Raw genomic sequence first — 57512 nt, 5'->3', positions numbered from 1 at the left:
CGCGGTGACGCGCTGCGCGTAGCGGGTCTCGAACATGAAGGCCATGGTGCCGGTCAGCTTGACCGGCTTCAGCTCGCCGTTGCTGGCATGCTCGAAGGCATCTCGATCGGGGCCGTGCGGCAGCATGCAATTGTGCAGGCTCATGCCGCCCGGCACGAAGCCTTGCGGCTTGGCGTCGTAGACGCCGTAGATCAGGCCCATGAACTCGCTCATGATGTTCAGGTGATACCACGGCGGGCGGAAGGTATTGTCGGCGACCATCCAACGCTCTGGGAAGATCACGAAATCGATATTCGCCGTGCCCGGGGTCTCCGACGGCGAGGTCAGCACGGTGAAGATCGAGGGATCGGGATGATCGAAGCCGATCGCACCGACCGGCGAGAAGCTCCGCAGATCATATTTGTACGGCGCATAATTGCCGTGCCAGGCGACGACGTCGATAGGCGAGTGGGACAACTGCGTCTTGAACAACGATCCACCCCATTTCACGAACAACTCGGTCGGCGTGTCCTTGTCCTCGTAGTGCGCGACCGGCGTCAGGAAGTCGCGGGCATTGGCGAGGCAATTGGCGCCGATCGGCCCGCGCTCCGGGAGCGTGAAGGCGCCGCCGTAGTTTTCGCAGAGATAGCCGCGCGCCGGTCCGCTCGGAATCTCCACCCGGAACTTGACGCCACGCGGGATCACCACGATCTCGCCGGGCTCGGCGTCGATGCGACCGAACTCGGTGACGATACGAAGATTGCCCTGCTGCAGCACGAACATCAGCTCGCCGTCGGCATTGTAGAAGTGCTGGTCCACCATCGATTTGGTGATGAGATAGACATGGGCGGCCATGCCGGCCTGGGTGTTGACGTCGCCGGCGGTGGTCATGGTCTGCACGCCCTGAAGGAAGGTCATGTCCTCCTTCGGGATCGGCGCCGGATCCCAGCGCAATTGTGCGATCGGCAGATCGTTTTCATGGCACGGTGCCGACCGCCACAAGCCGCCGTCGGCCTTCTCGAAACGACCCGAATGTTTCACCGACGGGCGAATGCGATAGAGCCATGAGCGCTCATTGCTGCCGCGCGGCGCGGTGAAGGGCGAGCCGGAAAGCTGCTCGGCATAGAGGCCGTAGGCACAGCGCTGCGGCGAGTTGCGCCCGATCGGCAGCGCGCCGGGGAGCGCTTCGGTCTCAAAGCTGTTGCCGAAGCCCGACATGTAGCCCGGCGTGACCTGGGCAGAGCTGCGAATGATCTGATCGGGCGAGGTATTGATGTTCATTTCTATCCTCCTCCTTGCAGGGCGGCCCACATCTCCTGGTCGCGCTTGTCGGTCCAGATCACGGGGTCGTCGATCCCCGACGCCTCGTCATAGGCGCGCGACACGTTGAACGGCAGACAGTGCTCGTAGATGGCGAAGCTCGAAAATTTCGGATCCATCACCTCGCGCGTCGCGGCCATCGATTCCTTCAGCGTGCGGCCCTTGGCGACCGAGATTTCGGCGGCGCCGTAGAGCGAGGTGACGAAGTCGCGGGTCATCGCGATGGCTTCGCGCACCGTGGCGACACCCTTCAACGCATCGCCGCGGCCCGGCGCAATCGCCTTAGGATTGAAGTTGCGGATTTCGTTCAGCGTCAGCGGCCATTCGCGCAAGTGCGCATCGCCGCAATAGCAGGCCGAGTGGTATTCGATCAGGTCACCGGAGAACATCACTTCGGCATCAGGCACCCAGGCGACGATGTCGCCGGAGGTGTGGCCGGCGCCGAGCTGCATCAGGCGCACCTCGCGCTTGCCGAGATAGATCGACATTTCGCCTTCGAAAGTCAGCGTCGGCCAGGTCAGGCCGGGAATGCTCGATGCGTCCTGAAACAGGCGCGGGAAGCGGCCATATTCGGAATCCCAATCCTGCTGGCCACGCTCCTCGATCAGGCGATAGGTCTCCTGAGAGGCGACGATGCCCTGCGCCTTGTAGGCGGAGGCACCGAGCACGCGCACGGCGTGATAATGCGACAGCACGACATATTTGATCGGCTTATCCGTGACGGTACGGACGCGCTCGATCACCTTGTTGGCCATCGCCGGCGTCGATTGCGCGTCGAACACGAGGCAACCGTCGTCGCCGACAATGATCGCGGTGTTCGGATCACCCTCCGCGGTGAAGGCGTAGAGATCGGTGCCGATCTCGGAGAAGGTGATCTTCTTCTCGGAGAGGTCGCCGGTGGATGCGAAATTCTTCGCCATCAGTTCGTTCCTTTGGACATTATTGCTGTTGTTGCTGTTGCTGCTGGCCGTCGATCATGCGCCGCCTGGCGAGGAGGATCGCCTCCCGCAGCACGTCGATATCGCCGATATGGTTGGCGAGGATCAGCACCAGCGCCGCGTCGAAATCGGCGCTCTGCTCGTCGGTGAAGCCACGATGCGCCTCCATGATGGCGCGAAAGGCGTCGTCGGGTCGCGCGAAGTTGGAGCTGGTCGAGAGCGGCATGCGAATCCTCAATTCAATCCTTGGGCCCGCGACAGCGCTGCCGCGACGCCGGCACGCGTCGGCTGGCGAAAGCGCGCCGCGACATAGCCGTCCGGCCTTAGCAGGTAGGCTGAGCCTGGTTCCGCATCATATCGCTTTGCGGTGAGCCCCGCCGGATCTGCGAGCCCGTCCTCACCGCCGATGCAGATGTCCTTCACACCAACGGGCGCATCGATCGCCGCGCCATTGCTGAACGACAGCAACGTGAAATCCGTTCCGCCCTGCCGGAACGCATCCGTCAAATAGCTTTGCTCGCCCGCGCGCATCGCAACGGGGGCATCGAGCATCGAACAACCCGGGAGCGGGCCAGCGCGCCACGCATCCGCATCGGGCGATGACAGCGGCGAGTCATAGCTGCACGGCACCGAGAGCCGCCCGCCATTGACCATGCGCTTGCCGAACTCCGTTTCCTTCGCCAGCGACAGCACCGCCTTCCGCAGCCGCGCTTCCTGATGCGAGTTCGGCGCCATGAAATCGGTCGAGCGGGTGGATTCGCGGATGTTCTCGTCGGCCGCCCCACTGCGCTCGACATGATAGCTCTCGAGCAGGCTCGCGGGTGAGGCGCCGCGCAGCACGCGGTCGAGCTTCCAGGAGAGGTTCTCGGCGTCCTCGAGTCCCGAATTGGCGCCGCGCGCGCCGAAGGGCGAGACCTGGTGCGCGGAATCGCCTGCAAAGATCACGCGGCCATGGACGAAGCGGTCCATCCGCCGGCACTGGAATTTGTAGAGCGAGATCCACTCGAACTCGAACTCGTCGTGGCCGAGCATGCGCGCAATCCGCGGCCGCACGTTCTCGGGCTTCTTCTCGACGACGGGATCTGCATAGCGATTGAGCTGGAGGTCGATGCGCCAGACGTCGTCGGGCTGTCGGTGCAACAACGCCGAACGTCCCGCATGAAACGGCGGATCGAACCAGAACCAGCGTTCGGTCGGGAATTCCGCGGTCATCTTGACGTCGGCGATCAGGAACTGGTCCTCGAACACCTGTCCCGCGAAATCGGCGCCCACCATCTGCCGCAGCGACGAGCGCGCGCCGTCGCAGGCGACGACATATTGCGCGTGCAGGCGATAGGCGCCCTCCGGCGTCTCGATCGTCAGCGCGACGGAATCGTTGCGGCTCTCCAGCGCCGTCACCTTGTTGCGCCAACGCAGGTTGATCTCGGGCAGCTCGCTGATGCGGTCGACCAGATAGGCTTCGGCGTAGTATTGCTGGAGATTGATGAAGGCCGGCCGCTTGTGACCGTCGTCCGGCAGCAGATTGAACTGGTAGAGCTGCTGCTCGCCGTGGAAGATGCGGCCGACGCTCCAGACCACGCCCTTGTCGACTATGCGGTCGCCGACGCCGAGCCTGTCCCAATATTCCAGCGAGCGTTTCGAGAAGCAGATCGCGCGGGAGCCCTCTCCGATGCGGTCGGCGTCATCCAGAAGGACGACGCGCTGGCCGCGCTGGGCAAGGTCGATCGCAAGCGATAGCCCGACCGGGCCCGCGCCGACGACCACCACGGGATGCTCGGCCGCGCTCTGGCCGGGACGATCCTGATCGGGGTGGCGGCGATAGCCGAACTGGGTTTTGGCCTGATGCGTATTGGCCTTCGCCATGCGCTAACCTCGGCTCTGGTCAGGAGAGGCCTGATCTGCTAATAGTCTCACGTGCAACTATTTTGGACCGGAGCCGGCCGGCCGTCAACTGGAATTCGGAGCGCTCTCCTTGGCGAGGACATCCAGCGACATCGCGCTGAAGACACGCGAGGCCGATGAGGCCTCAGCGCGGCCAAAAACACGGCTCGACCTATTCAGGTTCGTGCCGTTCCGCCTCAACCGGCTCGCAGCGGAGGTCAGCGCCGCGCTTTCGGTCGAATATCAGGAACGTCACGGCCTCGACATCCCGGCCTGGCGCGTGATCGCGACGCTCGGCTTCCGCAACGATGCCTGCAGCGCGCAGTACGTCGCGCAATGCACCCGCACGCACAAATCCACGATCAGCCGCGCGGTGACCATGCTGCTGCAACAGGGTTTGATTGAGCGCGTCGAGAACGAAGCCGACCGCCGCGAATTCCGCCTGCGACTGACAAGGAAAGGCCGCACGCTCTACGAGGAGCTGTTTCCGCAATTGCTGCGACGGGAAGACGAGATCCTCGCCTGCCTCTCCGCGCAGGAGCGCAAACAGCTATCGACGCTGCTCGGCAAGATCGAACAGAGCCTCGATTTGATCCAGACCAGCGAGGAGGCCGACGCCAAGCAGGCGTATTGATCACTTCGCAAACGATCGCGACGGCGGCAAATGCAGGGCCCAGACATCGCTCTCGTCGCTGGCACGCGGATAGATCTCCGTCACGATCGGATCGTGGCCGGGAATGAACCGGTCAGGATGGCCGGCGAGACGTTCGATCGTCTCCCAGCCGACCGCCATGTCGCCGACATTGTAGACGATCGGAAACGGACTCCTCCGCTGGAGATTGGCGTAATAATGCGCGGCGTCGGACGCCAGCACCACGGGCCCGCGCGCCGTCTCGACCCTCACCACCTGCAGGCCGTCCGAATGGCCGCCGACGCGGTGCACGGTGACGCCGGGCGCGATCTCGCCGTCCCCGGAATAGAAAGTGACGCGCTCGCCATAGACATGGCGGACCATCTGGGTGACGTGCTCGACCGAGAACGGATGTCGCAGCAGTCCGTTGCACATGCAGCGCCCCGTCGCGTAGGCCATCTCGCGCTCCTGGAGATGGAAGCGCGCGTTCGCGAAGCGGTCGAGATTGCCGGCATGGTCGTAGTGCAGATGCGTCACGATGATGTCGCGAATGCTCGCTGCCGCCACACCAAAGCGCTCCAGCGCGTCGACCGGATTGAGCGTCAGCTTGCGCGCGCGCAAGCCCGCCTCCTCGGCATTGAAGCCGGTATCGACCAGGATGTCGCGGCCGTTGCCGCGGATCAGCCAGACGAAATAGTCGAGGTCCTGCGCCGCGCTGTCATGCGGGTCGGGCGCTAGGAAGTTCATATTGGGGGTGCGCGGCGACATCGTCGCATAGCGCAGGGCGTAGATTTCGTAGGCGTTTCCCATGGTTTTGATCTTGCTCTTTTGTGGATGCACCTTCAGTGCGATCGACCGCACCAAGCCATCGTCCACCGCAAAGGTCAAACACCGGAGGTTGCGGAGAAGGCCCGTCCGCAATGTGAGACCAATCACATCCTTGTCGCCATGGCTGCCCTAACGTGCAGACGCAATGACAACCAGAATGCATCGCGTGCAATCGTGACCGCCCGTTTATTCCCCCCGCCACATGCCCATGCGTCGCGGTCAATTGTCGCGATAGCGCCGAATCTGCAAGCGGTTGACGCCCCCCTTCCCCGGTTTGATAATGCACATTGCGTAAGTTAAGGTCGCCGCGGCGCAAGCTGGAAACGGCGCCTTTTTGGCTGGATCGCGCTAATTATGAAAATTCGCCTGCTTTTCGTTCTGTCCTTGCTCGTGTCGCTCATCCCGACCGCTCCGTCGATTGCGGCCGGCGATCGCTTTGCGCTTGTGATCGGCAACGCCAAATATCCGGACGCCGACGCTCCCCTGAAGGAACCGCTCAACGACGCGCGCGACGTCGCCGACGAGCTCAAGCGCGACGGCTTTTCCGTGGAAACCGGTGAAAACCTGACCGGCGACGGCATGCGCCGCGCCTTCGATAAGCTCTACGGCAAGATCAAGCCGGGGTCGGTGGCACTGGTGTTCTTTAGCGGCTTCGGCATCCAGTCCGCGCGGCAGAGCTATTTGCTGCCGATCGATGCGCAGATCTGGACCGAATCCGACGTGCGCCGCGACGGCATCAGCCTCGAAACCGTGCTCGGCGAGCTCAACACCCGCGGCGCCGGCGTCAAAATCGCGCTGGTCGATGCCTCCAGGCGCAACCCGTTCGAGCGCCGGTTCCGCAGCTTCTCAGCCGGCCTCACCCCCGTCATCGCGCCGAACGGCACGCTGGTGATGTATTCGGCGGCGCTGGCCTCGGTGGTCTCGGACGCCGGCGGCGAGCACAGCCTGTTCGTCCAGGAACTCCTCAAGGAAATCCGCGTCCCCGACCTGATGGCCGAGGAGACGCTGAACCGCACCAAGATGGGCGTCACCCGCGCCTCCCGGGGCGAGCAGGTGCCGTGGATCTCCTCTTCACTGGCCGAGGATTTCTCGTTCATTCCAGGGGCCGGTGGGTCGCGCCCGACAACGACCCCGCCACCCCCGCCTCCCGCTCCGCCGCCGGTCGTCGCCAACAACCCGCCGCCGGCTCCGCCCGCGCCACCGCCACCTGTGCTGCCGAAACCAGCCGACGCAGTGGCAGCACCGGCTCCGTCACCGAAGCCGCAGGTCGAGGCTGCCTTGCCGCCGGTACCGCCGCCGCCACCGCCTGTGAAACCGGCCGATCCCGTCACCGCTCCGAGCATGGAGAGCGGGCCGAGTGCGGCCGTCCTGGCCGAGGACCCCACCATCAAGGGGCTGACCGCCAAAATCGCGGCCAATCCGGACGACGTGAACGCGCTTTACCGGCGCGGCCAAGTCTATGCCAGCAAGGGCGCCTACAGCCTGGCCATCAAGGATTTTGACGAGACGCTCCGGATCAACCCAAAGGACGTCGAGGCTCTGAACAATCGCTGCTGGACCCGCACGGTGGTCGGTGACCTCCAGGGCGCGCTGAAGGATTGCAACGAGGCCCTGCGGCTACGGCCGAACTTCGTCGACGCGCTGGACAGCCGGGGACTCGTCAATCTGAAATCGGGGGCGGTCAAGAACGCCATCGCCGATTTCGAGGCAGCCCTGAGGATCAATCCGCGCCTGACCTCCTCGCTGTTCGGACGCGGGATCGCCAAGCAGCGCAACGGCTCGGCCCAAGAGGGTGCGCTCGACATCGCCAATGCCAAGGCGATGGACCCGAACATTGTTCAGGAATTCGCAAGCTACGGAGTGCGTTGATATTTTTTTGAATTGGGGCCGATGTGCCTCGAACCCGCGACGGCCCGGCGAAGACTAATCGAACGGATGCCGCAGGCCGTCCTTTCGGGGGGCTTATTGCAGGGATTTGGAACTACGCGAGCTGGCTGCGCAGGAGGGACTGGCTATGAGATTGGCTGCAAAGGGACTTACCGCAATCCTGTCCATCATCACCGTCGGCGCCGCGCTGTCGCTGACGATCCCACTGGCATTCGCGGGCGACGACGGCAACAGCAAGAACGTCACCGAGGACGAGATCGTCCGCGCGCTGGCGCCGCCGCCGAAGAAGCCGCTGACCCGCGGCCTTTCGATCGCTCCGCAGGCCGATCCCGCACCGAGTGCGGCTGAGTCCAAGCTGATCCAGTCCGTGCGCGGCCGCTCGACACGCTCCCTTTCGTCGGTCGAGCGTGAAGAAATCGCGTCGGCCGCCAAGGACAAGCCAAACATCGATCTGGAAATCACGTTCGACTACAACTCAGCCAATATCAGCGCTAAATCGCTTGCCTCGGTCCAGGCGCTCGGCCGCGCGCTGACGAGCCCCGACCTGAAAGGCTCGACCTTCGTGGTCGCCGGCCACACTGACGCCGCCGGCGGCGAGAGCTATAACCAGGATCTGTCGGAGCGCCGCGCGGATTCGATCAAGCGCTACCTCGTCGACAAATACAGCATCTCCGCGACCGACCTCGTCACCGTCGGCTACGGCAAGAGCAAGCTGAAGGACCCGGCCCAGCCGATGGCGGAGGTCAATCGTCGCGTGCAGGTCGTCAATATGGAAAACAAGACCACCGCATCGAAGTGAGCACGACGTAATCCTTTGAAGTGACAAGTCGTGATGTGGTGTAAAGTCTCGCTTCCAGCGCGCGTCCCGCAACCTTGCGGGACGCTGCTTTATTTCAGGGAAACGCTCTCCATGGGCCGCGCGCGGATGGCCGTGAGCCTGGCCAGGACGATCCGGCGATGAACCTCTCTCAATATCTCAAGCCAGCCGGAACGGTGGTATTCGTCGTCGCGCTCGGCGTCGGCTATTATCTGTTCGAGCACCGGCACCGCGCCGAGCCCAAGGAAACGCCGGGCGAAGCGCTGGTCATCGTGACCAAGTCGACCAATGCCTGCTTCTCCGACCTGGTCCGGGTAACCGGCTTCTTCGTGCCGCGCCGCGAAGCCGTGGTCGTCGCCGACCAGGAGGGATCCAGGGTTACCGACCTCTTCGTCACCGAGGGCACCCTCGTCACCGACAATCAGGAGCTGGCGCGGCTGACCGCACCGCCCCAGATCCCCGGCCAGCCGCAGCGGCCCGGTCCGCAAGGTCCGGTGTCGCTGAAAGCCTCTGCGCCGGGTCTCGTCACCGAGGTCCGCACCATCGTCGGCGCGCCGGCCTCGCCGCAGGCCGGCCCGATGTTCCGTATTGCCGTCAACAACGAGATCGAGCTGGACGCGCAGGTCCCGGCGGTGCACATGGCCAAGCTCAGCTCCGGCGCGACCGTGCGCATCAGCCGCGACGACGCGCCCGATCTGATCGGGCGGGTCAGGCTGGTCGCGCCCGAAATCGATCGCGCCACCCAGCTCGGCCGCGTGCGCATCAGCGTCACCAACAATCCCTCGCTGAAAGTCGGCGTGTTCGCCCGCGCCTCCATCGATGCCAAGCGAAGCTGCGGCGTCGCGGTTCCCAAGACCGCGATCGACCATCTCACCGTGCAGGTCGTCAAGGGCAACATTGTCGAGACGCGCAAGGTACGGGTCGGGCTGTCGTCGGACAGCGCGACGGAAATTCTGGAAGGCCTCAACGTCGGCGAAATCGTCGTGGCCGACGCCGGCTCTTCGCTGCATGACGGCGACCAGATCAAGACCATGTTCGCTGATGAACTCGATCGCACGCGGGTACGCTGATGGCTCTCAATATCTCGGCATGGTCGATCCGCAATCCGCTGCCGTCGGTGGTTTTTTCCATTATCCTCCTGATCCTCGGCTGGGTATCCTTCACCAAGCTCGCGGTGACGCGGCTACCCTCGGCCGACATTCCCGTGATCTCGGTCGCGGTATCGCAGTTCGGTGCGGCGCCCGCCGAGCTCGAATCCCAGGTCACCAAGACGGTTGAAGACGCCGTCTCCGGTGTCGAAGGTGTCAGGCACATCACCTCGCAGATCACCGACGGCTTGTCGGTGACGACGATCCAGTTCGCGCTGGAAACCAACACCGACCGCGCGCTCAACGACGTCAAGGACGCGGTGACGCGCGTGCGCTCCAACCTGCCGCAGAACGTCACCGAGCCGCTGATCCAGCGCGTCGACGTCATCGGCCTGCCGATCGTCACCTACGCCGCGATCTCGCCCGGCAAGACGCCGGAGCAGCTCTCCTATTTCGTTGACGACGTGGTCAAGCGCGCGCTGCAGGGCGTACGTGGCGTCGCCCAGGTCGAGCGCATCGGCGGTGTCGAGCGCGAGATCCTGGTCTCGCTCGATCCCGACCGCCTGCAGTCGATGGGGCTGACGGCCGTCAACGTCAGCCAGAGCCTGCGCGGCACCAATGTCGACGTCGCCGGCGGCCGCGCCGAGATCGGCAAGAACGACCAGGCGATCCGCACCCTCGCCGGCGCCAAGACGCTGAGCGACCTCGCCGGCACCATGATTCCGCTGTTCGGCGGCGGCGAGGTCCGGCTCGACGATCTCGGCACAGTGACCGACACCATCGCAGACCGCCGCACCTTCGCCCGCTTCAACGGCGAGCCGATCGTCGCGCTTGGCATCAAGCGCTCCAAGGGTGCCAGCGACGTGAAAGTCGCCGAGGCCGTGCAGAAGCGCATCGACACGCTCAAGGCGACCTACCCCGACGTCGATCTGAAGGTGATCGACACCTCGGTCGAATATACCAACGGCAATTACCACGCGGCGATCTCGACCCTGTTCGAAGGCGCCATCCTTGCCGTCGTCATCGTGCTGCTGTTCCTGCGTGACTTGCGCGCCACCATCATCGCCGCGATCTCGCTGCCGTTGTCGATCTTCCCGGCGTTCTGGGCGATGGACCTGCTCGGCTTCTCGCTCAACCTCGTCAGCTTCCTCGCCATCACGCTGTCGACGGGTATTCTGGTCGACGACGCCATCGTCGAGATCGAGAATATCGTCAGGCACATGAACATGGGCAAATCGCCCTATCGTGCCGCCCTCGAAGCCGCCGACGAGATCGGCCTCGCGGTGATCGCGATCTCGCTGACGATCATCGCGATCTTCGCACCCGCGAGCTTCATGTCGGGTATCGCCGGACAGTTCTTCAAGCAGTTCGGCATCACCGTCTCGGTGCAGGTGTTCTTCTCGCTGCTCGCGGCGCGCTTCGTCACGCCGGTGCTCGCCGCCTACTTCCTCAAACATAGCAATCACCAGGAGCCGCCGCCCGGCCGCGTGCTGCGGTCCTATCACAGGCTCGTGGCCTGGTCGGTGAAGCACTATTTCATTACGGTGCTGGTCGGCTTCGGCGTCTTCGCCGCCTCGATCTGGAGCATCACGCTGCTGCCGCAGGGCTTCCTGCCGGCGCAGGACAGCTCGCGCTCGCTGGTTGCCCTCGAGCTGCCGCCAGGCACCCAGCTCGCCTACACTGAAAAAGTCACCGAAGACATCGTCGCGCGCCTGCGCAAGCGGCCCGAGGTGAAGAGCATCTTCGTCGACGGCGGCCGCGTTCCACCGGGGACCCAGGAAGTCCGGCGCGCCGCTTTGATCATCAACTACACGCCCAAGGACAGTCGCGACATCACCCAGCGCGAGCTCGAATTCTCGATCAGCCAGGAGCTGGAGAACATTCCAGACATCCGCTTCTGGTTCCTCGACGAGAACGGCCTGCGCGCCATCTCGCTGGTCGTGACCGGCGCAGACGCCAACATCGTCAACAACGTCGCCAGCGAGCTCGCGACGCAGATGAAGCGGATTCCCACCATCTCCAACGTGATCTCGGAAACCACGCTGGAGCGGCCCGAGCTGCGCGTCGAACCGCGCGCCGATCTCGCCGCACGACTCGGCGTCTCGACCGAAAGCCTGTCGCAGACCATCCGTGTCGCCACCATCGGCGACGTCGGCCCCGCGCTCGCCAAGTTCGACGTCGGTGACCGTCTGGTGCCGATCCGCGTGCAGCTCGAGGATGCCGCGCGCGGCAATCTGAAGACGCTCGAACAGTTGCGCGTGCCGCTCGGCGAGCACGGCGAGAAGGGCGGCGTGCCGCTCTCCGTCATCGCCGACGTCAAACTCGACCAGGGTCCGACCAGCATCAACCGCTACGATCGCGAGCGACAGGCGACCGTCGCGGCCGATCTCGTCGGCTCCGCAGCGCTCGGCGACGCCACCAAGAAGATCTACGACCTTCCGGTCATGAAGAGCCGGCCGAAGGGCGTGAAGGTCTCCCCCTCCGGCGACGCCGAAAGCCTGAACGAACTGTCCGAAGGCTTTGCCACCGCGATCACGGCGGGCCTGATGATGGTCTACGCCGTGCTGGTGCTGCTGTTCGGCACCTTCCTGCAGCCGATCACCATTCTGTTCTCGCTGCCGCTCTCGATCGGCGGCGCGATCGCGGCCCTGCTGATCACCGGCAAGCAGCTCACGACACCGGTGTGGATCGGCATCCTGATGCTGATGGGCATCGTCACCAAGAACGCGATCATGCTGGTGGAATTCGCCATCGAGTCCATTCACGCCGGCACACCGCGCGAGGAAGCCATGATCGACGCGGGCATGAAACGCGCACGCCCGATCGTGATGACCACGATCGCGATGGCCGCGGGCATGATGCCAAGCGCGCTCGCGGTCGGCGCGGGCGGCGAGTTCCGCTCGCCGATGGCGCTCGCGGTGATCGGCGGCTTGATCTTCTCGACCATCCTGTCGCTGGTGTTCGTGCCCGCGATGTTCATGGTGATGGACGATCTCGGCGCCCTGATCTGGCGCTTCGGCAAGCGGCTGGTCGTGCACAGCGAAGATGCGGAGGACGCCGGTCGTCATGAAGCGGCGCCGGTGGGAGCGATGCCGGGGCCGAAGAACATGGTGCACCCTGCGGCGGAGTAGATTCCGAGCCCGCCGCCTCAGGGCACACTGGCGAAGGTCATCCGCAGGCGCTATGTTACTCGCATGACTTTATCGCGTATCACGATCGACCCGGCCATTTGCACCGGCAAGCCCTGCATTCGCGGGTTGCGGTTTCCGGTCGCACGGCTCCTCGGCCTGCTGGCAGCCGGTGAAACTCGCGAATCCGTTTTGAACGACTACCCGTATCTCGAACGCGAAGATATCGATGAGGCGTTGCGCTACGCGGCTTTCCTCGCAGAGGACGAAGCCGTCGAGCTGCATCCCGCCGCCCCAGCGAAGTGAAATTTCTCGTCGATATGCCGCTCTCGCCGGTGTTGTCACACTGGCTGACAGAGAGGGGGCATGATGCCGTCCACGCCTCTGAGATAGGCCTTCATGCCGCGAGCGATGTCGAGATCATCGATCGCGCCAGGAGGGAGGTGCGCACGGTCGTCACGGCAGACCTCGACTACCCTCGCCTCATTGCAACCGCGGGCAACGATAGCCCCGGCCTCATTCTGTTCCGAGGCGGCGACTGGACAGAGGCGGGCGTCCGAACCCGACTGGCAGAGGTTTTATCCGCCCTGACCGAGGATGAGATACAGGGCAGCATCACTACCATCGACCGGGATCGCGTCCGCCGGCGCAGACTCCCGATCACCTAACTCCTACTCGTTGCGCGCGATCGCCGTCAGCTTGGTCATGTTCCGCAGCAGGATGCGGCCGCGCTGGAGATCGAGGATCGCTTCCTTGCGCCAGGCCTGAAGCTGGCGGTTGACGCTCTCGCGGGCGGCGCCGACGAAGACGCCAAGTTGCTCCTGCGAGATGTGCACCTCCGAGCCGAAATCGGCGGCGAGCGCGCAGAGGCGCCGCGCGAGGCGAACCGGCAGTGGCTGGAGCATGGACTCTTCCATGCGTTCGCTCTGCCAGCGGATGCGCTGGCACAGCAGCGCGATGATCTTGATCCCGACCTTCGGCTCGCGTTCGAGGAACGCCAGAAAGTCTTCGCGCCGCAGCACGAACAGCTCGCTGGCTTCGCCCGCGGTCGCGTCCGCAGTGCGGCTCTGGCCGTCCAGCACCGCAACTTCCCCGAACAGGTCGCCGGGCCCCATGAAGTTCAGCGTCAGCCGGCTGCCGTCGGAGGCGCCGGTTTCGATGCGGACCTGGCCTCGGCGCACGCCGAACAGCGCATCGCCCGCGTCGCCCTTCTGGAATAGCACCTCGCCGTTCCCCAGATGCTGGGTGTGGCAGAGATTCGCCAGCCGCTGGAGCTCGTCTGCGCCGAGATCGGCGAACATCGCATTCATCTTGAGGATGACCGCAAATTCGGCCTGCTTGCTCATTTCAATGTCCTTGTGAATTTGGTTGGCAAATCGCTTGGAACCATCGACATCAGGATCGCGTAAAACCGCGCCGGGGAAGTGTGCCATAAGTCACATAACTTTGCAGCACCCCCAGACTATTTTTACGTACTTGGAGCCGCTTCCCGTCCCGGGATAAACTCAGGCGCAAAGGACGGTGCAAATGACGGTCATGTGCCGGATTCGACGCCGATCGTTCGCCGCTGGAAAGTCGACATGAGAGCCGTGAAATTCGCCGGCGCGGCGGTGGCCGCCGTCGTCATCGTGATCGCACTCCTGCTGGTGGTCGGGATCCCCTCGGGCTTCCTGACATCGACGATTGCCTCGCGGGTCGAGAGCGCGACCGGTTATCGCCTGTCGATCGACGGCACGACCCGAATCAGCCTGTGGCCGACGCTGAACGTGACGCTGAACGACCTCACGCTTGCCGACCCCAAGGACCGCAGCGGCATCACGCGCCTGACCATCGACAGCGTGCAGGCCGACATGTCGCTCTCGAGCGTCTGGTCGGGCCGCCCGAAGATCAGCGAACTCGTCGTCACCCATCCCGTGTTCTACCAGCCACTGCTGCGCGAGCGCCTGCCGAATGCCGGCGGCACGTCGAAGCCGATCGCGCTCGATACCGATGGCGCCGCCATCGATCGCATCAAGGTCACCGATGGCGAGGTCGCATTCGCACGCGTGCGGGATCGCGTCGAGAACCGCATCAGCGCCATCAATGCCGATGCGATCGTCGGCCGCGACCGCAAGATCAACATCACCGGCACCGCACGGGTCGGCGAGCATCCGACCAAGTTCGACATCAAGGCCACCACGCCGGCGCCGCCGGCCGACCGGCCGACCATTCCGGTGGATTTCGCCATCGACATGCCGGACGTGCTGAAGTCCCGGCTCGCAGGTCATGCCGAGATGCGGCTGAGCGGCGATGTGGTGATGATCAACGGCGTGAGCGGCACGCTCGGCGATGGTGCGTTCAACGGCTGGGCCTCGGTCGATATCGCGAGCAAGCCTCTGGTCAAGGTCGATCTCGACTTCCAGCGGCTCGCGATCCCGCTGGCGAAATCGCCGGAAGGCGCGTCCGGGCAGCCCTGGAGCGATGCGCCGATCGACGTGTCCGGGCTCAACTATGTCGATGCGCAAATCAGGATCTCCGCGCACGAGGCGGTGATCGGCGATGCACGCCTCGCGCCGCTGGCGGTCGATGCAAAGCTCGCCGGCGGCGTGCTGAAGGCCGGCAGCGCCAATCTCGGCGCCTATGGCGGCCAGGTCACGGGCGAATTGATCCTGGATGCGACCAGCGGCGCGCCGAGCTTTGCCATGCATTCCGACCTCGCCGGCGTGCGGGCGCTGCCGCTGCTGCAGGGCCTTGCCGAATTCGACCGGATCGACGGCAAGCTGCAGGCCAAGCTCGCGCTGCGCAGCGCCGGCACCAGCCAGCGCGCGCTGATGGCGAACATGCAGGGCACCGCCTTCGTCAATTTCCAGGACGGCGCCATTCGCGGCATCAACGTCGCACAGATGATCCGCTCGCTGACCTCGGGCACGCTGTCCGGCTGGCAGGCAAACCAGGACAACAGTCGGGAGCAGAGCACGGATTTGTCGCAGCTCTCGGCGTCGTTCCGGATCGACAAGGGCCAGGCGGTGACCACTGATCTCAATTTGACCGGACCGCTGGTCCGCGTGACCGGCGCCGGCACGATCGCCCTCGACACCAAGATGATGGGCTTTCGTGTCGAGCCGAAGCTGGTGATGACGACCGAGGGCCAGGGCCGCGCCGCCGAGCCGGTCGGCTTCGGCATTCCTGTGATGATCCAGGGCACCTGGTCGCAGCCGCGGATCTATCCCGACATGGCCGGCATGCTGGACAATCCGGACGCCGCCTATGCCAAGCTGCGCGAAATGGGCAAGGGACTGTTCGGCGCTGACGGGGCCGGGCTCGGCAACATCTTGGGCAGCCTTGGTCTCGGAGGGACCACCGCGCCAGGTGGCGGCAATGCGGCCGGCAATGCCAATCCGCAAACCCAGCAGCCGGGACAGAACAATTTGCTCGGCGGCCCCCTGGGCGAGGCGCTCGGCAATTTGATCCAGCAGGGACTTTCCAGTGGCGCGGGAAACGGCACTGGGACGGCCACTGGGAGCGCCCCCGGCACCGGCACTGCCACCGGCCGCAGCCGCAGCCTGCCTGCAGCGCCATCCACATTGATGCCGCAAGCCTCGCCGGCGTCCCCCGGCCTGGAGGACCCGCCGGCGGCGCAGCAGGACAGCCAGCCGATGAATGACGTGCTGCGGCAGCTCTTTAATCGATGATTGCAGGACCAAAGCGCTGGACTCCAAGCCCTCCCTTGCCAAGCCATCCCCTTACCTCGGCTGGCCCGGCCGCGGCTTCCCCCAAACGGATGAGACTCCGACAATTCACCATCCTTCCGCCTGCCCCAACGTCCACAGCGGGTAACCCCGGCCGGTCACGCGGCCCCGACCAGTCCCTTCACAGTCCCTTGGACCAAATTGTGCTAGAAGGCTCGCAGGGTCCGTACGGCCCGTAGCGCCGGCGCCGATGGCGGCGCGAGAGGATCGGGATGGCAGGAGCGAACGACAAGACACGGTTTCTGCGCGAGGGTCTGTTCGCCAAATACGTCGTCTCTCTCGTCGGCCTCGTCGTGTTCGTGCTCGCCGTCAACGGCGCGATGGAGACCTGGATCTCCTACCGCGCCACCAAGACCCAGCTGACCGACGGTCTCGAGGACAAGGCGCAGGCTGCCGCGCGGCGGATCGAGCAGTCGATCTCGGAGCTCGAGCGCCAGATCAGCTGGGTGACGCGGGCGAGCCAGGACACGCTCGAGAAGCGCCGCGCCGACTACGCCCAGCTGCTGCACCAGGTCTCGGTCGTCAACCAGCTGTTCCAGCTCAACGGCGACGGCCGCGAGGTGCTCCGCGTCTCGCGTCAGTCGACCACGACCGGCAGCAATGCCGACCTCTCCCGCGACATGCGCTTCACCGACACCGTCACCCGCGGCGTCAGCTACGCGCCGGCCTGGTTCTCCGACCGAACGCCGTTCATGTCGATCTCGGTGGCGCATTCCGGCTTCAACGCCGGCGTCACCGTGGCCGAGCTCGATCTCAGCTTTCTCTCCGAGTACCTCTCCGACACCCAGGTCGGCAAGGCGGCCTTCGCCTATGTGGTCGATCCGCGCGGCCGCGTGCTGGCGACGTCCTCGAAAGGGCCCGAGATCGGCAAGGACCTCTCGAAGCTGCCGCAGGTTGCGGCCGCGGTCGCACCGGGCCACGAACCCGACAGTTCGGGCACCGACTTCAACGGCCATGCGGTGATGAGCGCGGCGAGCACCGTGCCGAAGCTCGGCTGGAGCGTGATGTTCGAGCAGCCGGCCACACAGGCCCTGATGCCGATCCGCGATCAGCTGGTGCGCATCGCGCTGCTGATCGGCATGGGCCTGCTGGTCGCGATCCTTGCCGGCACGCTTCTGGCGCGCCGCATGATCATTCCGATCACCGCGCTGCGTGACGGCGCGCACAAGCTTGGCGAGGGCGATTTCAGCCATCGCATCGAGGTGCACACCTCGGACGAGCTGGAAGATCTCGCCGGCCAGTTCAATCGCATGGCCGGCCAGATCCAGGAGACCTATTCGGACCTGGAGACCAAGGTCGAGGAGCGCACCCGCGATCTCGCGCAGTCGATCAACGAGCTCAAGGTGCTGGAGGAGGTCGGCCGCGCGGTCGCCGCCTCGCTCGATCTCAACGCCGTGCTGCCGACGATCGCCGCGCGCGCGATCGAGATCACCCATGCCGACGCCGTGCTGATCTACGGCTATGACGCGCAGGCGCGCCGGTTCAATCTGGTCGAGGCCAACGGCATCGACAAATCCGCCGACGGCGCCCATGTCACCATCGACGAAGGCGAGAATATCCTGAGCGATGCGGCCGGGAGCGGCGAGCCGATCGTGATTGCCGATCTCGACCAGGCCTCCGAGCAGCCGCTGCGCGACGTCGCGATCGATGCCGGCTTCCATTCGGTGCTGGTGGTGCCGCTGGTGGACCAGCAGGGCACGCTCGGCTCGCTGGTGGTGCTGCGCCGCGCCAGCGGCGAGTTCGCCCCAAGCATCATCGGCCTGATGCGCACCTTCGCCAACCAGGCCGTGCTGGCGATGCGCAATGCGCGGCTGTTCACCGAGGTCGACCACAAGGGCCGCGAGCTCGCGGCTGCGCACGAAACCGTGCAGCAGCAGGCCGCGAAGCTTCAGGAGCAGACCGAGCAGCTGCGCAACTGGAACCGCTCGCTGGAAGAGCGGGTCGAGAAACAGTTGGGCGAGATCGGCCGCATCAAGCGGCTCGAACGTTTCCTCGCGCCGCAGGTCGCGCAGCTGATCGCCTCGTCCGACGGCCACGACGCGCTGCTCGACAGCCACCGCCGCGAGGTCACCGTCGTGTTCTGCGATTTGCGCGGCTTCACCTCGTTCACGGAGGCGACCGAGCCGGAGGAGGCGATGAATGTGCTGCGCGAATATCACGCCGCGCTTGGCGAGCTGATCCACCGCTATGAAGGCACGCTCGACCGCTTTGCCGGCGACGGCGTGATGATCCTGTTCAACGCGCCGATTCAATTCGCCGACCACACCAAGCGCGCGGTGAAGATGGCGGTCGAGATGCGCGATGTCATTGGCCAATTGACCGAGAAGTGGAAGAACCGCGGCCATTCGCTCGGCTTCGGCGTCGGTGTCGCCATGGGCTACGCCACGCTCGGCCAGATCGGCTTCGAGCAGCGGCTCGAATATGCCGCGATCGGCAGCGTCACCAATCTCTCCTCCCGCCTCTGCGACGAAGCCAAGGCCGGCCAGGTCGTCGTCAGCCGCCGCGTCTACGGCATGGTCGAGCCCTGGGTCGAAGCCCGCGCGCTCGACGATCTCGTGCTCAAGGGTTTTAACCACCCCGTGCTCGCGATGGAGATTCTGTCGTGGCGCGAGGAGGTGGAGAACGTAGTGGATGCCGCCGCGGCGGCAAGGCGAAGAGGGTAGCCCAAACAAAAAAGTACGAAAACAACCCCATGCACAGTAGCCGGGGGCTGCAAGATCAATGGGTTACGCGGGTGCCGAAAATGGCCGGAAGCGGTTTGACTCGTCGGGCAAAACACCGGCAGGATGGCAGCATCCCCACGAACCACATCTCTCGTCCTCGCGACTAACGATCGCCTCCGCATCGAAGCGAAAGTCCGGATAGAGACGATCGTCGGCCGCGTGCCGAGCCGCGACATTTTCCGCCTGCAAGGACATGAAGTTCGACTGGGCCTGCGGGTGATTACACCCCGCGCTTCGACCCCATCGCCTCGAACCCCGCCTTCTGCTCGTCGCTCAGATCGGCCTCGAAATCGTCGAGCGCGTCGCTGACGCCGTTCACGGCTTGCAGCATCGTCTCGAGCCGCACCTTTACAGCGGAAAGACGGGCCTGCGGTGTCGGTGCTGCCTGTGATGGACAGGCGCTCAGCGTTTCCATGGTGCGCAGCGTGGTGTCCTGGAGCACGTCGAGGCGGGCGCGGCCGGTGTCGTCGAGCTTGAGCGTTGAGGCGATCTCGGCCGCGGGCCATTGCTGCTGAATGAGCTGCTCGTATTGGCGCTGCAGCTTCTCGTCGTAGCGGGGATCGCTATTCGCCTGGCAGGCCGATGTCGCCTGGGGATTCTTTTGCTGGATCGCTGCGAGCGCGGCGCGGCGATCGTTGGCCAAGCCATCGAGCTTGGCCTTCTGGTCGTCGTCGAGAAGATCAACGAATTTTGCGAGCGGCGGCGCGACGGCGTCCGTTGCCTTGATCATGGCCTCGATGCGCTCGCGCATCAGGCCGAGGCGCTCCATGGCCGTCGCCGGGACCTGCGTTGGACAGGCGGCGCGGATGGTGTCGCGCGCAGATAGCCATGCGGTCGCGAGCTCGTCGAGCGCGACGCGCTGCAATTCATTCGGCTGCAGGGCAGCGGCGATGCGATCGACCGGCAGGCCGCCAGTGTCGCTAGCATCGCAGACCGTCTCCGCGGTCGGGACTCGCCGTCCGCGCCGGCCGTGCGGCGCGGTGTAGGCGGCAAGCTCGGTGGCCGCATAGGGCGCGAAGATCGCGGCATAGATGTCGCCATAGCCATAGAGCGAGAGGCTGGTCGCATCGCCGAGGATGATTGCGGTGGTGAGATCGTCATGCGCGAACGGCCAGAACACCGGGCCTACCCAGCCGTAGCTGCCGTCGGGGTGGCGCCACCAGCCCTGCGGACGGCGGCCGCCATGCCAGCCCGACAGCGCGGCCTGCGCCGTCATCGCGGCACGCATGACGTAGGGATTGGCAGGCTGCCCTCGTTCAACACCGCGAGGATCTTGCGACCTCAACGCTGCGGAGCGATATCGGCCGCCCCGCACCGCCATCCGGGCATGGCGCAGGCGCGACATGCCGATCATGTGGCCGACGGCAAAGCGCGCGACACCGAGCGGGCCGCCGCGGAAGCCGAACTGCGCCTCGGCCCGACCTGGCAACAGCGCCGCCAGAATCACGAGGGTTGCGCCTGATAGCGCCAGCCCCAAGCGTGATCTCGACTTGACCACTGACCTGTCCACCTTGGCCCTCCTCCGGCGCCAAGCGCGCATCGCGTCGCATCACAACGACGCGCGAGGGAACCAAATGTTCCGGAAGCGCACAGGGCAAAGCGTCGCAACGCGCACCGGCAGAGCCGATGCGGTGTCACTCCGTCTTCTGCGGCACCACGAAGGTCTGGCCGGGATAGATCAGATTGGGATTGTGAATCTTGGCGCGGTTGGCGTTGTAGATCACGGCAAAGCGGGCGCCGTCGCCATAAGCGAGCCGGCTGAGCGCCCACAGGCTGTCGCCGCGGGAGATCACCCGGCTGCCGCCTGCTTCCGCCGGTGCACCGCCGACGATTTCCGCCGGTGAGGCCGATGCAACGGTCGTGGCCGCGGGAGCCCGCGCCATCACCCTGGGTTTCGCTGCGCCCATCACTCGGGGCCGGGCCGCGGGCCTGTCCGATACCGATGCCACGACGTCCGACTTGTCGTCAGGCTTGTCGGCCTTCGCCTCTTGTTTGGCCTCCTGTTTCGCCTCTTGCCTCGCGACCGGTGCAGGGCGCGCGGGGGGCGGCGCGGCTTCGGCGATCGTCACCGGCATGCTGCGGCCGGATTGCGTAACGGTGCCGTCAGGCGATTTCGCCCGCAGGGTCAGCTCATAGGAACCGGCGGGAAGCTGCGGCGGCATCATCACGAACTGGCCCGAGGCATCCGCCACCACCGTGTCGAGCGGCTTGCCGTCGCGCAACAGCTCGACCTTGGCGCCCGGCGTCGCCCGGCCCGCGATCACCGCCGCCTCGCCGTGATCGTCGACGCGGGCGACATCGAAACGGGGGCCGGTATCGGCAACCGCCGGCGGCGGCTTGACCGGTGCGAGATCGGCAAGTGCAGCCGTGACCTGCTTTTGCGTCTCGGCCAGCGCACCGGCCTTCGGCTCAGGGGCGGGGGACGCGGCCGGCGCCGGCGGCGCGTTTGCGGCGAGCTTGGGCTCTTCCGGCTTGAGTTCCGGTTTGGGTTCGACCTTGGCCTCAACCTTGGCCTCAACCTTGGGTTCGACCTTGGCCTCCGGCTTGGCGGCGACCACGCTGTCGGTCTTCGCCCCGTTCGGCAGCAGGCGACGCAGCTCGTTGGGGCCGACCACCAGCACGGCACCGCCCACCGCGAGCAGACAGAATGCAATGAAGGCCTTGGATGCGGTCACCATCGGAAACGAACCTTGATCAGGAAGAACCTTGCAAATCAATCTAGCCGGCAAGTTGCGCCGTTTTGGCCACGGCAGCAAGACGGTCGATAGGATGATGAGCCGGCACGGGGATGAACCGACGCACCCCCGCCGGTGTCAAATGCTCAAGGCCGCATCGCGGCATTTTCTTGGGAATTGTCCGTGAACGCATTTTTCCGTCCCGCACAATGGCCTGTTGGGCTCGTGCTTGCCCTCACACTGGCCGCAACTCCGGGGCTCGCCGCTTCCAGCCCGCCGCCGGAGTACATCCTCACCGACAATGCCGATCTCGCCTTCACCTCGCCCGACGGCGCCACCAGGATTGAGCAGTACATGAAGGACGGCGGAGATTTCGAAGTCAAATGGCAGGTTTGGGCGAGGCGTGGTGAACAGATGACGGAGCTGAAGCCCGAGCAGGGCTACGGGGCCAGATTCCGCTTCACGCCCGACTCGCAATGGCTGCTCCGGATGCAGAAGACCGGTTCCGGCGAGCAGGATCTCTATCTCTATCATGTCGAGAAGGGCGCCTTCGTCAGCGCGACGAAGACCTCGCTCAGCGATTTGGCCTGGGCCTATTTCCACAGCCGGCCGGACACAAGGAAGATGAAGCTCGACTACCACATCTCGGCCAATCTCGTAAAAGGCACCGAAGAGGCCTATCGCGGGCTCGGCGTGCACTGGCCCGACAACCGTTACCTCGTGATCTCGCTGTCAGGCGAAATGGACAAGCACCCGAAGAACGTCGCCGTGAAGGGATTGGCCGACTGGCGCTGCCGCTATGATCTCAAGACCGGGACCTTCGACGTGCCGGCGATGTTCGCGAAGGCAAATGCAGAAGCGCTGAGATGGGAGATCCGACGCTGAGGGAACCAACCCTCTGATTCCGTTCCGATTCATGCTTTCCTAACCCTCGCTGGTAACTGGCTCTTGTCAGTTTTGCTGCATCTTGCATCCCACGGGAGGGCTGCATGGGCACATCGATCCGGTGGAGCGCGCGCATGCGCGCGTCGCTGCGCCGTTGGCGCGGCGCGCCACTGACATGGCTGATCGCAGGCGGTTTCGTGCTGATGGCCGCAATGGCGATCGGCACCGCGCTCACCGTCGACCGCTTCCGGCAGAATGCCATCGAAGGCGGCCGCGACAGCCTGGAGAGCGCGGTCCGGTTGCTTGCCCGCCATTTCGACCGCGAGTTCGAAGACTTCGCGGTGCTGCAGAAGAGCATCATCGCCGAGCTCGAAAGCCACGGCATCGAATCCGCCGACGTCTTCCGCAGCGAGATGGGCACGCTCGCCGTGCACGAGGTGCTGCGCGCCAAAGCCAGCGGCTGGTCGGACGTTGCCGGCGCCAATGTGTTCGACGCCAAGGGCGTGCTGATCAACTCGTCGCGGCGCTGGCCGGTCGCCGATGTCTCGGTCGCCGACCGCGGCTATTTCAATCGCCTCAAGAACGATCCGGCTTCGCAGGAAGAGGTCGAGGTGGTGCCCGGACGGTTGGGCAGCGGACCGGCGATCGTGTTCGCGCGCCGCGTCTCCGGCCCCCACGGCGAATTCCTTGGGCTGGTCTCGCGCGCGATCACGCCGGACCAGCTCGAATCCTTCTTCGCCTCGAGCGGGCTCGGCGAGGAATCCTCGATCGCGATGCACCACCAGAACGGCCAGTTGCTCGCGCGCATTCCGCACGTCGACGCGATGATCGGGCAGAACTTCCGCAACGGCACGCGCGAGCAGATGGCGGTGTTCGAGCGCACCTTCGTCACGACCCAGCTCGCAAGCCCGATCGACGGCAAGGACCGCATCGTCGCCGCTCGCCTCCTGACCGGCGAGCCGCTGGTGGTGGTCGCGACCAAGTCGCTGGATGCGACGCTGGCGACATGGCACACCCAAACGAAATTCTTCGTGACCGTCGCCGTGCTGTCGATCGGCCTGCTCGTGCTGACGCTCTATTTGATCTTCCGACTGATGACGCGCAGGCTCGCCGTGGAGAAGCAGCAGCTCGACACCGCGATGAACACGATGACGCAGGGCCTCCTGATGTTCGACCAGGATGAGCGACTGATCGTCTGCAACCGGCGCTACATCGAGATGTACGGACTATCGGCCGACGTGGTGAAGCCCGGCGCGTATTTCCGCGACGTGATCCAGCATCGCCACGACACGGGCTCGTTCCACGGCGACGTCGATTCCTATTGCGACGGCATTTTGGGCAATGCCGGGCAGACGCAGAGTACGATCGTCGAGACCTCCGATGGCCGCCTGATCGAGATCAAGAACCAGCCCGGCGCCGCCGGCGGCTGGCTCGCGACCCATGACGACGTCACCGAGCGCATTCGCGCCGACGAGCGCATCGCGCATATGGCGCATTACGACGCGCTGACCGACCTGCCCAACCGCGTGCTGATGCGCGGCCATCTGGAGCGGCGCGTCGCGGAGCTTGCCCAGGGCAAGCCGTTCGCGATCCTCTATATCGACGTCGACGAGTTCAAGGGCGTCAACGATTCGCTGGGACACGAGGTCGGCGACGAGCTGCTGCGCCAGGTCGCGAACCGCCTGCGAGCCTGCATCAGCGGCAACGACATGGTGGCACGGTTGGGCGGCGACGAATTCGCCATCGTCAAGGCCGGCACCCGCGATGAGGCCGAGCTGACGGCGCTGGCCGAGCAGATCCTGAAGGCGCTGCGCGCGCCCGTAAACTACAATGGCCAGGAAATCCCGACCGGTGCCAGCATCGGCATCGCGATCGCGCCCGACCACGGCGACAATCTCGACGATCTGCTCAAGCGCGCGGATCTCGCGATGTATGCGGCGAAATCCGAGGGCCGCCGCACCTTCCGCGTCTTCGCGCCCGAATACGACGCCAAGGCGCGGCTGCGCCGCCAGCTTGAGTTCGATCTGCGGCAGGCGCTGCCCCGCGGCGAGTTCGAGGTGCACTACCAGCCGCTGGTCGATCTCGCGGCCAATGTCGTCACCGGCTGCGAAGCGCTGCTGCGCTGGCACCATCCGGAGCGCGGCATGGTCTCGCCCGCCGACTTCATCCCGGTCGCGGAAGAGACCGGATTGATCGGCGAGATCGGCGAATGGGTGCTGAGGCAGGCCTGCCTCGAGGCAGCCTCCTGGCCCGGCCAGATCCAGATCGCGGTCAACGTCTCACCGGTGCAGTTCCGCTCGCGGACGCTGGCGCTGAAGGTCGCCGCCGCGCTCGCCGAGTCGGGTCTCGCGCCCGGACGGCTCGAGCTCGAGATCACCGAGACCGTCCTGATCCGCGACGACCAGGAGGCGCTGACGATCCTGCAGCAGCTGCGCGAGCTCGGCGTGCGCATCGCGCTGGACGATTTCGGCACCGGCTATTCGTCGCTGAGCTACCTGCATCGTTTCCCGTTCGACAAGATCAAGATCGACCGCAGCTTCATCAGCGACATCGGCCAGTCCGAGGATTCGTCGCCGATCGTGCAGGCGGTGGTGCACATGGCCGCCGCCCGTCACATGGCGACGACCGCGGAAGGCGTCGAGACCGAAGCCCAGCGCGAAGTGCTGCTCCAGCTCGGATGCAGCCAGATGCAGGGCTGGCTGTTCAGCCCTGCCGTGCCGGCGGCGAAACTGAAGCAGCTGTTGCTGGCACAGGCAGTGGCGGCTTAGCCGCGCACTGCCGCACGCTTTGGCATAAAGCATTTCCCTCCACTCCCGCCCGCCGTGCGTTCGCGAAAGCGCCGGCCGGCTTGGAGCAGGATCAGACAAAGCATGGCGGGTTCAGGAAATACGCCCGGCAATCGCGGCGCCTAGAACACGCGCCGTTCCGTACAAACACGGGACGACTGATCGAAACCCCGAGCTGATCAGGAGGCGCCACACCATGACCGGGAACACCGCACTCATGCGCAATCCCTCGCACAAGGGCTTGCCGCCCGCACCCGACGCACAGCCTGACGACCGCTCGACGTGCGAGCGGCGCGCCGCCGACGCGGAGATGGCGCGCGTGCTCAGGACCGAGCCGTTGCGCATGGCGCTCGACTCCTCCGGTGCCGGTATCGCGCACTGGAAGCATGATGCGCTGCACGACGTCGTCGAGCCCATGCGCCACCACGTGATCATGGCGCATAAAGGCGTGATGCAACGCATGGAGCGGCGGTCGGGAAAATCGATCGCAATCGGCACGTTTCGTCCGGGGGTCGTGAACATCGTTCCGGAAGGGTCGAGCTCCCGATGGGACATTCCGAAGCCCGTCGACGTCGTGCAGCTTTACCTTCCGGACGCAACGCTGCAGCGCGTCGCCGGCGAGGCAGGGACCGCCGGGCCCGCCGAATTGATGGAGCGAACAGCGCATCCCGACACAATCACGTCCCGACTGCTCCTGAGCGCGGCGGATTCGCTGGCGGGCCATGGCGTGCTTGATACGCTGTTCCGGCATCAGCTCACGGATCTTCTGGCCACGCGCCTTTTGGCTGCGCATGCGGGATCGCCGAGCACGTTCCAGCCGACCATGGGCGGGCTGGCGCCGAAGGTCCTGCTCCGTGCGATCGAACGATTGCGCTCCGATGGCGAAGCGGACGTCTCGCTCGATGCGCTGGCATCCGATGCCGGTCTGTCGCGCTTTCATTTCTGCCGGTCCTTCAAGGAGAGCACCGGGCTGTCGCCGCATGCCTGGCTGCGCCAGCACCGGCTCGAGCAGGCCATGAAGATGCTGCGGGAGAGCGACGAATCGATCGTCTCGGTCGCCGCCGCGCTTGGCTACTCCTCGCAGACCGCCTTCGCCGCGGCATTCAAGAAGCTGACGGGCGAGACGCCGAGCGATTGGCGCAGGCGCATGCGTTAGCAGCAATCTCTCGACAGCGACGGCAATCGCGCTGGGGCAACGGCAAATCGGGTCAGCTACATCGTCTCCATGTCCAGACCAATCGAGGGAGACCAAAGATGACCTGGAAAAACTCCGTCAGCCGACGGTTGATCTCATCACGCCAACGAAGCCTCGCGACCGCGACCTTGTACGGACTCTCGCTGGCCGTTCGCTTCACGTCGGCGACCGGCGAAGAAGTGGAAATTCCGGCCTACACCATGCACCCGGCACAGCCGCCCGTTTCCATCATGATCCGCAATGGCCCCGGTCTTCCCTATCAGGACTGGGGTCGAAATGAGCTTCAGCCCGTCGTCCTAGGTTACGGCCAGCGACCGAATTCGCTGCAGGCACGCTGCATCGCGCCCTAAGGCCAGCGATCCAACCCACCCCACGCGCCGACGCCGGACGCTGCCCTCCACGCAGCAGCGCGGTCGCGCGCGGTCTTTCGAACAGCAACCAAGGAGAAAATCCATGCGACTCGTCATCATCGGGGCCGGCTTCGCCGGCATGTACGCCGCCCTTTCCGCAGCCCGGCTGCGCGACATCAGGGGCGCCTCGCCGCAGGATCTGCAGATCGCGCTCGTCTCACCGGAGCCGACGCTGGTGGTCCGTCCGCGACTCTACGAGTCGAAGCCGGAAACCCTGACGGCCCCGCTGCTCGACGTCCTCGAGGCGATCGACGTCGATTACATCCAGGGTAGCGCCGAGACGATCAACACCGAGGCCAGAACGGTGCAGATCACGCCCGCGAAAGGCCCGCGCAAGACGCTGTCCTACGACCGCCTCGTCGTGACCACCGGCAGCCGGCTGTTCCGTCCGAACATTCCGGGCCTCGCCGAGCACGGCTTCAGCGTCGATTCGCTCGACGATGCCGTTGCGCTCGACAAGCATCTGCATGGCCTCGCGAAGCGGCCCGCCGCGAACGGACGCGACACGGTCGTCGTCGCCGGCGGCGGCTTCACCGGGATCGAAGCGGCCACCGAAATGCCGACGCGGCTGCGCGAAATCCTGGGCACCGACGCCAAGACTCGCGTCGTCATCGTCGAGCGCAACACTGCGATCGCACCCGACATGGGCGCTGGCCCCCGCCCCGTCATTGAGGAAGCCCTGCGCAAGGTTGGCGTAGAGACATGGCTCGGCGCCGGCGTCGCCGCGCTCGACGCGGCCGGCGTCACCCTGTCCAGCGGTGAACACATCGAAACCGAGACGGTGATCTGGGCAGCGGGCATTCGTGCGGCGCCTCTGACCGCGCAGATTCCCGCCGAGCGCGACAATTTCGGACGGTTGCTGGTCGATCGCTGCTTGCAGGTGCCAGGCGTTCAGGGTGTCTTCGCGGCCGGCGACGCAGCACGCGCCGCCTGCGACGACGAGGGCAATTACGCACTGATGTCGTGCCAGCACGCCACGCGGATGGGCGCCTTTGCCGGCAACAATGCCGCGGCCGAATTGCTCGGCGTTCCGACCAGGCCCTATCACCAGAAGGCCTACGTCACCTGCCTCGACCTCGGCGAAGCCGGCGCGCTGTTCACACGCGGATGGGAGCGCAAGGTCGAGCTGGTCGGCGACGTCGCCAAGAAGACCAAGCGTGAGATCAACACCGTCTGGATCTATCCGCCGAAGGCGGAGCGCGCCCTGGCGCTCGCGTCGGCCGATCCGGAACGGGTGACCAGCCTCTAACCCACCAAGCGATCACGGCCGCGCTCTCCCCCGGCGGCGCAGCCCGTTCAACAGGACCAGCCGGAAGCCTCAACCCTCGAACAGGAAGACCAACATGAATCTGCACAACACCTCATTTCCCGTGTCGTCGGGACCCGAAGAGCTCGTTCCGTCGCGCTACGCGCTGAAGATCGGCGAGATCGACGTGCTGGTGGTCAGCGACGGCGTGCTGCCGCTGCCGACCAAGATGCTCGCGCACAACGCCGACCCGGCGGTGCGGGCGACCTGGCTGCACGACATGTTCCTGCCGCAGGACGCTTTCGACTGGGCACTGAACGCCGTCATGGTCCGCAGCGCCGGCAAGACCATCCTCATCGACGCCGGACTGGGCTCGGACCCGAACCTGAACTTGCCGCGCGCCGGGCAGTTGATCAGGCGACTGGCGGTCGCCGGCATCGATCTCGCGGCGGTGACCGATCTGGTGCTGACCCATCTGCACATGGACCACATTGGCGGCCTGCTGGTCGACGGCGTGAAGGAGCAGCTGCGCAAGGACCTGCGGATCCACGTCGCCGCCGCCGAGGTCAAGTTCTGGGAACAGCCTGATTTCTCCCGCACCGCCATGCCGGAAGGGTTTCCGGACGCGCTTCGATCGACCGCCAAGCAGTTCCTGAAGGAGTACGGCCCTCAGCTGCGGCTGTTCGATGACGAGCACGAGATTGCGCCTGGCGTCGTCGCCCGTCGCACCGGCGGTCACACCCCCGGACACAGCGTGGTTCGCATGGCGGCCGGCGACGACGCGCTGACATTCGCCGGTGATGCCGTGTTTGCCGTCGGGTTCGAACAACCCGACTGGCACAACGGTTTCGAGCACGACCCCGAGGAAGCGGTGCGCGTTCGCATCCGTCTGTTGCGACAGCTTGCCGAGACCGGCGAGATGCTGGTGGCGACGCACCTGCCGTTCCCGTCCCTGGGCCGCGTGGCAGCCGACGGCGACGCCTTTCGTTGGGTGCCGGTGTTCTGGGACTACTGACCGCTTGCCGGGTGAGAGCTGAAGCAGGGCGCGGACTCGTGGCACCGATGAGTTCGCGCCCTTGAAAATAGGATCAAACATCGACCCTCGCGGTTGCCCCGCTGAGACGGCTGGAACCCGATCGGCGGGCGCCAGCCGGCATTGTGTCACGTGCAGCGGGCGGCTGTTCGTCTGCGCTCGTGCGCGCACGAGATCGAGCGAGGCGATATGGCGATCCCGGCATTCAGGATGATCACTCTCGTAGCGGTTGCTGCCATGATCGGCCCATCCGTGCAGGCCCGCGACGACGGTCGCTACGCGAACTCTCCCCTCAAGGGCTGGTTCGAGAGCCTGCGCAGCAAGGGCGGCGGTCCCTGCTGTGCCGACGCCGACGGCACGGCGCTGGACGATGTCGACTGGGACACGAGAGATGGACATTATCGCGTCCGACTTCTGGGCGACTGGATCGAGGTACCCGACGACACCGTGATCACCGAGCCGAACCGCGCCGGCCGCACCATGGTCTGGCCGTACTACATCAACGGCCGCGCCATGATTCGCTGCTTCATGCCCGGCAGCATGACTTGAAATTTTGACTTCTGATGTCCCCGGGCTCGGCGCAGCATGCGATGATGCGCCGTTGAAGCGGCCGGCGTGGGTTCACTTCACTTGCTTGGCCGCGTGGATCTCGACGAACTCGGAGTCGGGATGGGCGACGATGGTGGCGAACATGATGCCGCTGATGATCAGCGACCAGGCGGTGTTCCAATAAATCCAAAACACGTGCCAGCCTCCGTTTCGATCTGCTCCGCCCGCGGGATCAGGGTAACGGCAAGGCGAGGTTGCCGTTCCCAATGCGCGGGCGGCCCGGGCGAGGTGCTATTTTGGTTTGGTCGGCGCGGAGTTGGGATCGGTTTGGCCGGTGTGGCGCTTTGCCACGACGTCCTCATCGCGCTCGCCCTGACGCGGGCGCGGCGGCGACTTGGGCTGGCCGGCCTGACCGCCATGCTTGCCGCCCATGTCGGGCTTACCTTCAAGATCGTTTTCACGGGGCATGCCGGTTCAATGCGCTCGCGCGGCATTGGTTCGCTTCGCCTGTGAACGAGTTCATAGGATCGCCGCGATTTGCAGTGCACGATCGCCAGGCGCGCCGCCCCCGGGGAGCATTCTCATCCATATGACTGACGGATTCGGCCTGATGCGGAAACGACTCGTCGCCTGGACGATCCTGACCTGCGCGCTGCTCGCGGTCACCGTGTGGACCGTGCTCGGGCCGCCCGACACCCCGCCGGGGCCCCATCTGCCCTCCCGCACGGCGGCAATCCGCTAGACGTCCGACCGATACCATTTCGGCATCGATCGATCCCAATTGGAATTTGGTGCGGCGGGGCGGCTGCCGCTATCCTCGCCGGCAAAACGACAAATGCCGCACCGGCATCCAGGAGGGACCCCATGTTGAGACCGACCCGACGCATCGCATCCGGCGTACCCCGCGCCGCGATCGCCACCACGCTTGCTTTCCTCACCCTCATTTCTGGAGTCCGCGCCGGCATGGCCGACACCTTCGCCTACATCGGCAACGCCGACAGCAACGACATCAGCGTGTTCAAGATGGCCGAGAGCGGCGAGATGACGCCCGTGCAGACGGCCGCCTTCACCGGCGTCGAAAAGCCCGGCTCCTCGACGCCGCTCGCGATCACGCCCGATCATCGCGTGCTGATCGCCGGCGTTCGCTCGCAGCCGTTTCTCGCGGTGAGCTTTGCGATCGATCCGAAGACGGGCCAGCTCAGCCATATCGGCAACGGCCCGCTCGCCGACAGCATGGCCTATATCGCCTTCGACCGCGGCGGCAAATTCCTGCTCAGCGCCTCCTATGGCGGCAACAAGGTCGCGCTGAATCCGCTGCTTGCCAACGGCGTCGTGGGCGAGCCGAAGCAGGTGATCCCGACCGGGCTGAACGCGCACGCCGTCCTGCCCTCGCCCGACAACCGCTTCGCGTTCGCGACCAATCTCGGCTCCGACCAGATCCTGGCCTTCACGTTCGATGCCACGACCGGTACGCTCACGCCGAGCGATCCGCCGGCTCACAAGGTGCCGGAGAAATCGGGGCCTCGGCATTTCGTGTTCCACCCCAACGGCAAGTTCATCTACCTCCTCCACGAACTGAACGGCGACGTCGCGGCGTTCGCCTATGAGGCGAAAGGCGGCGCATTGGACGAGATCCAGCGCACCACCGCGCTGCCGGAAGGCTTTTCGGGAAAGCCCTGGGCCGCCGACATCCACGTCACCCCCGACGGCCGTTTCCTCTACGCCTCCGAGCGCACCACCAGCACGCTCACCGCCTACAAGATCGATGCGACAACCGGCAAGCTGACCACGATCGGCAGCGTGCCGACCGAGAAGCAACCGCGCGGCTTTCATATCGATCCCGGCGGGCGCTATCTCGCCGCGGTCGGCGAGCTCTCCGACAGCATGACCGTCTATGCCATCGACCAAAGCAGCGGCGCGCTGACCAAGCTGAAATCCTACGCCACCGGCAAGAAGCCGAACTGGGTGGAGTTCTTGAGCCTGCCGTGAGGGGGCCGATACCTCCTCGTCGTCATGGCCGGGCCGGGCATGACGAGTTGATTGGGCGGCGACCACCGGCGAACCTCTTTGCTTGTGCGGCGACTAATTCAACGGGCGGCATCGCGCCGCCCGTGCTGCTGCGGCATTCTCATCCGGCCGGCCCATGGTCCGCCGCAATTGCTTCTGCTAACGATGAGGCCGTCAAGGCCCCAACCGGAATGACCCATGCGTTCATTGCCTGCGCGTTCTGTTTCCAGACATCTCGTTGCGCTCACCGGACTGCTGTTGCTGTCCGCCCAGCCCGCTGCCGCCGCCGATGACGACGCGCCCAAGGGGCCGGCGGTCACGGTGCTGAAGGTCGCAAAATCCTGTTTCTCCGACATCGTCGAGGGCACCGGCACCATCATCGCGCGCGAGGCAAGCTCGGTGCGGCCGGAGCGGCCCGGCCTGAAGGTGACGGAGGTGCTGGCGGAAGCCGGCGACACCGCCACCGCAGGCCAAGTGCTGGCGCGGCTGGCGCTGCCCGAGGGCGGCACGCTTCAGGTCACCGCGCCCGTGGCGGGTGTGATCGCGACGTCGACCGCGCAGATCGGCAACCTCGCCTCCGCCAAAGGCGAGGCGCTGTTCACGATCGTGGCGCGCAGCGAGTACGATCTCGTCGCCCTGGTCGCGACCAGCGATATGCGCAAGCTCGCGGTCAACCAGGTGGCGACCGTGCGCATCGCCGGCGCCGGCGATATCGACGGCAAGGTGCGCCGCATCGGCCCGACGGTCGAGCCGAACATCCAGCAGGGCATGGTCTATATCGGCATTTCCTCACAGAAGCGGCTGTTGCTGAATGCGAGCGGCCGCGCGCTGATCAAGTCCGGGCAGAGCTGCAACGTCGCGGTGCCGCTGACCTCGGTGCAATATTCCTCCGCCGGCACCGTCGTGCAGGTGATCCGCCGCAACCGCGTCGAGACCAAGCGTGTCGAGGTCGGGCTGATGTCGGGCGGCAATATCGAGATCCGCGACGGCCTCAATGAAGGCGATATCGTCGTCGCCCGCGCCGGCGCGCTGCTGCGCGAAGGCGATCCGGTGCGCACCGTGATGGCCGCGGAAGCGGCGAAGTAATCTCTACGATCGTCATTGCGAGGAGCAAAGCGACGAAGCAATCCAGGATCTTTCCGCGGGAAGATTCTGGATTTCTTCGCTGCGCTCGCAATGACGATGTGATTGCAGATGTGCGCTGAGCACGTAGGTCGTAGGGTGGATTAGCCGAAGGCGTAATCCACCTATTTGCTTTCCACGCTGACGAGAGAGAGGTGGTGGATTACGCTTCGCTAATCCACCCTACCAGCGCTAAGAAAAACTAGCCGCCGGCTTCGCCGAAATGGACGTCCTCGAGCAGCGAGGAAGAGACGGACGGGACCTGGTCGCCTTCGCTGGCGCGGGAGATGGCAAGGCGGGTCTTGTTGAAGACGCTCTCGGCGCTGCCCTGCGCATTGAGGTTGTTGAGGAACTCGCTGACCAGCACGCTGTGCTCGCCCTTGCCGTCGTCGACGACCTTGCCGGGCGAAGCCGAGGAGAGGATCAGCGCATTGTCGGTCGCGCTGATCGGCGCGAGGCCGTGGCTGTAGGACCGGAAACGGCGCTCGTAGGGGTTGCGGCGGGAGGCGTCGACCACGACGAGCTTGGCCTTGGCGCCCTGCTCCTTCATCATGTCGAGAACGCCCTCGATGGAGATGCCCTGGCGGCGGACGTCGTTTTCCTTCCAGATCGCGGCATCGACCGGCAGCATGTAGCTCTCGCGGCCGGCCTGCACTCCGTAGCCGCCGAAGAACAGCATGACGACGGTGTCGCGCTTGATCCGGGACTTCAGGCGATTGACCGCGCGGACCATGTCGTCCTTGGTCGCGTCTTCCACCATGTCGACGTCAAAACCGTTCTTGCGCAGCGACGAGGACAGCGCGCGGGCGTCGTTGATCGACTGCGTCAGCGGCGCGGTGGCGTCGGGGTAATGTCCATTGCCGATGACGAGGGCGAGACGCGAGGCCTGGCCGATCGAGCCGGTGACCTGGTCGGTCGAAACGGCCTTGGCGGCATCGAGCGCCCGCATGTTGAGGGCAGCATGGGCGCCGATCACGAGCGAGACCGTGCCGATGAGGGCTGCGGCCACCGCGATCGTGCGTCGGGAAATGTCGAGCTGCGTTACATTCATCTCGCGTCATTCCTGTCAGTGCCAAAGACCAGCCAAGCACGCGCACACTGTTTGAGTAGCGCGATAGCGTCTTTGGGTTTGAGGGATTGGCCGGGGGTGTGCCCCCGAATTGCGCGCAATTTGCGGCGCCGCACCAAACAAACCCTTAACCGGATATCGCCTCCCCCGCAATAGATCGCCGAAAATTTGAGCTAAGTCTCTGTAATCATGATCTAATTTTGACCGCCCAATGTGTGATTTTTTTGCGTCCCCGTAGCCTTCCGGAGCCTGATTATGCAGGCTTCGTGCCGGCTTTTTCTGTGACCATCACCACATTTGTATTTCCTGCGAATCCGGGTAGCTTTTTCAACGACTTGCAGGGGGTGGCGCGCGGCTGGGAGCGTGCCGGCCGGCGCCCTCGGCCAAATTCCCGCGACCAGGTATTTCATGAGCTTTCAATATTTTGCCGGCGCCGCCTGCCGGGCGCTGACGGCGCGGAAGGACGGCCCCTCGCTTTACGACGTTTGCGATCCCGTATTGGCCGTTGCGGCCAGCGGCGATCCGCATCTGGCCAAGTTCTACAAGACCGCGCTCGGCAATCCCGCATTGCGGGTGCTGCTGCGCCGGGCCGGACTGCCCGAGCTGCGCGACGAAGGGAAGCTGGCCCGGCTGCGCCAGGCGCTGGTGCGCGCCCGCGACGAAGCCGAGCCCGATTGGGCGGCGGTCGGCCAGCCCGTCGCCGATCTCGTCGACAGCATCGCGCTGGATCATCCCAAGCCGCCGCCGGCCATGTTCACCGGCGCCACGCCGCGACAATCGCAGATCGACGGCGTGATCCGCGACTGTGCGCAGCATCTGCTGGGCTCGTACCGCAAGAATGGCTTTCTGCCGACCTACGCCGCGTTCAACCTGATCGGCGATCCCGATTTCCGTGGCCGCGAACTGACCATGGCGCTCACGGGTCTCAACGCGCGCGGCTACAAGAACTCCTCGCTGCTGTTCAACCTCGCCCGTGTCTTCATCGCGCGATCGCCGGCGCGCGCCGTCGTCAATCCGCCCTGGCGAGGGATTGCCGAACCGATGTGGGAGCCGGTGCAGATCCGGCACCGCTCGGCCTATTACGACGCGTTCTTCATCGAGGCGCTGTTGAGTTACGTCGAGACCGGCCTCGCCTCGCTCGCCGACAAGATGGCGGCGGAACGCGCGGTCGCGGACATGGTCGATTTCTGTGTCAACATCAGCCGCGAAGAGGTCGAGGGCATCGACAGGGCGCGGTTCAACGTCATCACCGCGCTCGCGCCCGCACCGCATCCGCGCTTCTCCCGCTACTTCGCCCAGATCAAGCAGGACCTCGGCTTCGGCGTCTACGTGCCGGATTGCGACACCACGGCGTGCTCGATCTCCGCGGCGACGCAGGCCGGCTGCACCGATCCAATCCTCGACCAGCCGCTGCTGGATTTCTATGCAGGCTATCAGGTGCGCGCCGGCGTCAACGAGCCGCGCGTGACCGTGCCGATCAACGACAATATCGACTATGAGGGCGGGGTTGCGACCTGGATCGACAACCTCAAGGGCGAGCGGCCCTATGGCAACGATCTCGATCCGACGCTCAATCTCGACATTCTCGAGGTCAGCTTTCGCAACCTCGCGCGCTGGAAAGTATTAGAGACGCCGGCGCGGCTTGCCACCGTTCATCGCATCATCGGCTTCCAGAAGCGGCTGGCGGCGAGCGGCACCTTCGCCAATCCGCGCTCGCACATCTATTATCTGCCGGAGCTCTACAGCGCCTATTTCGGCCGCTGCTACGCCGCCTTCCTGGCGCTGCCGCTGGCGGCGCAGGCCGTCATCGATCCCGACGGCGATTTCGATTTCATCCGCCACCGCGTGCTCTCCTACGTCAAGGGCGAGCTGATGGCCGCCGAGATGAACGTGTTCGACGCAGCGCTCGCCCTGATCGCGCTCGGCCATCTCGGCGCCGATCCGCGCGCCTTTGCGCCGGCGCTGAACGTGATCGTCGCGAGCCTGGGCGAAGGCGGCCGCCGCGGCCCGTTCCGCGCCTATGAATGGAACAAGATGAAGACGCCGACGCGGATTTTGGTCGGCGGTCCGGAGGTCACGTCGGCGTTCGTGCTGATGGGGCTGGCGGTGGCCAAGCGGGCGATGACGCGGGGATAGGTTAGGTAGGGTGGGTTAGCGAAGCGTAACCCACCACTTCTGCCGCCGTGGAGGCGAAAGAGGTGGGTTACGCCTTCGGCTAACCCACCCTACAAAAACTTCGCTCGATGACAGTAAGTTGAAAGCCCAACTGCCTTGCATATGCTGGCCGGGCGGACAAAAGCCGACCACAATTGCGCGGTCTATCGCAATTTCCATCACACGCGGACCGGCATGTTGCGAAAATTCCTGATTGCGCTGTCATTGCTTGGCTTCTCCTTGCCGGGCTTGCCGTCGCCGGCTGAGGCCGCCGACATCACCGGCACCGCAAAGGTTCGCGCCGGCGACGCGGTGGTGATCGGCAACACGCGGATCAGGCTCGGCGGCATCGACGCGCCCGCGGTCGACCAGCTCTGCCTCAACAACAAGGGCGAGCGCTGGACCTGCGGCATCGCGGCCCGCGACGAGCTCGCCAAATACGCCGACGGCAAGAGCTGGGTCTGCCATGCGAGGTCGATCGACCGGCGCGGCCGCACCGTGGCGCGCTGCGATGTCGACGGCGAGGACATCCAGAAATGGCTGGTGCACACAGGCTGGGCGCTGGCCTACACCCGGATGTCGCACGACTATGAGGCGGACGAGAAGGCCGCACGGGAGGCCAAGGCCGGCATGTGGCAGGGCGCCTTCATCGCGCCCTGGGACTGGCGCGTGCGCAACAAGAAGACCACCATCCTCGGCGCCACCAAGCCGCCCGACGGAGCGCATGCGATCCTGCTCGCTTCGGCCTCGGGCCCGGTCGCGCCCTCGCCGGACTGCACCATCAAGGGCAACGTCAACACCGCCGGCGAGTGCATCTATCACCAGCCGACCAGCCGTTGGTACACCCAGATCAAGATGAAGATCAGCAAGGGCACGCGCTGGTTCTGCTCGGTGGAGGAAGCCGAAGCTGCGGGCTGCCGCGAGACTAAGAGATAGCCCACGTCAGACCTGCGTTTTCCGGCCTTTTCTTGCACCGCAGCGCCGCGTAAAAGCGTGAATCAGCGACCCACCATCCTGTTCTCAGGCAACAAGGACCAACAGCAATGACCGTTCGCGCGGGCCGGGAATTTCTGGCCATCCCCGGGCCCACCAATATGCCCGACGAGGTGCTGCGGGCGATGCATCGTCCGGCGATCGACATCTACTCCAAGCAGATGACCGATCTGACCGAGAGCCTGCTCAGCGACATCTCGAAACTGTTTGCGACCAAGGGCAAGTCCTACATCTACATCGCCAACGGACACGGCGCCTGGGAAGCGGCGCTGAGCAACGTGCTGTCGCGCGGCGACAAGGTGCTGGTGCTCGAAAGCGGACGGTTCGCGATCGGCTGGGGCAATGCGGCTTCCCTGATGGGTGCCGAGGTCGAGGTGCTCAAGGGCGACTGGCGCCGCGCGGTACGGCCGCACGAGGTCGAGGAGCGCCTGCGCCGCGACAAGGAGCATACGATCAAGGCCGTCGTCGTCGTCCAGGTCGACACGGCGTCTGGCGTGCAGAACGACATCGAGGCGATCGGCAAGGCGATCAAGGCGAGCGGCCACCCGGCGCTGTACATGGTCGACACTGTCGCCTCGCTCGGCTGCATGCCGTTCGAGATGGACAAATGGGGCATCGACGTTGCGATGTCGGGCTCGCAAAAGGGCCTGATGACGCCGCCCGGCCTCGGCTTCGTCGCGGCCAACGCGCGCGCGCTCGAGGTGCAGAAGACGGCCAATATGAGCACGCCCTATTGGAGCTGGAGCGAGCGCGAAGGCAGCGAGCATTATCGCAAATATGCCGGCACCGCGCCGGTGCATCTGCTGTTCGCGCTGCGTCAGGCGATCGACTTGTTGCACGAGGAGGGGCTGGAGAACGCCTTCCGCCGCCACAGCCTGCTCGGCGAAGCCGCGCGCCGCGCCGTCGGCGCATGGTCCGAAGGCCAGGTGCTCGGCTTCAACGTCGCGGAAGCCAGCGAACGCTCCAACACCGTGACCACGGTGACCATGAGCAACGGCCACGATCCGGCAATCCTGCAACGCTATTGCAAGGAGAAGTGCGGCGTCGTGCTCGGCACCGGCATCGGCGATCTCTCGGGACAAGCCTTCCGCATCGCCCATATGGGCCACGTCAACGCCCCGATGCTGCTCGGCACGTTGGGGGTGATCGAGGTCGGGCTGAATGCGCTGAAGATCCCGCACGGCAAAGGCGGGCTCGAAGCGGCGGTCGCGTATCTCGGCGAAGAGGTGGCGGCGTAAACCTGTCGTCCCGGCGAAGGCCGGGACCCATACCGCGTGATCTATCGACAGAGCGCGGTCGCAGTACCGAGGACCGTTTCACTCCGAGTCTTCGCCAAACTCCTCCCTGGGGTTATGGGTCCCGGCCTTCGCCGGGACGACCCGGTTGCTTTAGCCGATACGCTTCAACCTGCGCCTTCAGCTCATCCAGCGACGCAAGTGGCGCCTTCGGATCGACCCGATATTCCCCGTGCGCCAGCCACGACAGCACCTTCGCATCGACGATCGGCGAATGGTGGATGACGTCGCCGTAGTTGTCGAGGTCGTGCGTCACGTCCTTGATCGCCCGGAAATCGTACAGGCGCACATTGGGAAGCTGGGTCAGGCGCTGCGCAATGACGGCCGTGAGGTCGGTGACGATCTTCAGCGTCGCAGGCGAAGCATCGCGCATCGCGACGAATTGCAGGATCGAATAGGGCGGGAAGTAGATGTCGAAGGTCACGTCCGGATGGCGCGCGATCAGGCCGACGGCGTCATGCTCGAAATGCCGCACCATGGCGTCGTAACGATAGCCTTCGCCGAGAAATCGGCTGCGTACGGGATCGGTGATATAGGCGAAGGCCGCGAGCGTCCTTTTCGCATTATAGGCGCGCGCGACGTCGACATCCCGCGGCAGCGCATAGATGTCGTCGACGTCTTCAAGCGCAAACTTGATTGGCAGAAAAGGCGCCGCCCGGGTCAACGGCTGCCGCAACGGCGGAACCGACCGCAGCAATGCGAACAGGGACTCCTTCGCCATCGCCGCGCTGAACACGTACGACGCGATGCCTTTTGCCGTCCCGCGATAGAGATCGGCAGAGAGATAGGGATCCGTCTCGATGTCGGCCGCATCGACAAAGATGAAGTCGTCCATCTGCCAGATCACGCGCTTTGCGCCGCGGTCGATTGCCTGCTCCAGCACAAAGCCCTGCTGGCGCGAATTGGAGCCGGTCATCGCCAACTTCAGCGAGTGCACGCCAAGCGCATGGTCGATGTCGCTCTGACGGAAATGGATCGCGAGCGAGGTACCCATGAAGGCCGCGTCGAACGACTGGCTGCGGATCAGCCCTGCATTCTGCACGCGCGTGTCATCGGAATAGAACGGCGCGATGAGACGCGAGGGCCGGAACAGCTGCAGGGGATCGATGACATAGGTGAGCGCCGCCGCCCCGAGCACGCACGCGATGCTCGCGAAGAGAAGACGCCCTGGATGTGTGAACGCGCCCCGCATCAGAACCGGAAATAGATGAATTCGCTGTGGCTCTGGATACCCAAGATCCCGAACGCCAGCACCAGCGACGCGCCATACAGGACCAGCGGCCGCATCCGTCCGGCCATCAGGCCCTCGCCGACCCTGCGATTGGCGTGGTCGTACCCCATGAGTCCTTGCGTGTTCGGCGCCAGCCACACCAGCGCCGCATAAATTGCGACCTGCACCAGCGCCGCGATCTCCTCGCGGCCGAACACGATGTTCGAGGGATCGGCCATCGCATTCAGAATCCGCATGGCCCAATCGACCCGCTCGGCGCGGAAGAATACCCAGGCGACAACGACGGCGAGAAATGTCAGCACGGCCCCGGCGATGCGAGTTGGGCGCGCGAGCAAGTTCGGAACATTCGGCACCAGCGCGTTGAAAGCGTGATTGACGCAAAGATAGGCGCCATGCAGCGCGCCCCAAATGACAAAAGTCCAGGCCGCGCCGTGCCAGAGCCCGCCAAGCAGCATCGTCAGCAGCAAATTGACATAACGGAGCACGCGGCCGCGCCTGTTGCCCCCGAGCGGGATGTAGAGATAGTCGCGCAGGAAGTGCGACAGCGTCATGTGCCAGCGGCGCCAGAATTCGACGATGCTGACGGCCTTGTAGGGCGAGTTGAAATTGACCGGCAGGAAGATGCCGAACATCAGCGATATCCCGATCGCCATGTCCGAATAGCCGGAGAAGTCGAAATAGAGCTGGAAGGTGTAGGCGAGCGCGCCAAGCCAGGCCTGATCAAAACTCGGCGCGCGCGCATCGAAGGCGAGCGCGACCAGCGGCTGGATGCCGTCGGCAAGGCACGTCTTCTTGAACAGGCCGACCGCAAAGATGATGAGGCCGCACAGGATCAGATGCCCATGCGGACGCTTGGTTTCCTGCCGTTCGAATTGCGGGATCATGTCCTTGTGGTGAAGGATTGGTCCCGCGATCAGATGGGGAAAGTATGTCACGAACAGCGCGTAGTGCGGCAGCGCGTAGGCCGCGACCTGCCGGCGCCATGCGTCAACCAGGAACGCGATCTGGGTGAACGTGTAGAAGGAGATGCCGACCGGCAGCAGGATGTGGACCTCGAAATGCGTGCCGGCCAGTGCATTGATGTTCTCGGTGACGAAGCCGGCATATTTGAAGATGCCGAGCACGAGGAGGTCGCCGGCGACGCCGACGGCAAGTGCCGCCTTTCGTTGCGACGGAGCAAGCTTCGCCACGATCAGGAGATGGCCTATGCCGTAGTTGAAGGCGATCGATATCAGCAACAGGGCGACGAACTGCCAGTTGCCGATGGCATAGAAGGTGAGCGAGGCCACCGCCAGCCAGATCACCGGGGCCAGATTGCTGCGCAGCCCGAGCCAGAAATAGCCAGCCAGCGCGGCCGGCAGGAACAGCAGGATGAACGGGTAGGAATTGAACAGCATCAGGCTGGACCGGCGGCGGGGATAGGAAGCCTAAAGCATAGAAGGGGCCGATCAACAACCCGGCGACTTGGCGCGGTCCTTGGCGCTGTAGCGCTGGCAATTCGCGGAATCGGGACGATATAAGGCAGGACGCATCTGAATGAGGATCGAGTGACACAAGCCAAAACACCTTCCCAGCCTCCCGTCGCCCCGCGCCGGCCGCATTCCTTCACGCGGCACGGCATTACCGTGACCGACGACTATGCCTGGCTGAAGGACGAGAAATGGCAGGAGGTGCTGCGCGACCCCGCGGTGCTCGATCCCGACATCCGCAAATATCTCGACGCAGAAAATGGCTACACCGAGAGCCTGCTCGGCCATACTGCAGCCCTGCAGAAGACGCTGGTGGGCGAGATGCGGGGGCGGATCAAGGAGGACGATTCCAGCGTGCCGTCGCCGGATGGTCCCTTCGCCTATTTCCGCAAATTCCGCGAAGGTGGTCAGCACGAGCTGTTCGGCCGCATGCCGCGCGATGGCGGCGAAGGCCACATCGTGCTCGACGGCGATGCGCTCGCCAAGGACCATACTTATTTCAAGTTCGGCGGCAGCCGGCACTCGAACGACCACAGGCTGCAGGCCTGGAGCGCCGACACCAAGGGCTCGGAATATTTCTCGATCCGCGTGCGCGACTGGGCGACCGGAAAGGACCTCGATGACGTCGTCGAGGAAACCGACGGCGGCGTAGTCTGGAGCAAGGACGCCACGTCGTTCTTCTACGTGAAGCTCGACGACAATCACCGGCCGATGCAGGTGTGGCGGCATAAGCTCGGCACTCGGCAGGTCGACGACACGCTGGTCTACGAAGAGCAGGATTCCGGCTGGTTCACCCATCTGCAGGAGAGCACCAGCGGCCGCTTCTGCGTCATCGCGGGCGGCGACCACGAGACCTCCGAGCAGCGGCTGATCGACCTCGCCCACCCCGACGCACCGCCGCGCCTGGTCGCGGCACGCGAGGAAGGCGTGCAATATTCGCTCGCCGACCGCGGCGACGAACTCTTCATCCTCACCAACGCCGACGAAGCCATCGACTTCAAGATCGTCACCGCGCCGCTCGCCTCACCCGAGCGCAAGAACTGGCGCGATCTGATCCCGTATCGTCCCGGCATCTACATCATCGACCTCGATCTCTATGCCGGCCACATGGTGCGGCTGGAGCGCGCCAATGCGTTGCCGTCCATCGTGATCCGCGACCTCGCGACCAAGGAAGAGCATGCCATCGCGTTCGACGAGGCGGCTTATTCGCTGGATACGATGGGCTCCTACGAATTCGAGACGACGAATTTGCGCTTTGCCTATTCGTCGATGACGACGCCGTCGGAAGTCTATGACTACGACATGGTCAAGCGGACGCGCACCCTGCGCAAGCGGCAGGAGATTCCGTCCGGCCACGATGCTGCCGACTACGTCACGACGCGCATCATGGCGAAGGCGCAGGACGGCGCCGAGGTGCCGGTCTCGATCCTCCATCGCCGCGAGCTCACGCTCGACGGCGCGGCGCCGCTGCTGCTCTACGGTTACGGCTCCTACGGCATGGCGATGCCGGCTTCGTTTAGCGCCAACCGGCTGTCACTGGTCGATCGCGGCTTCGTCTATGCCATCGCCCATATCCGCGGCGGCGCCGACAAGGGCTGGGGCTGGTATCTCGACGGCAAGCGCGAGAAGAAGACGAATTCGTTCGACGACTTCTCAGCCAGCGCCCGCGCGCTGATCGATGCGAAATACACCAGTGCAAAACGCATCGTCGGCCACGGCGGCTCGGCCGGCGGCATGCTGATGGGCGCGGTGGCGAACCGCGCCGGCGAATTGTTCGCCGGCATCGTTGCCGAAGTGCCGTTCGTCGACGTGCTCAACACGATGCTCGACGACACGCTGCCGCTGACGCCGCCGGAATGGCCAGAATGGGGCAACCCGATCGAGAGCGAAAAGGATTTCCGCACCATCCTGTCGTATTCGCCCTACGACAATGTCGCGGCGAAAGACTATCCCGCGATCCTGGCGATGGGCGGGTTGACCGATCCGCGCGTCACGTACTGGGAGCCCGCCAAATGGATCGCGCGCCTGCGCGCAACGATGAGCGGCGGCGGCCCGGTCCTGCTCCGCACCAACATGGGCGCCGGCCACGGCGGCGCCTCGGGACGCTTCAACCGGCTCGATGAAGTCGCGATCGTCTACGCGTTCGCGCTGTGGGCGGCGGGAATGGCGGAGGCGGGGGTGTAAGCGACACCCTGCGCTGTCGTCCCGGCGAAGGCCGGGACCCATACCGCGTGATCTATCCGATAAAGATCGGTGTCAGTACCGCGCGAAAACACGACGACTCCAAGTCTTCGCCAAACTACTCCCTGGGGTAATGGGTCCTGGCTTTCGCCAGGACGACGACGGAGATTGTGGGACGAGTTGTCGTCCTTTACCTTCCGTTCGCCTTCCGCCATGCGGCGAAGTCGGTCAGCGTCTGCGGGTCGGTTGCCGGATAGAGACCGAAAATGCCGCGGCCCTTGTTGACTTCCTCGGTGACGAAATCCTCGAACGCGGTCATCTCGAAGGTCTCGTTGGCGATCTCCTCAGTGAGATGCGCGGGAATCACGATCACACCGTCGCTGTCGCCGAGAATGACGTCGCCAGGAAACACCGGCGCGTCACCGCAGCCAATGGGAACGTTGATCTCGATGGCGTGATGCAGCGTCAGATTGGTCGGTGCGCTCGGGCGATGGTGGTAGGCGGGGATACCCAGCTTGGCGATCTCGGCCGAATCGCGGAAACCGCCGTCGGTAACGACACCGGCGACACCGCGCTTCATCAAGCGCGTGATCAGGATCGCGCCGGCGGAAGCGGCACGTGCGTCCTTGCGGCTGTCCATCACCAGCACGCTGCCTGGCGGGCAATCCTCCACCGCCTTGCGCTGCGGATGGGAGTGATTCCTAAAGACGTCGATGGTGTTGAGATCCTCGCGGGCCGGCATATAGCGCAGCGTGAAGGCTTCACCGACCATGGTCGGCTGGCCGGCACTGAGCGGGTGCACATCCTGGATCATCTGGATGCGCAGGCCACGCTTGAACAACGCGGTGGCGACAGTGGCGGTGGAGACGGATTTGAGCTTGTTGCGGGCGGCTTCGGTGAGTTTGGTCATCTCGTGCTCTCTCTTGTCGTCATTCCGGGCCGATGCGAAGCATCGAACCCGGAATCTCGAGGTTCCGGGTTCGCTTCGCGCCCCAGAACGACGGTGAAACTAGTAGATCGAGGGCTCGCCGATCGGCGCGCCGAAATCAGTTTCAAGGAAGTCGAAGTCGCAGCCGTCATTGGCCTGCTTGATGTGCTTGGTGAACATCCAGCCATAGCCGCGCTCGAACCGGCGCTCGGGCTGCTTCCAGGCGGCGCGGCGCTTTTCGAGCTCGGCTTCCGACACATCGAGATTGATGGTGCGGGCGGCGACATCGAGCGTGATGCGGTCGCCGTTCCGCACCAGCGCCAGCGGCCCGCCGACATAGGATTCGGGGGCGACGTGCAAAATGCAGGCGCCGTAGCTGGTGCCGCTCATGCGCGCATCGGAGATCCGCACCATATCGCGGACGCCCTGCTTCACGAGCTTGGTCGGGATCGGCAGCATGCCCCATTCCGGCATGCCCGGCCCGCCCTGCGGCCCCGCATTCCGCAGAATGAGGATGTGGTCTTCGGTCACGTCGAGATCGGGATCGTCGACCGCCTTCTTCATGGAAGGGTAGTCGTCGAACACCAGCGCCGGTCCGGTGTGCTTGAGGAAGCGCGGCGCGCAGGCGCTCGGCTTGATGACGCAGCCATCGGGCGCGAGATTGCCCTTGAGCACGGCGAGTGCGCCTTCCTTGTAGATGGGATTGGCGGTCGAGCGGATCACGTCGTCATTGTGGACCTCGGCGCCATCGATGTTCTCGCCCACGGTCTTACCGGTGACGGTGATGCAGTCGAGATGCAGATGCGGCTTGATCTGCCCCATCAGCGCCGGCAGCCCGCCGGCATAGAAGAAATCCTCCATCAGATAGGCGTCACCGCTCGGCCGCACATTGGCGATGACGGGCACCTTGCGGCTCGCAATTTCGAAATCGTCGAGGCCGATGTCGAGACCGGCGCGGCGCGCCTGCGCGATCAGATGGATGATCGCATTGGTCGAACAGCCCATCGCCATCGCCACCGCGATCGCGTTCTCGAACGCCTTGTGGGTCTGGATCGTCTTCGGCGTCAGATCTTCCCAGACCATCTCGACGATGCGGCGGCCGCATTCGGAGGCCATACGGATATGGTTGGCATCAGCGGCGGGAATCGAGGAGGCGCCCGGCAGCGTCATGCCGATCGCCTCGGCAATCGCGGTCATGGTGGAAGCCGTGCCCATGGTCATGCAGGTGCCGTAGCTGCGCGCAATGCCGGCCTCGATGTCGAGCCAGTCCTTGTCGGAGATTTTGCCGGCGCGCCGCTCGTCCCAGTATTTCCAGCCGTCCGAGCCGGAGCCGAGCGTCTTGCCCTTCCAATTGCCGCGCAGCATCGGGCCGGCCGGCAGATAGATCGCCGGAATGTTCATCGAGGTCGCGCCCAGCAGCAGCGCGGGCGTGGTCTTGTCGCAGCCGCCCATCAGCACCACGCCGTCGACCGGATGGCTGCGCAGCAGCTCCTCGGCGTCCATCGCCAGCAGATTGCGATAGAGCATGGTGGTCGGCTTGAGCAGCGATTCCGACAGCGACAGCGCCGGCAGCTCCAGCGGCAGGCCACCCGCCATCAGGATGCCGCGCTTGACGTCATCGACGCGCGACTTGAAGTGCATGTGGCATGGCTGCGCGTCCGACCAGGTGTTGAGGATCGCGATGATGGGGCGGTCCTTCCACTCCTCCGGCGCGTAGCCCATCTGCATGGTGCGGGAGCGATGGCCGAACGAGCGGAGATCGTCGGGTGCGAACCAGCGCGCGCTGCGGAGCTGGTCGGGCGTCAGTTTCTTCTTGGTCATGATTGGGTGCCCCATTTCTGCACGGTGTTCCGCTCGATGGCGCGGAAGATCAGGTTTTCGACAAAAAGCCCGATGATGATCACCGTCAAGAGGCCGGCGAAGACCGCAGGTATGTCGAGGAGGTTGCGGTTTTCGAAGATGAACCAGCCGAGCCCGCCCTGCCCCGACGATACGCCGAACACCAGCTCGGCCGCGATCAGCGTGCGCCAGGCAAAGGCCCAACCGATTTTGAGACCGGTCAGGATCGAGCCGAACGCCGCGGGGATCAGGATTTTCGCCACGTAGGGCAATCCGCGCAGGCCGTAATTGCGGCCGACCATGCGCAGCGTGTTGGACACGCTCTTGAAGCCGGAATGGGTGTTGAGCGCGACCGGCCACAGCACCGAATGGATCAACACAAACACCAGACTGCCGTTGCCGAGACCGAACCAGATCAAAGCGAGCGGCAACAGGGCGATCGCCGGCAGCGGATTGAACATCGCCGTAACAGTCTCGAGGAAATCGGTGCCGATGCGGGTCGAGATCGCGAGCACGGTGAAGATCGCGGCGAGCGCGATGCCGGCCGAATAGCCCATGAACAGCACTTTCAGCGACGCCCAGGCCCGCATGGGAATCGTGCCGTCCTTGACGCGGTCGTAGAGCGTAAGGATCGTGTCGTGCAGGGTCGGAAACAGCAGGGGATTGTCGAGGGTGAGGCCGTAGGCCTCCCAGACCGCCGCGAGGAACAGGATGATGACGGTCTTGCGGACAAAACCATCGTTCCACAACAGCTCGAGCACGCTCAGCTTGCGCTCGACTTCGGCTGCGCTACCGGCGACCGGCGCCTCACGTAGCAGAATCCTGGCTTCGCCCATGAAAGGCTCCCCTCAATGCGCCGTTGCTTCGGCGGCGAACAGGAGATCATGAATCTCCTTCTCGAGCCGGCCGGCACTGCCGTCGTCATTCGAGACCTTGTCGACGTCGACCACCTCGGCCTTGACGCGGCCGGGGTGCGGCGACAGCAGCAGGATGCGGTTGCCGATGCGGATCGCTTCCGCAATCGAGTGGGTCACGAACAGCACGGTAAATTTGGTCTCGCTCCAGAGCTGGAGCAGCTCGTCCTGGCAGGTTCGGCGCGTCAGCGCGTCGAGCGCGGCGAACGGCTCGTCCATCAGCAGGATGTCCGGCTCCATCGCCATGCCGCGCGCGATCGCGACGCGCTGCTTCATGCCGCCGGAGAGCGTGTGCGGATAGGCATCGACCACGCGGGTCAGGCCGACCTTCTCGATATAGGCCCGCGCCCGCGCTTCGGCGTCCTTACGCGACAATTTTCGCGCGGTCAGCAGCGGAAACATCACGTTGGCCAGCACGCTCTTCCAGGGCAGCAACTGGTCGAACTCCTGGAAGATCATCATGCGATCGGCGCCGGGACCGTGGATCTCGCGGTCGTTGATGGTCATGCGGCCTTCGCTCGGGCTCATATAGCCGCCGACGGCCTTGAGCAAAGTCGACTTGCCGCAGCCGGACGGCCCGAGCAGCACGAAGCGATCGGACTTGCCGACTGTGAAGCTCACCCTTTCCGTGGCGGTGACGACGGCGCTGGAGGTCTTGTAGCGCAGCGTCACGGAGCTGACGTCGAGCAACGCCATCAGTTGCCCTTCAGATCGTGCGCGACGGGGAGGTAGTAATCGGTCCAGGCCTTGGGCTGGGTCTTCAGGGTCCCGGTCTTGAACAGATGGGCGGCGAATTTCATGGTGCCCTGCGGTTCGAGATTCCACTCCATCATGCCGGGCTCCTTCAGGAGATCGAGCAGCTCTTCCACCGAGGTCTTGTCGCCGGTGATCTCCTTGTAGATCTCGACCGCCTGTCGGGTGTCGCTGCGGATCAGATCCTGCGCTTCCTTGGTCGCATCGCGCACGGCCTGGATGATTTTCGGGTTGGCATCGGCGAACTTCGTGGTCGTGAAGAACTGCGCCTGGCTGAGCGGGCCGCCCATCACGTCAGGCGACGACAGCACGACATGCGCACCCGGCACGTTCTTCAGCTCGAGGAAGGTGAACGGCGGAATCGAGAAATGGGTGTGGACCTCGTGCTTGGTGTTGGACAGCGCCGCATAGGCGTCGGGATGGCCGAGCTGCACCGTGTTGACGTCCAGCTTCGACCATTGGTCGGCACCAAAGGCTTCGGCGGCGGCGATCTGGAGCACGATCGCCTGGGTCGAGACTTTTACGGTCGGCACGGCGATCTTGTCGCCGGGGCCGAAATCCCTGATCGACTTGATGTTGGCGTCGCGGCTGATCAGCGTCATCGGCTGTGCCGAGGTCGCGACGATGCCCTTGACGCCGCCGCGGGTGCGGTCCCACAGCAGCAGCAGATTGCCGGTGCCGGTGTTGAGGATGTCGACGCCGCCCGCGAGCAGCGCATCGGTCTGCGCGCCGCCGCCGGAGAAGGTGACCCATTTGGTGGTGACACCCGCTACCCCGAGCTGGGCTGCGTGTTTCTCGATCAGCTTCTGCTTTTCCATGATGTGGCTCGGCATGTAGAAAATGCCGGGCTGGCGCGACAGCGAGATCTCGGACTTTTGCTGCGCCTTCGCGGGCGAGGCCGTCAGCGCCGTTGCGGCGATCAGGGCGATGGCCGTGAGGCCGCACTGCAATTGCTTGATCATTGTTGTTCGTTTCCTCCGGCCGCCATTGACGAGCGATCACACTGATGCACTAATGTATTAGTGCCTCAAAGGCAAGGCCGGCCGGAGCCCTTCCTATGGAAACACCCCACCCCGCGCCGCGCGCGGCCGCCCGTTCCGGCGCGCGGCTCGACCGGGCCCGGCAGGCGGCACCGCAAGTGTTCGAGCGGCTGCGCAACGCCATTCTCGCGCTCGAACTGCCGCCGGGCTCGCCGCTGTCGCGCACGGATCTCGCCGCACAATTCGGCGTCAGTTCGACGCCGATCCGCGACGCCTTGATGCGGCTGGAGGAAGAAGGGCTGGTCGACGTGTTTCCGCAGCACGCCACCGTCGTCAGCCGGGTCGATGTCGGTCGGGCCGAGCAGGCCCATTTCCTGCGCCAAGCGCTGGAGCTCGAAATCGTCCGGCTGCTTGCGCAGCAGCACAACGAAGCCCTGGTCATACGCCTCGACCACACGATCGCGCTCCAGCAGCAATTCGCCAAGGCCGGAGACTTCCAGAGCTTCATTGCCGGCGACAATGATTTTCACGCGCAGCTTTATGCCGCGGCCGGCAAGCAGGAGCTCTGGACGCTGGTGCGCAGTCGCAGCGGACATATCGACCGGCTGCGCCGGCTGCATCTGCCCTCACCCGGTAAGGCCCAGAACATCCTTCGCCACCACAAGCTGATCACGCGCGCGATCGAGGCCGGCGACGCCGATGCCGCGCAACAGCATCTGCGCAAGCACCTGTCGGGCACGCTGAGCGAGCTCGACACGATCCGGAGCCACTATCCGGAATACCTGACCGACTAGCCTATGGGGCCCGATTGTCGCGAGCGCTTGTGCACGTCACCGTGCATAAGCTGGCGCAACCGATTCGCCTTTTGCGAGCAATTGTCGGATCGATGGCGAAGTGCTTGCAGGCCGGATGCAATCCGCGCAACAATTTCAGAGTTGATGGTTTGATTTGCGGTCGCTGGGAAACCCCATCCGGCCCGGAGGATACCAGACGTGGCCAACATCCTGATCGTGGATGACGACCCGGCCGTGCAGATGACGATTCGGCTGCTCGTGGAGAGGGCTGGTCATCACATCACCGTCGCCGGAGACGGCCGCAAGGGACTTGCGCTGTTCGAAGCCAGCCAGTTCGACCTGCTGTTTCTCGACATCTTCATGCCCGGCATGGACGGCCTGGAGACGATGCGCCACATCCGGGCGCTGCAGCCGGCGATTCCGATCGTCGTCATTTCCGGCCGTTCGTCCACGCCGGATGCTCATGCGGAGCCGGACTTCCTCAAGATGGCGACCAAGCTCGGCGCGGTGGCGAGCTTGCAGAAGCCGTTCCGGGCCGACGCGCTGCTCGCCGCGGTCGCCGGCTGCCTGGACGCGACGCGGACGACATCGGTGAGGAATCCGGATGTCAGCACCGGCCGCCGATGACAAGAACCTTCATTCTGTTCCAACAGAGCACGGGCACGGCCATTCGGGAAGCGGTGCAAATATCACCATGACGCTCGCTACGCGGCTCGCAATCGCGATGATCCTGCTGGTGGCGGTCACCGTGGCCGCAGTCGGCTGGCTCGGCTATCGCAACATCACCCAGGCCGTCATTCCGCGGGTCCTGGAGCGGATCGAAGCCCAGTCGAGCCTGCTGGCCACCCATCTTGAATCCTACGTTGCCGGCGCTCGTGGCGATCTACTCGGTTATCGCTCCGCCGCTGCCATCAATGGCCTGATCCGCGCCCATGTCGGTGGAGGCATCGATGCCGTCGACGGCGTTTCGGAGCAAACCTGGCGCGAGCGCATCGCAGCGCGGTTCGCAGCCGAGATCGACGCGAAACCCAGCTACGGGCAATTTCGAATTATCGGCCTTGACGACGACCAGCGCGAGCTGGTCCGCGTCGATCGCGCCGGCCCGAACGGAGCAGCACGGATCGTCCCCAACAGCGAACTCGAACGCAAGAGCGAACGAACCTACTTCCAGGAGACGATTCGATTGGCGCCGGGCGACGTCTATGTTTCGCCCCTCGATCTCGCCACCCGGCAGGGAGGAACCACGGACCCTCACATTCCGACGTTGCGCGTCGCGACGCCGCTGTTCACGCCGGATAGCAAGCCGTTCGGCATTATCATCGCCAATATCGACATGCGTCCCGCGCTCGATCGAATCCGCTCGACCGCGAGCGCCGGGGGAGAGATCTATGTCGTGAACGCGCGCGGCGACTATCTGGTCCATCCCGATCGCGCGCGGGAATTCGGCACATTGCGCGGCAGCGCAAATGACTGGCGCCGTGACTTTCCGTTCTTTGCAGCGCGGGCCGGCCTGCCGCAAGGATCGGCGCAGCTTACGAGCGACGGGTCGGGCCGGCCGAGTGGAGCGGCAATCGCGCCCGCGCTGCTTGCCGACAAGGAGTGGTTGGCAGTCATCGAGACGGCCCCCTCCTCCGTGTTCAGCCGCGTTCCGGCGGCCATTCAAAAAACCTCCTCGCTGGTTGGCCTGCTTGCCGTCCTTGCCGCAGCTTTGCTTGCGATGCTGCTGGCGCGCTCATTGACGCGGCCGATCGGGCGTTTGACCGCGGCAGTGGAGGCGATCGGCAGCGGACGGCGCGCCGACATTCCCGTCGATGCGAGCGGAGAGACAGGCGTGCTGGCGCGGGCCTTTGCCCAAATGGTCGAAGAAACGAGAGCGAAGACGGCCGCTCTTGAACGCGAGGTCGAGGAACATCGCCGCACCGAGGCCGCGCGAAGCCATCATGAAGCGCGCGAGCGCTTGTTCAGCGCCGCCGTCGAATCCTCCGACGACGCGATCGTGATGCAATCGCTCGACGCCATCATCACCGGCTGGAATGCCTCCGCCGAGCGCCTCTACGGCTATCCGGCGAATGAGGCGATCGGGCAATCCACCTCGATTATCGTCCCACCCGACAGACGCGAGCAAGGCAAGGACTATTTGCGGCGGATCGCCGGAGGCGAACCGATCGAACGCTTCGAGACGGTGCGCCTGCGCAAGGATGGCACGCCGGTCGAAATCTCACTCAGCCTGTCGCCGATCAAGGGCCCATCGGGCGAGATCGTGGGCGCCTCCGGCACCGCGCGCAGCCTGACCGAGGCGCGTCGGGCCGAGCGGGCGCTGCAGCAGCAGCTTGAGGAACGGCGACAACTTTTCGACACCTCGCAGGATCTGATCATGGTGATGGACGCGCGCGGCCACATCGCGCAGATCAGTCCGAGCAGCGAGTCTATTCTCGGCTACCGGCCGGAGCAGATGATCGGCCGCAGCGGCGCCGATTTCATTCATCCCGGCCATCTCGACCAGTCGCGCGACGAGATGCGCGCGCTCAGGCGCGGCGAGCGGCTGAAGCTCGCCGACACCCGCTGCTTCCACAAGGACGGACGCGAGGTCTGGCTGTCCTGGCTCGGTAGCTGGTCCGACCACGCCCAGCGTTACTTCTTCGTCGGGCGCGACATGACCGAGGCGAGGCTCGCACAGGAATCCTTGCGGGAGAGCGAGCAGCTTGCGCGCAATATCGTCGAGACCTCCCTCGACGCCTTCACCCAGACAGACCACACCGGTGCCATCCTGAGTTGGAACTCGCAGGCCGAGAAGCTCTTCGGATGGACGCGTGAGGAGGCAATCGGCAAGAATGCGATCGAGCTTTTCGTCGCCCCCAGTGAGCGCGAAAGCGTCAGGGCCAGACTGAAGCTCTTTCTCGAATCCGAGCAACAATCGCTAGCCAATCCACGGCGCGAACTTTTGGTGCGGCGGCGCGACGGTAAGGAATTCAGGGCCGAGCTCAGCGTCACGGCGCTCCGGCGACGCGAAGGCGTTCTCCTCAATTCGTTCTACCGCGACCTGACCGACAAGATCGCGGCCGATGAACGCATCCGTCATGCCGAGAAGATGGAGGCGGTCGGCCAGCTCACCGGCGGCGTGGCGCACGACTTCAACAACATCCTCACCGTCATCACCGGAACGATCGAGATCCTGGCCGATGCGGTGGCCAAGGAGCCGGAGCTCGCGGCGATCACGAAGATGATCGACGAAGCCGCCGGCCGTGGCGCCGAGCTGACGCAGCATCTGCTGGCGTTTGCGCGCAAGCAGCCGCTCCAGCCGCGCGAGATCGACGTCAACGCGCTGATCATCGACACCGCGAAATTATTGCGGCCGACGCTGGGCGAGCAGATCCATATCGAATCAGTGTTCGAGGACGAGAACTGCGTCGCGACCGTCGATCCGAGCCAGCTCACCACCGCGATCCTCAACCTCGCGCTCAATGCCCGCGACGCCATGCCCGGCGGCGGCAAGCTGATCGTGGAGACGGGCGCGGCCTATCTCGACGAGGTCTATGCCAGCGTCAACGACGTCCCGCCGGGCCACTACGTGCTGATCGCCGTGAGCGACACCGGCAGCGGAATTCCCGCCAACATGCTGGCCCGGGTGTTCGACCCCTTCTTCACCTCGAAGGGACCGGGCAAGGGCACCGGCCTCGGGCTTTCGATGGTCTACGGCTTCATCAAGCAGTCCGCGGGCCATATCAAGATCTACAGCGAGGAAGACCACGGCACCACGATCAAGATGTATCTGCCGCCCGGCAAGACGCCGACGGCGGTCGGCGAGAGCGTGACGCCGGCGACCATCGAGGGCGGACACGAGACGATCCTGGTGGTCGAGGACGACCGGCTGGTGCGCGACTACGTGCTGGCACAGCTGCATTCGCTCGGCTACGTCACCTTGCAGGCTGCGAACGCCGCGGAGGCGCTCGCAATCGTCGCCGCCGGAAAACCGTTCGACCTCCTGTTCACCGACGTCATCATGCCCGGCAAGATGAACGGACGACAGCTCGCCGATGAACTGCAGAGAACGCGTCCCGATCTCAGGGTGCTCTACACGTCCGGCTATACCGAGAACGCGATCATCCATCACGGCCGGCTGGATTCGGGCGTTCTACTGCTGGCGAAGCCCTATCGCAAATCGGATCTGGCGCGGGCCATCCGCAAGGCGTTGAGCAGTTGATGTGAGGGGCCGTAGCCCGGATGGAGCGCAGCGCAATCCGGGACGTGTCTTGCCGTGGACACGGATCCCCGGATTTCGCTGCGCTCCATCCGGGCTACTGACCGATAAATTTACGACGCGCGCTGGGCCGCGGTCATCACGATCCGGATCAGATCGGCGGCATTGCGCGCACCGAGCTTCTTCATGATGTTGGCGCGGTGGTCCTCGATGGTGCGCGGGCTGATGCCGAGCGTGCGGCCGGCCTCCTTGTTGGAGGCGCCGGCGGCGAACTGCTCGAGCACCTCGCGTTCCCTGCGCGTCAACGGCTCGCGTCCGGGGAAATGCAGCGAACCGAACTTCGGCGCCGCGTTCTCCGACTGCCTGCGTGCATAGGCACCGATCGCCTCGTCGAGCCGGCCGACGATCTCGCTGCCGCGGAACGGCTTCTCGATGAAGTCGAGCGCGCCGCTCTTGATGGCCCCCACCGCCATCGCGATATCGCCTTGCCCGGAGATCATGAAGATCGGTGCCGGATAGTCTTCGCCGTGCAGCTCATTGAGAATGTCGAGACCCGACTTGCCGGGAATGTGCACGTCGAGCAGGACTGCTGCAGGTGTGCGGCTTCGCGCGACGGAGAGCAATGCTGCGCCGTCCGCAAAACAGATCACCTCATAGCCCGCCGCCTTCAACACCATCGACAAGGTGTCGCGAACGGCAGCGTCGTCGTCGACCACGAAGATTTCACCGCGAGAGCTTTGTTCGGCCATGTGCCACACATCCGGTTGGCATGAAGGACTCGCGTCCGCCCCAACCGTTATGGCGTTCGGCGCGGATTCGGCCCACCGTATTTGTACGGGACATGGACATAACGCACAAGTAGCGGCAAGGCGCCTAATTGCAGAGGACGGAGAATATCCATGCTAAATTGGGCGCTACGCCGCCTCTCGTCGCAATGCCCGAAATCGAGAGCCGTGAGCTGATTGCGGCTGACCTTCGCATGCTGATCTCGCAGATCGAGACCAGTATGCGCCGGACCGCCACAGCCATGGATCAAGAACACGGCAGCGATCCGGAAGGTTCCGCCGACGTCTTCGTGCTCGACGATGTCACACCCCGGCATGCCACGGCGATCGCCGCTCTCGATGCCTGCCGGGCCGGCCTTGGCAACGCCCTGGAATGCCTGTCGGAAGCCGGCAGCACGGTGTAGATCGCGATCGCTGCGACGCGGCAACCGCATTCTTTCATCGCATGGCGGCCCGCGGCTCAGGCGCGGTGCCGCTCCACGATCGCGTCGGTGGCGACGCCACCCCAGGTGTGCATCGCCGGCAGGCCCATCGCGGTCTTGCCGAGATTGGCGAGGCTGATGCGCAATGCGGCCAGATCCAGCGGCTTGGGCAGGCTCTGGAGCTCGATCCCGACGGAACGGGCGAAGCTGCGGGCGGCGCTGCGGCGCTTGCCGTCCATGCCGCTGATGACGATCACGGCGCCGCCAAATTTCGCCTTGGCCATCTCGCCCAGCACGTCGATGCCGTCGCCATCCTCCAGCACGAGATCGAGTGTCACGCAGTCGAAACGCGCAGTGCGGAGTTTTTCGATCGCTTCGGCCACGGACGGCGCCACGGTGACTTCGTGGCCGGCCTGCTTGGCCGCGACCGTGATCAGGCTGCGCTGCGTGGCGTCGTCATCGACCACCAGAAGCTGAAGTGCGCGCCGCTCGGCGCCGTCGGGCAGGTTTGACGGGACAGGTGAGAAAGAGCTTCTGGGCATTACCGTATCCTGAGATTGAGACCGGCAATGGATACCCGGTTCGCGCTTAGGCGACGTAAAGCCGCGACGGCAAATTCAGTCGGATGTTTCAGCAAATGTGAACCAATGTCGCGGAGCACGGCGACGAGACGCACGTGAAGATCACGCCGCCTCGTCACGGCCACCGGCTGCGCCGCGCTTCTTCCGGTTCTTGCCACGCAGGAATTGGATGTCCATTTCGACGCCGTTGACGCGCACCAGTTCGCAGCGGCGATAGGCAAGGCCGGTGGACGACAGCAGCAGGAAGAACTCTTTCAGGTTCAGGCCCTGAATCGAGCCTTCCACCGTCAGGACGGCGTCGGTGTCGGAGATCGCGTTGAGCTTGCAGTCGCGGCGCCAAGTGCCGTCGATGGCCATGATGCAGACATCATAGCCGCGACTGAATGTCACGCGTTCCGCGCCCTTGCCATCCTCGGCCATGCCTATCGTCCTGCCATGACCGCTACGCGCGGCGCGGCGCCGGCGAGAGCCGGCTTGGCGGCCGCGGCACGCGGGTCGTTCGGCTTGTAGAGACCGCGCCGCTCCGGAATCGGTCTGAACGTGTCGGTCAGTCCGACCACCGTTTCGGCCGCGCCCAGCACCAGGAAGCCGTCTCCCTCGATCTGACGAGCCAGGCGGTTGAAGATGTTGATCTTGGTGTCCTGATCGAAATAGATCAGCACGTTGCGGCAGAAGATGACGTCGAAGGTGCCGAGCTGAGCGAAATCGTGCAGCAAATTGAGCTGCCGGTGCTGGATCATCGCCCGCAGCTCGGGATTGATCTGCCAGGTCTCGCCGGTCTGCTTGAAATATTTCATCAGCATCTGGATCGGCAGGCCGCGCTGCACTTCGAACTGGCTGTAGATGCCGGCCTTGGCCTTCTCGAGCACCTCCTGCGACAGGTCGGTCGCGATGATCTCGACGCGCCAGCCGGTCAGGGCCGCACCCATCTCCTTCAGGCTCATCGCCAGCGAATAGGGCTCCTGCCCGGTCGAGCCGGCGGCGCACCAGATGCGCACGCTGCGGCGGCCGGCGCGGGCCTTGATGATCTCCGGCATGATGGTGTCGCGGAAATGATCGAAGGGGACCTTGTCGCGAAAGAAGAAGGTCTCGTTGGTGGTCATCGCCTCGACCACGCTGGTGACGAGCGCGCCCGAGCCAGCGCCTTGCAGCTTCTGCACGAGCTCGCCGATGCCGGAGATGCCGGCCTTGCGCGCCAGCGGCAACAGCCGGCTTTCAATCAGATATTGCTTGTCTGCGGACAGATCGAGGCCGGAATGATCCCTCAGGAACTTACGCAGATACTCATACTCGGTCGGGGTCACGGATAGGCCTCTCGGAAGCTGTACTGGGAACACTCTGGCTGGAACACTTCGCCAGATAACTCAGACCATGGCTTGTCCGACCGGGATCAAGCCGACTTCAGCGAATTTGTCGGCGATGATGTCTTTGTCGAAGGGCTTCATGATGTACTCGTTGGCGCCGCCGCTGAGCGCCTGAGCGATATGAGCCACGTTGTTTTCGGTGGTGCAGAACACGACCTTGGGCTGGTCGCCGCCCGGCAGGCGGCGCATGTGGCCCATGAACTCGAAGCCGTCCATCACCGGCATGTTCCAGTCCAGCAGCACAGCGTCGGGCAGCTTGTGCTGACAGACCTCGAGCGCTTTGGAGCCGTCCTCGGCCTCCGTGACTTCGAATTCCAGGCCTTCCAGGATCCGGCGTGCGATCTTGCGCACGACGCTTGAATCATCGACCACCAAACACGTCTTCATTTTGGTTCTCCGGCTTCGATGTTTTTGGGGCTCACGCAGCCATCTGTACTTCGGTTTTGAGCTCGAGGACGCGGTCGACGTCGAGGACGACCATGAGCTGGCCGTCGAGACGGTGGACACCGCCGGCGAGCTTGGCCATGCGGGGATCGAGATTGACGGGGTTTTCTTCCATGCCGTCCTCGGCGAGCCGCAGCACTTCGCCGATCTGGTCGATCAAGAGGCCGTAGGATTCACCGCGCAGGTCGACGCCGACCGCCATCGGGATCTTGCCGTCCTCGGGCTTGGGCAGGCCGAGCCGGGCGCGCATGTCGACCACGGT

At 64.8% G+C, this 57512-nt stretch carries 51 protein-coding genes (1 of these 51 running past the window's edge); 27 read left to right on the top strand and 24 right to left on the bottom strand.

Going from position 1 to position 57512, the window contains the following annotated elements:
• The 4 genes in view from hmgA to ABIB66_RS39455 are tightly spaced (at most 19 nt apart) and all read right to left on the bottom strand, a layout consistent with a single transcriptional unit that may run on beyond the window.
• A protein-coding gene (gene hmgA, locus ABIB66_RS39470) for a homogentisate 1,2-dioxygenase (RefSeq protein ID WP_275172670.1) crosses the window boundary here: on the bottom strand, positions 1–1260 show its 5' portion. 87 nt of this gene lie to the left of the window's left edge; only the first 1260 of its 1347 coding nucleotides appear in the window; the start codon lies at positions 1258–1260; its stop codon lies beyond the left edge, outside the window.
• 2 nt (positions 1261–1262) lie between these two features.
• Positions 1263–2219, bottom strand: a complete 957-nt coding sequence (locus ABIB66_RS39465; RefSeq protein WP_275172669.1) for an MBL fold metallo-hydrolase — start codon at positions 2217–2219, stop codon at positions 1263–1265.
• 19 nt (positions 2220–2238) lie between these two features.
• Positions 2239–2463 (bottom strand): DUF2783 domain-containing protein, encoded by a 225-nt coding sequence (locus ABIB66_RS39460; RefSeq protein ID WP_275172668.1) that lies wholly within the window; start codon positions 2461–2463, stop codon positions 2239–2241.
• 8 nt (positions 2464–2471) lie between these two features.
• On the bottom strand, positions 2472–4100 hold the full coding sequence (locus ABIB66_RS39455) for an FAD-dependent oxidoreductase (protein WP_354210683.1): 1629 nt from the start codon (positions 4098–4100) through the stop codon (positions 2472–2474).
• A 109-nt stretch (positions 4101–4209) separates the two neighbouring features.
• Here ABIB66_RS39455 and ABIB66_RS39450 point away from each other — a divergent pair, with 109 nt between their 5' ends.
• Positions 4210–4752, top strand: coding sequence for a MarR family winged helix-turn-helix transcriptional regulator (locus ABIB66_RS39450; protein WP_354210684.1), 543 nt, complete (start codon positions 4210–4212; stop codon positions 4750–4752).
• On the opposite strand, the gene ABIB66_RS39445 is transcribed toward ABIB66_RS39450, so the two are convergent.
• Positions 4753–5559: an N-acyl homoserine lactonase family protein gene (locus ABIB66_RS39445; RefSeq protein WP_354210715.1), complete on the bottom strand. Its 807-nt coding sequence runs from the start codon at positions 5557–5559 to the stop codon at positions 4753–4755.
• Between the two features lie 372 nt (positions 5560–5931).
• Between ABIB66_RS39445 and ABIB66_RS39440 the strand changes: the two genes are divergently transcribed.
• The 6 genes from ABIB66_RS39440 to ABIB66_RS39415 all read left to right on the top strand — a co-directional run bounded on the left by ABIB66_RS39440 (position 5932) and on the right by ABIB66_RS39415 (position 13165).
• Positions 5932–7446 (top strand): caspase family protein, encoded by a 1515-nt coding sequence (locus tag ABIB66_RS39440; RefSeq protein WP_354210685.1) that lies wholly within the window; start codon positions 5932–5934, stop codon positions 7444–7446.
• A gap of 145 nt (positions 7447–7591) precedes the next feature.
• Positions 7592–8263, top strand: coding sequence for an OmpA family protein (locus ABIB66_RS39435; protein ID WP_247363157.1), 672 nt, complete (start codon positions 7592–7594; stop codon positions 8261–8263).
• Between the two features lie 158 nt (positions 8264–8421).
• Positions 8422–9351 carry an efflux RND transporter periplasmic adaptor subunit gene (locus tag ABIB66_RS39430; RefSeq protein WP_354210686.1) on the top strand — a complete coding sequence of 310 codons (930 nt, stop codon included), beginning with the start codon at positions 8422–8424 and terminating at the stop codon, positions 9349–9351.
• Complete coding sequence (locus tag ABIB66_RS39425; protein WP_354210687.1) at positions 9351–12500, top strand: efflux RND transporter permease subunit; 3150 nt, start codon at positions 9351–9353, stop codon at positions 12498–12500. Before ABIB66_RS39430 ends, ABIB66_RS39425 begins: the two co-directional genes overlap by 1 nt.
• A 63-nt stretch (positions 12501–12563) precedes the next feature.
• The gene (locus ABIB66_RS39420; RefSeq protein ID WP_354210688.1) at positions 12564–12803 is read left to right on the top strand and encodes a DUF433 domain-containing protein; all 240 of its coding nucleotides are present in this window, start codon (positions 12564–12566) and stop codon (positions 12801–12803) included.
• Positions 12800–13165 carry a DUF5615 family PIN-like protein gene (locus ABIB66_RS39415; RefSeq protein WP_354210689.1) on the top strand — a complete coding sequence of 122 codons (366 nt, stop codon included), beginning with the start codon at positions 12800–12802 and terminating at the stop codon, positions 13163–13165. Before ABIB66_RS39420 ends, ABIB66_RS39415 begins: the two co-directional genes overlap by 4 nt.
• Before the next feature lie 3 nt (positions 13166–13168).
• On the opposite strand, the gene ABIB66_RS39410 is transcribed toward ABIB66_RS39415, so the two are convergent.
• Positions 13169–13843, bottom strand: a complete 675-nt coding sequence (locus ABIB66_RS39410; protein ID WP_007599026.1) for a Crp/Fnr family transcriptional regulator — start codon at positions 13841–13843, stop codon at positions 13169–13171.
• Positions 13844–14077: 234 nt separating this feature from the next.
• Here ABIB66_RS39410 and ABIB66_RS39405 point away from each other — a divergent pair, with 234 nt between their 5' ends.
• Both ABIB66_RS39405 and ABIB66_RS39400 read left to right on the top strand, forming a co-directional pair.
• On the top strand, positions 14078–16168 hold the full coding sequence (locus ABIB66_RS39405) for an AsmA family protein (RefSeq protein WP_354210690.1): 2091 nt from the start codon (positions 14078–14080) through the stop codon (positions 16166–16168).
• Positions 16169–16437: 269 nt separating this feature from the next.
• Entirely contained in the window at positions 16438–18888 is a 2451-nt protein-coding gene (locus ABIB66_RS39400; protein ID WP_275174389.1) for an adenylate/guanylate cyclase domain-containing protein, read from the top strand.
• Between the two features lie 280 nt (positions 18889–19168).
• Here ABIB66_RS39400 and ABIB66_RS39395 read toward each other — a convergent pair whose 3' ends face one another.
• Positions 19169–20488: a Spy/CpxP family protein refolding chaperone gene (locus tag ABIB66_RS39395; RefSeq protein ID WP_354210691.1), complete on the bottom strand. Its 1320-nt coding sequence runs from the start codon at positions 20486–20488 to the stop codon at positions 19169–19171.
• Between the two features lie 94 nt (positions 20489–20582).
• Complete coding sequence (locus ABIB66_RS39390; protein WP_354210692.1) at positions 20583–21626, bottom strand: LysM peptidoglycan-binding domain-containing protein; 1044 nt, start codon at positions 21624–21626, stop codon at positions 20583–20585.
• A gap of 180 nt (positions 21627–21806) precedes the next feature.
• On the opposite strand from ABIB66_RS39390, the gene ABIB66_RS39385 reads away from it, so the two are divergent.
• The 7 genes from ABIB66_RS39385 (at position 21807) to ABIB66_RS39355 (ending at position 29727) form a co-directional block, all read left to right on the top strand.
• Positions 21807–22508 (top strand): hypothetical protein, encoded by a 702-nt coding sequence (locus ABIB66_RS39385; RefSeq protein ID WP_354210693.1) that lies wholly within the window; start codon positions 21807–21809, stop codon positions 22506–22508.
• Between the two features lie 104 nt (positions 22509–22612).
• On the top strand, positions 22613–25276 hold the full coding sequence (locus tag ABIB66_RS39380; RefSeq protein ID WP_354063283.1) for a bifunctional diguanylate cyclase/phosphodiesterase: 2664 nt from the start codon (positions 22613–22615) through the stop codon (positions 25274–25276).
• A gap of 214 nt (positions 25277–25490) precedes the next feature.
• Complete coding sequence (locus ABIB66_RS39375) at positions 25491–26450, top strand: helix-turn-helix domain-containing protein (protein ID WP_354210694.1); 960 nt, start codon at positions 25491–25493, stop codon at positions 26448–26450.
• Between the two features lie 98 nt (positions 26451–26548).
• The gene (locus ABIB66_RS39370) at positions 26549–26839 is read left to right on the top strand and encodes a hypothetical protein (protein ID WP_354210695.1); all 291 of its coding nucleotides are present in this window, start codon (positions 26549–26551) and stop codon (positions 26837–26839) included.
• Positions 26840–26942: 103 nt separating this feature from the next.
• The gene (locus ABIB66_RS39365; RefSeq protein WP_354210696.1) at positions 26943–28148 is read left to right on the top strand and encodes an NAD(P)/FAD-dependent oxidoreductase; all 1206 of its coding nucleotides are present in this window, start codon (positions 26943–26945) and stop codon (positions 28146–28148) included.
• Positions 28149–28242: 94 nt separating this feature from the next.
• On the top strand, positions 28243–29160 hold the full coding sequence (locus tag ABIB66_RS39360) for an MBL fold metallo-hydrolase (RefSeq protein ID WP_354210697.1): 918 nt from the start codon (positions 28243–28245) through the stop codon (positions 29158–29160).
• Between the two features lie 207 nt (positions 29161–29367).
• A complete protein-coding gene (locus ABIB66_RS39355; RefSeq protein WP_473320174.1) occupies positions 29368–29727 on the top strand; it encodes a hypothetical protein in 360 nt (119 codons plus the stop codon).
• Between the two features lie 72 nt (positions 29728–29799).
• Here the strand turns inward: ABIB66_RS39355 and ABIB66_RS39350 are convergent, their stop codons facing one another.
• Together ABIB66_RS39350 and ABIB66_RS39345 are read right to left on the bottom strand one after the other, a co-directional pair.
• Positions 29800–29922 (bottom strand): hypothetical protein, encoded by a 123-nt coding sequence (locus ABIB66_RS39350; protein ID WP_354063273.1) that lies wholly within the window; start codon positions 29920–29922, stop codon positions 29800–29802.
• A 96-nt stretch (positions 29923–30018) separates the two neighbouring features.
• Entirely contained in the window at positions 30019–30195 is a 177-nt protein-coding gene (locus ABIB66_RS39345; protein WP_157642977.1) for a hypothetical protein, read from the bottom strand.
• A 142-nt stretch (positions 30196–30337) separates the two neighbouring features.
• On the opposite strand from ABIB66_RS39345, the gene ABIB66_RS39340 reads away from it, so the two are divergent.
• The 3 genes from ABIB66_RS39340 (at position 30338) to ABIB66_RS39330 (ending at position 32820) form a co-directional block, all read left to right on the top strand.
• Positions 30338–30469: a hypothetical protein gene (locus ABIB66_RS39340; RefSeq protein ID WP_354063270.1), complete on the top strand. Its 132-nt coding sequence runs from the start codon at positions 30338–30340 to the stop codon at positions 30467–30469.
• Positions 30470–30591: 122 nt separating this feature from the next.
• A complete protein-coding gene (locus ABIB66_RS39335; protein ID WP_354210699.1) occupies positions 30592–31716 on the top strand; it encodes a lactonase family protein in 1125 nt (374 codons plus the stop codon).
• Positions 31717–31932: 216 nt separating this feature from the next.
• Complete coding sequence (locus ABIB66_RS39330; RefSeq protein WP_354210700.1) at positions 31933–32820, top strand: efflux RND transporter periplasmic adaptor subunit; 888 nt, start codon at positions 31933–31935, stop codon at positions 32818–32820.
• Between the two features lie 238 nt (positions 32821–33058).
• Here the strand turns inward: ABIB66_RS39330 and ABIB66_RS39325 are convergent, their stop codons facing one another.
• Complete coding sequence (locus ABIB66_RS39325) at positions 33059–33907, bottom strand: caspase family protein (RefSeq protein ID WP_275174404.1); 849 nt, start codon at positions 33905–33907, stop codon at positions 33059–33061.
• A gap of 426 nt (positions 33908–34333) precedes the next feature.
• Between ABIB66_RS39325 and ABIB66_RS39320 the strand changes: the two genes are divergently transcribed.
• The 3 genes from ABIB66_RS39320 to ABIB66_RS39310 all read left to right on the top strand — a co-directional run bounded on the left by ABIB66_RS39320 (position 34334) and on the right by ABIB66_RS39310 (position 38310).
• On the top strand, positions 34334–36061 hold the full coding sequence (locus tag ABIB66_RS39320) for a hypothetical protein (RefSeq protein WP_354210701.1): 1728 nt from the start codon (positions 34334–34336) through the stop codon (positions 36059–36061).
• A 213-nt stretch (positions 36062–36274) separates the two neighbouring features.
• A complete protein-coding gene (locus tag ABIB66_RS39315) occupies positions 36275–37015 on the top strand; it encodes a thermonuclease family protein (protein ID WP_354210716.1) in 741 nt (246 codons plus the stop codon).
• Positions 37016–37122: 107 nt separating this feature from the next.
• Positions 37123–38310: a pyridoxal-phosphate-dependent aminotransferase family protein gene (locus ABIB66_RS39310; RefSeq protein WP_354063258.1), complete on the top strand. Its 1188-nt coding sequence runs from the start codon at positions 37123–37125 to the stop codon at positions 38308–38310.
• Positions 38311–38422: 112 nt separating this feature from the next.
• Here the strand turns inward: ABIB66_RS39310 and ABIB66_RS39305 are convergent, their stop codons facing one another.
• Together ABIB66_RS39305 and ABIB66_RS39300 are read right to left on the bottom strand one after the other, a co-directional pair.
• Complete coding sequence (locus ABIB66_RS39305; RefSeq protein ID WP_354210702.1) at positions 38423–39559, bottom strand: hypothetical protein; 1137 nt, start codon at positions 39557–39559, stop codon at positions 38423–38425.
• A complete protein-coding gene (locus ABIB66_RS39300; protein ID WP_354210703.1) occupies positions 39559–40995 on the bottom strand; it encodes an MBOAT family O-acyltransferase in 1437 nt (478 codons plus the stop codon). The genes ABIB66_RS39305 and ABIB66_RS39300 overlap by 1 nt, the downstream gene beginning before the upstream one ends.
• A 150-nt stretch (positions 40996–41145) precedes the next feature.
• Between ABIB66_RS39300 and ABIB66_RS39295 the strand changes: the two genes are divergently transcribed.
• Positions 41146–43251, top strand: a complete 2106-nt coding sequence (locus ABIB66_RS39295) for a S9 family peptidase (RefSeq protein ID WP_354210704.1) — start codon at positions 41146–41148, stop codon at positions 43249–43251.
• A gap of 187 nt (positions 43252–43438) precedes the next feature.
• Here ABIB66_RS39295 and ABIB66_RS39290 read toward each other — a convergent pair whose 3' ends face one another.
• From ABIB66_RS39290 to ABIB66_RS39270, 5 genes are all read right to left on the bottom strand, one after another.
• A complete protein-coding gene (locus tag ABIB66_RS39290) occupies positions 43439–44158 on the bottom strand; it encodes a ribonuclease activity regulator RraA (protein ID WP_354210705.1) in 720 nt (239 codons plus the stop codon).
• 99 nt (positions 44159–44257) lie between these two features.
• Entirely contained in the window at positions 44258–45997 is a 1740-nt protein-coding gene (gene araD, locus ABIB66_RS39285) for an L-arabinonate dehydratase (protein ID WP_354210706.1), read from the bottom strand.
• Positions 45994–46851 carry an ABC transporter permease gene (locus tag ABIB66_RS39280; protein WP_027515055.1) on the bottom strand — a complete coding sequence of 286 codons (858 nt, stop codon included), beginning with the start codon at positions 46849–46851 and terminating at the stop codon, positions 45994–45996. Before ABIB66_RS39280 ends, araD begins: the two co-directional genes overlap by 4 nt.
• 12 nt (positions 46852–46863) lie before the next feature.
• The gene (locus ABIB66_RS39275; protein ID WP_354063246.1) at positions 46864–47625 is read right to left on the bottom strand and encodes an ABC transporter ATP-binding protein; all 762 of its coding nucleotides are present in this window, start codon (positions 47623–47625) and stop codon (positions 46864–46866) included.
• A complete protein-coding gene (locus tag ABIB66_RS39270; protein ID WP_354210707.1) occupies positions 47625–48644 on the bottom strand; it encodes an ABC transporter substrate-binding protein in 1020 nt (339 codons plus the stop codon). The genes ABIB66_RS39275 and ABIB66_RS39270 overlap by 1 nt, the downstream gene beginning before the upstream one ends.
• A 95-nt stretch (positions 48645–48739) precedes the next feature.
• Between ABIB66_RS39270 and ABIB66_RS39265 the strand changes: the two genes are divergently transcribed.
• The 3 genes from ABIB66_RS39265 to ABIB66_RS39255 all read left to right on the top strand — a co-directional run bounded on the left by ABIB66_RS39265 (position 48740) and on the right by ABIB66_RS39255 (position 53657).
• On the top strand, positions 48740–49456 hold the full coding sequence (locus ABIB66_RS39265; protein WP_354210708.1) for a GntR family transcriptional regulator: 717 nt from the start codon (positions 48740–48742) through the stop codon (positions 49454–49456).
• A gap of 198 nt (positions 49457–49654) precedes the next feature.
• The gene (locus ABIB66_RS39260) at positions 49655–50083 is read left to right on the top strand and encodes a response regulator (protein ID WP_354210709.1); all 429 of its coding nucleotides are present in this window, start codon (positions 49655–49657) and stop codon (positions 50081–50083) included.
• A complete protein-coding gene (locus ABIB66_RS39255; protein WP_354258827.1) occupies positions 50061–53657 on the top strand; it encodes a PAS domain S-box protein in 3597 nt (1198 codons plus the stop codon). The genes ABIB66_RS39260 and ABIB66_RS39255 overlap by 23 nt, the downstream gene beginning before the upstream one ends.
• Before the next feature lie 110 nt (positions 53658–53767).
• On the opposite strand, the gene ABIB66_RS39250 is transcribed toward ABIB66_RS39255, so the two are convergent.
• Positions 53768–54403: a response regulator transcription factor gene (locus tag ABIB66_RS39250; RefSeq protein WP_007604420.1), complete on the bottom strand. Its 636-nt coding sequence runs from the start codon at positions 54401–54403 to the stop codon at positions 53768–53770.
• A gap of 230 nt (positions 54404–54633) precedes the next feature.
• On the opposite strand from ABIB66_RS39250, the gene ABIB66_RS39245 reads away from it, so the two are divergent.
• Entirely contained in the window at positions 54634–54843 is a 210-nt protein-coding gene (locus ABIB66_RS39245) for a hypothetical protein (RefSeq protein ID WP_354210711.1), read from the top strand.
• Positions 54844–54899: 56 nt separating this feature from the next.
• Here ABIB66_RS39245 and ABIB66_RS39240 read toward each other — a convergent pair whose 3' ends face one another.
• The 5 genes from ABIB66_RS39240 to ABIB66_RS39220 form a co-directional block, all read right to left on the bottom strand.
• A complete protein-coding gene (locus tag ABIB66_RS39240) occupies positions 54900–55403 on the bottom strand; it encodes a response regulator (protein WP_354210712.1) in 504 nt (167 codons plus the stop codon).
• Positions 55404–55544: 141 nt separating this feature from the next.
• Positions 55545–55862, bottom strand: a complete 318-nt coding sequence (locus ABIB66_RS39235; protein ID WP_275174420.1) for a PilZ domain-containing protein — start codon at positions 55860–55862, stop codon at positions 55545–55547.
• Between the two features lie 2 nt (positions 55863–55864).
• Positions 55865–56746, bottom strand: a complete 882-nt coding sequence (locus tag ABIB66_RS39230; RefSeq protein ID WP_275174421.1) for a CheR family methyltransferase — start codon at positions 56744–56746, stop codon at positions 55865–55867.
• Positions 56747–56806: 60 nt separating this feature from the next.
• A complete protein-coding gene (locus tag ABIB66_RS39225; protein ID WP_007598955.1) occupies positions 56807–57193 on the bottom strand; it encodes a response regulator in 387 nt (128 codons plus the stop codon).
• A gap of 31 nt (positions 57194–57224) precedes the next feature.
• Positions 57225–57512, bottom strand: a 288-nt coding sequence (locus tag ABIB66_RS39220) for a chemotaxis protein CheW (RefSeq protein ID WP_354210713.1), incomplete at its 5' end; no start/stop codon positions are given.

It is taken from the genome of Bradyrhizobium sp. F1.13.3 (genome assembly GCF_040548265.1).
Lineage (GTDB): Bacteria > Pseudomonadota > Alphaproteobacteria > Rhizobiales > Xanthobacteraceae > Bradyrhizobium.
The sequence above is the reverse complement of the archived record's forward strand: the minus strand, read 5'-3'. Positions and strand labels throughout refer to the sequence as shown.

Bases quoted from the DNA above. Each gene is read 5' to 3' on its own strand.
- ABIB66_RS39465 (WP_275172669.1), bottom strand. From the start codon at position 2,219: ATGGCGAAGAATTTCGCATCCACCGGCGACCTCTCCGAGAAGAAGATC.
- ABIB66_RS39460 (WP_275172668.1), bottom strand. From the start codon at position 2,463: ATGCCGCTCTCGACCAGCTCCAACTTCGCGCGACCCGACGACGCCTTT.
- ABIB66_RS39455 (WP_354210683.1), bottom strand. From the start codon at position 4,100: ATGGCGAAGGCCAATACGCATCAGGCCAAAACCCAGTTCGGCTATCGC.
- ABIB66_RS39445 (WP_354210715.1), bottom strand. From the start codon at position 5,559: ATGGGAAACGCCTACGAAATCTACGCCCTGCGCTATGCGACGATGTCG.
- ABIB66_RS39440 (WP_354210685.1), top strand. From the start codon at position 5,932: ATGAAAATTCGCCTGCTTTTCGTTCTGTCCTTGCTCGTGTCGCTCATC.
- ABIB66_RS39435 (WP_247363157.1), top strand. From the start codon at position 7,592: ATGAGATTGGCTGCAAAGGGACTTACCGCAATCCTGTCCATCATCACC.
- ABIB66_RS39430 (WP_354210686.1), top strand. From the start codon at position 8,422: ATGAACCTCTCTCAATATCTCAAGCCAGCCGGAACGGTGGTATTCGTC.
- ABIB66_RS39425 (WP_354210687.1), top strand. From the start codon at position 9,351: ATGGCTCTCAATATCTCGGCATGGTCGATCCGCAATCCGCTGCCGTCG.
- ABIB66_RS39420 (WP_354210688.1), top strand. From the start codon at position 12,564: ATGACTTTATCGCGTATCACGATCGACCCGGCCATTTGCACCGGCAAG.
- ABIB66_RS39410 (WP_007599026.1), bottom strand. From the start codon at position 13,843: ATGAGCAAGCAGGCCGAATTTGCGGTCATCCTCAAGATGAATGCGATG.
- ABIB66_RS39405 (WP_354210690.1), top strand. From the start codon at position 14,078: ATGAGAGCCGTGAAATTCGCCGGCGCGGCGGTGGCCGCCGTCGTCATC.
- ABIB66_RS39400 (WP_275174389.1), top strand. From the start codon at position 16,438: ATGGCAGGAGCGAACGACAAGACACGGTTTCTGCGCGAGGGTCTGTTC.
- ABIB66_RS39395 (WP_354210691.1), bottom strand. From the start codon at position 20,488: ATGCGCGCTTGGCGCCGGAGGAGGGCCAAGGTGGACAGGTCAGTGGTC.
- ABIB66_RS39390 (WP_354210692.1), bottom strand. From the start codon at position 21,626: ATGGTGACCGCATCCAAGGCCTTCATTGCATTCTGTCTGCTCGCGGTG.
- ABIB66_RS39380 (WP_354063283.1), top strand. From the start codon at position 22,613: ATGGGCACATCGATCCGGTGGAGCGCGCGCATGCGCGCGTCGCTGCGC.
- ABIB66_RS39375 (WP_354210694.1), top strand. From the start codon at position 25,491: ATGACCGGGAACACCGCACTCATGCGCAATCCCTCGCACAAGGGCTTG.
- ABIB66_RS39370 (WP_354210695.1), top strand. From the start codon at position 26,549: ATGACCTGGAAAAACTCCGTCAGCCGACGGTTGATCTCATCACGCCAA.
- ABIB66_RS39365 (WP_354210696.1), top strand. From the start codon at position 26,943: ATGCGACTCGTCATCATCGGGGCCGGCTTCGCCGGCATGTACGCCGCC.
- ABIB66_RS39360 (WP_354210697.1), top strand. From the start codon at position 28,243: ATGAATCTGCACAACACCTCATTTCCCGTGTCGTCGGGACCCGAAGAG.
- ABIB66_RS39355 (WP_473320174.1), top strand. From the start codon at position 29,368: ATGGCGATCCCGGCATTCAGGATGATCACTCTCGTAGCGGTTGCTGCC.
- ABIB66_RS39345 (WP_157642977.1), bottom strand. From the start codon at position 30,195: ATGCCCCGTGAAAACGATCTTGAAGGTAAGCCCGACATGGGCGGCAAG.
- ABIB66_RS39340 (WP_354063270.1), top strand. From the start codon at position 30,338: ATGCGGAAACGACTCGTCGCCTGGACGATCCTGACCTGCGCGCTGCTC.
- ABIB66_RS39335 (WP_354210699.1), top strand. From the start codon at position 30,592: ATGTTGAGACCGACCCGACGCATCGCATCCGGCGTACCCCGCGCCGCG.
- ABIB66_RS39330 (WP_354210700.1), top strand. From the start codon at position 31,933: ATGCGTTCATTGCCTGCGCGTTCTGTTTCCAGACATCTCGTTGCGCTC.
- ABIB66_RS39325 (WP_275174404.1), bottom strand. From the start codon at position 33,907: ATGAATGTAACGCAGCTCGACATTTCCCGACGCACGATCGCGGTGGCC.
- ABIB66_RS39320 (WP_354210701.1), top strand. From the start codon at position 34,334: ATGAGCTTTCAATATTTTGCCGGCGCCGCCTGCCGGGCGCTGACGGCG.
- ABIB66_RS39315 (WP_354210716.1), top strand. From the start codon at position 36,275: ATGTTGCGAAAATTCCTGATTGCGCTGTCATTGCTTGGCTTCTCCTTG.
- ABIB66_RS39310 (WP_354063258.1), top strand. From the start codon at position 37,123: ATGACCGTTCGCGCGGGCCGGGAATTTCTGGCCATCCCCGGGCCCACC.
- ABIB66_RS39305 (WP_354210702.1), bottom strand. From the start codon at position 39,559: ATGCGGGGCGCGTTCACACATCCAGGGCGTCTTCTCTTCGCGAGCATC.
- ABIB66_RS39300 (WP_354210703.1), bottom strand. From the start codon at position 40,995: ATGCTGTTCAATTCCTACCCGTTCATCCTGCTGTTCCTGCCGGCCGCG.
- ABIB66_RS39290 (WP_354210705.1), bottom strand. From the start codon at position 44,158: ATGACCAAACTCACCGAAGCCGCCCGCAACAAGCTCAAATCCGTCTCC.
- araD (WP_354210706.1), bottom strand. From the start codon at position 45,997: ATGACCAAGAAGAAACTGACGCCCGACCAGCTCCGCAGCGCGCGCTGG.
- ABIB66_RS39280 (WP_027515055.1), bottom strand. From the start codon at position 46,851: ATGGGCGAAGCCAGGATTCTGCTACGTGAGGCGCCGGTCGCCGGTAGC.
- ABIB66_RS39275 (WP_354063246.1), bottom strand. From the start codon at position 47,625: ATGGCGTTGCTCGACGTCAGCTCCGTGACGCTGCGCTACAAGACCTCC.
- ABIB66_RS39270 (WP_354210707.1), bottom strand. From the start codon at position 48,644: ATGATCAAGCAATTGCAGTGCGGCCTCACGGCCATCGCCCTGATCGCC.
- ABIB66_RS39265 (WP_354210708.1), top strand. From the start codon at position 48,740: ATGGAAACACCCCACCCCGCGCCGCGCGCGGCCGCCCGTTCCGGCGCG.
- ABIB66_RS39255 (WP_354258827.1), top strand. From the start codon at position 50,061: ATGTCAGCACCGGCCGCCGATGACAAGAACCTTCATTCTGTTCCAACA.
- ABIB66_RS39250 (WP_007604420.1), bottom strand. From the start codon at position 54,403: ATGGCCGAACAAAGCTCTCGCGGTGAAATCTTCGTGGTCGACGACGAC.
- ABIB66_RS39245 (WP_354210711.1), top strand. From the start codon at position 54,634: ATGCTGATCTCGCAGATCGAGACCAGTATGCGCCGGACCGCCACAGCC.
- ABIB66_RS39240 (WP_354210712.1), bottom strand. From the start codon at position 55,403: ATGCCCAGAAGCTCTTTCTCACCTGTCCCGTCAAACCTGCCCGACGGC.
- ABIB66_RS39235 (WP_275174420.1), bottom strand. From the start codon at position 55,862: ATGGCCGAGGATGGCAAGGGCGCGGAACGCGTGACATTCAGTCGCGGC.
- ABIB66_RS39225 (WP_007598955.1), bottom strand. From the start codon at position 57,193: ATGAAGACGTGTTTGGTGGTCGATGATTCAAGCGTCGTGCGCAAGATC.